The 57671-nt window shown below is 71.2% G+C and carries 50 protein-coding genes, 1 tRNA gene and 2 pseudogenes (2 of these 53 cut by a window edge); 31 read left to right on the top strand and 22 right to left on the bottom strand.

The genetic code is table 11. The features are described 5' to 3' along the window. The 4 genes from ACQP0U_RS23385 to ACQP0U_RS23370 form a co-directional block, all read left to right on the top strand. Positions 1-337, top strand: the 3' portion of a protein-coding gene (locus ACQP0U_RS23385; protein WP_433310759.1) for a hypothetical protein. The gene continues 125 nt to the left of window position 1, outside the view; 337 of the gene's 462 nt are visible here — the last part of the coding sequence; the start codon falls outside the window, past its left edge; the stop codon is at positions 335-337. 201 nt (positions 338-538) lie between these two features. Next, on the top strand, positions 539-1180 hold the full coding sequence (locus ACQP0U_RS23380; RefSeq protein ID WP_433310756.1) for a hypothetical protein: 642 nt from the start codon (positions 539-541) through the stop codon (positions 1178-1180). A gap of 593 nt (positions 1181-1773) precedes the next feature. Continuing rightward, on the top strand, positions 1774-2037 hold the full coding sequence (locus tag ACQP0U_RS23375) for a DUF6244 family protein (RefSeq protein ID WP_030489032.1): 264 nt from the start codon (positions 1774-1776) through the stop codon (positions 2035-2037). Positions 2038-2343: 306 nt separating this feature from the next. Next, positions 2344-2793 (top strand): hypothetical protein, encoded by a 450-nt coding sequence (locus ACQP0U_RS23370; protein WP_433310753.1) that lies wholly within the window; start codon positions 2344-2346, stop codon positions 2791-2793. A gap of 12 nt (positions 2794-2805) precedes the next feature. Here ACQP0U_RS23370 and ACQP0U_RS23365 read toward each other — a convergent pair whose 3' ends face one another. The 5 genes from ACQP0U_RS23365 to ACQP0U_RS23345 all read right to left on the bottom strand — a co-directional run bounded on the left by ACQP0U_RS23365 (position 2806) and on the right by ACQP0U_RS23345 (position 7355). Then, complete coding sequence (locus ACQP0U_RS23365) at positions 2806-3213, bottom strand: hypothetical protein (protein ID WP_433310751.1); 408 nt, start codon at positions 3211-3213, stop codon at positions 2806-2808. Between the two features lie 60 nt (positions 3214-3273). Continuing rightward, on the bottom strand, positions 3274-3732 hold the full coding sequence (locus ACQP0U_RS23360; protein WP_433310748.1) for a nitroreductase family deazaflavin-dependent oxidoreductase: 459 nt from the start codon (positions 3730-3732) through the stop codon (positions 3274-3276). A gap of 128 nt (positions 3733-3860) precedes the next feature. Continuing rightward, a complete protein-coding gene (locus ACQP0U_RS23355; RefSeq protein WP_433310745.1) occupies positions 3861-4733 on the bottom strand; it encodes a hypothetical protein in 873 nt (290 codons plus the stop codon). Positions 4734-4804: 71 nt separating this feature from the next. Next, the gene (locus ACQP0U_RS23350; RefSeq protein WP_433310742.1) at positions 4805-5791 is read right to left on the bottom strand and encodes an SEC-C metal-binding domain-containing protein; all 987 of its coding nucleotides are present in this window, start codon (positions 5789-5791) and stop codon (positions 4805-4807) included. Between the two features lie 97 nt (positions 5792-5888). Next, positions 5889-7355, bottom strand: coding sequence for an MFS transporter (locus ACQP0U_RS23345; protein WP_433310739.1), 1467 nt, complete (start codon positions 7353-7355; stop codon positions 5889-5891). A 221-nt stretch (positions 7356-7576) separates the two neighbouring features. Here ACQP0U_RS23345 and ACQP0U_RS23340 point away from each other — a divergent pair, with 221 nt between their 5' ends. Further along, entirely contained in the window at positions 7577-8158 is a 582-nt protein-coding gene (locus tag ACQP0U_RS23340) for a TetR/AcrR family transcriptional regulator (protein WP_433310736.1), read from the top strand. A gap of 40 nt (positions 8159-8198) precedes the next feature. On the opposite strand, the gene ACQP0U_RS23335 is transcribed toward ACQP0U_RS23340, so the two are convergent. Then, positions 8199-9557, bottom strand: coding sequence for a pentapeptide repeat-containing protein (locus tag ACQP0U_RS23335; RefSeq protein ID WP_433310733.1), 1359 nt, complete (start codon positions 9555-9557; stop codon positions 8199-8201). Positions 9558-9761: 204 nt separating this feature from the next. Between ACQP0U_RS23335 and ACQP0U_RS23330 the strand changes: the two genes are divergently transcribed. The 3 genes from ACQP0U_RS23330 (at position 9762) to ACQP0U_RS23320 (ending at position 13376) form a co-directional block, all read left to right on the top strand. Continuing rightward, positions 9762-10559, top strand: coding sequence for an esterase/lipase family protein (locus tag ACQP0U_RS23330; RefSeq protein ID WP_433310730.1), 798 nt, complete (start codon positions 9762-9764; stop codon positions 10557-10559). Positions 10560-10733: 174 nt separating this feature from the next. After that, complete coding sequence (locus tag ACQP0U_RS23325) at positions 10734-12944, top strand: M48 family metalloprotease (protein WP_433310727.1); 2211 nt, start codon at positions 10734-10736, stop codon at positions 12942-12944. A 15-nt stretch (positions 12945-12959) separates the two neighbouring features. Beyond that, the gene (locus ACQP0U_RS23320) at positions 12960-13376 is read left to right on the top strand and encodes an effector-associated constant component EACC1 (protein WP_433310724.1); all 417 of its coding nucleotides are present in this window, start codon (positions 12960-12962) and stop codon (positions 13374-13376) included. Between the two features lie 24 nt (positions 13377-13400). On the opposite strand, the gene ACQP0U_RS23315 is transcribed toward ACQP0U_RS23320, so the two are convergent. Continuing rightward, entirely contained in the window at positions 13401-14273 is an 873-nt protein-coding gene (locus ACQP0U_RS23315) for an aldo/keto reductase (protein WP_433310721.1), read from the bottom strand. Positions 14274-14515: 242 nt separating this feature from the next. Here ACQP0U_RS23315 and ACQP0U_RS23310 point away from each other — a divergent pair, with 242 nt between their 5' ends. The 4 genes from ACQP0U_RS23310 to ACQP0U_RS23295 all read left to right on the top strand — a co-directional run bounded on the left by ACQP0U_RS23310 (position 14516) and on the right by ACQP0U_RS23295 (position 18957). Then, the gene (locus ACQP0U_RS23310) at positions 14516-14878 is read left to right on the top strand and encodes a YciI family protein (RefSeq protein ID WP_433310719.1); all 363 of its coding nucleotides are present in this window, start codon (positions 14516-14518) and stop codon (positions 14876-14878) included. A 15-nt stretch (positions 14879-14893) separates the two neighbouring features. Continuing rightward, positions 14894-16393, top strand: coding sequence for an FAD-binding oxidoreductase (locus tag ACQP0U_RS23305; RefSeq protein WP_433310716.1), 1500 nt, complete (start codon positions 14894-14896; stop codon positions 16391-16393). A 234-nt stretch (positions 16394-16627) separates the two neighbouring features. Continuing rightward, complete coding sequence (gene pyk, locus ACQP0U_RS23300) at positions 16628-18076, top strand: pyruvate kinase (protein ID WP_433310714.1); 1449 nt, start codon at positions 16628-16630, stop codon at positions 18074-18076. Then, positions 18073-18957, top strand: coding sequence for an acyl-CoA thioesterase (locus tag ACQP0U_RS23295; protein ID WP_433310711.1), 885 nt, complete (start codon positions 18073-18075; stop codon positions 18955-18957). The genes pyk and ACQP0U_RS23295 overlap by 4 nt, the downstream gene beginning before the upstream one ends. A gap of 114 nt (positions 18958-19071) precedes the next feature. On the opposite strand, the gene ACQP0U_RS23290 is transcribed toward ACQP0U_RS23295, so the two are convergent. After that, positions 19072-19740, bottom strand: coding sequence for a YceI family protein (locus ACQP0U_RS23290; RefSeq protein WP_433310708.1), 669 nt, complete (start codon positions 19738-19740; stop codon positions 19072-19074). A gap of 290 nt (positions 19741-20030) precedes the next feature. On the opposite strand from ACQP0U_RS23290, the gene ACQP0U_RS23285 reads away from it, so the two are divergent. After that, positions 20031-20495, top strand: a complete 465-nt coding sequence (locus tag ACQP0U_RS23285) for an RrF2 family transcriptional regulator (protein WP_433310705.1) — start codon at positions 20031-20033, stop codon at positions 20493-20495. 315 nt (positions 20496-20810) lie between these two features. Next, positions 20811-21707: pseudogene (locus ACQP0U_RS23280) on the top strand (sulfite exporter TauE/SafE family protein); the annotation flags it as partial. 690 nt (positions 21708-22397) lie between these two features. Here ACQP0U_RS23280 and ACQP0U_RS23275 read toward each other — a convergent pair. After that, entirely contained in the window at positions 22398-23858 is a 1461-nt protein-coding gene (locus ACQP0U_RS23275) for a pyridoxal-dependent decarboxylase (protein WP_433310702.1), read from the bottom strand. 229 nt (positions 23859-24087) lie between these two features. Between ACQP0U_RS23275 and ACQP0U_RS23270 the strand changes: the two genes are divergently transcribed. Next, positions 24088-26319, top strand: a complete 2232-nt coding sequence (locus tag ACQP0U_RS23270; protein ID WP_433310699.1) for a cellulose binding domain-containing protein — start codon at positions 24088-24090, stop codon at positions 26317-26319. A gap of 200 nt (positions 26320-26519) precedes the next feature. On the opposite strand, the gene ACQP0U_RS23265 is transcribed toward ACQP0U_RS23270, so the two are convergent. Beyond that, positions 26520-27530: an LLM class flavin-dependent oxidoreductase gene (locus ACQP0U_RS23265; protein WP_433310696.1), complete on the bottom strand. Its 1011-nt coding sequence runs from the start codon at positions 27528-27530 to the stop codon at positions 26520-26522. Positions 27531-27605: 75 nt separating this feature from the next. Next, the gene (locus ACQP0U_RS23260) at positions 27606-28085 is read right to left on the bottom strand and encodes an Lrp/AsnC family transcriptional regulator (RefSeq protein WP_433310694.1); all 480 of its coding nucleotides are present in this window, start codon (positions 28083-28085) and stop codon (positions 27606-27608) included. An 83-nt stretch (positions 28086-28168) separates the two neighbouring features. On the opposite strand from ACQP0U_RS23260, the gene ACQP0U_RS23255 reads away from it, so the two are divergent. Beyond that, the gene (locus ACQP0U_RS23255; protein ID WP_433310691.1) at positions 28169-29347 is read left to right on the top strand and encodes a trans-sulfuration enzyme family protein; all 1179 of its coding nucleotides are present in this window, start codon (positions 28169-28171) and stop codon (positions 29345-29347) included. Positions 29348-29354: 7 nt separating this feature from the next. Here the strand turns inward: ACQP0U_RS23255 and ACQP0U_RS23250 are convergent, their stop codons facing one another. The 3 genes from ACQP0U_RS23250 to ACQP0U_RS23240 form a co-directional block, all read right to left on the bottom strand. Next, a complete protein-coding gene (locus tag ACQP0U_RS23250; protein WP_433310688.1) occupies positions 29355-30005 on the bottom strand; it encodes an NAD-dependent epimerase/dehydratase family protein in 651 nt (216 codons plus the stop codon). Between the two features lie 92 nt (positions 30006-30097). Continuing rightward, entirely contained in the window at positions 30098-30520 is a 423-nt protein-coding gene (locus ACQP0U_RS23245; RefSeq protein ID WP_433310685.1) for a hypothetical protein, read from the bottom strand. A gap of 358 nt (positions 30521-30878) precedes the next feature. After that, positions 30879-30961 (bottom strand) — tRNA-Leu (locus ACQP0U_RS23240). A gap of 83 nt (positions 30962-31044) precedes the next feature. Here ACQP0U_RS23240 and ACQP0U_RS23235 point away from each other — a divergent pair. The 8 genes from ACQP0U_RS23235 (at position 31045) to polA (ending at position 41114) form a co-directional block, all read left to right on the top strand. Beyond that, the gene (locus tag ACQP0U_RS23235; protein ID WP_130402813.1) at positions 31045-31668 is read left to right on the top strand and encodes an ANTAR domain-containing response regulator; all 624 of its coding nucleotides are present in this window, start codon (positions 31045-31047) and stop codon (positions 31666-31668) included. Positions 31669-31734: 66 nt separating this feature from the next. After that, complete coding sequence (locus ACQP0U_RS23230) at positions 31735-32922, top strand: hypothetical protein (RefSeq protein WP_433310682.1); 1188 nt, start codon at positions 31735-31737, stop codon at positions 32920-32922. A gap of 366 nt (positions 32923-33288) precedes the next feature. Further along, on the top strand, positions 33289-34440 hold the full coding sequence (locus tag ACQP0U_RS23225) for a branched-chain amino acid ABC transporter substrate-binding protein (protein WP_433310679.1): 1152 nt from the start codon (positions 33289-33291) through the stop codon (positions 34438-34440). 66 nt (positions 34441-34506) lie between these two features. Further along, positions 34507-35490, top strand: a complete 984-nt coding sequence (locus ACQP0U_RS23220) for a branched-chain amino acid ABC transporter permease (protein ID WP_433310676.1) — start codon at positions 34507-34509, stop codon at positions 35488-35490. Then, positions 35487-36644, top strand: coding sequence for a branched-chain amino acid ABC transporter permease (locus ACQP0U_RS23215; RefSeq protein WP_433310673.1), 1158 nt, complete (start codon positions 35487-35489; stop codon positions 36642-36644). The genes ACQP0U_RS23220 and ACQP0U_RS23215 overlap by 4 nt, the downstream gene beginning before the upstream one ends. Then, entirely contained in the window at positions 36637-37578 is a 942-nt protein-coding gene (locus ACQP0U_RS23210) for an ABC transporter ATP-binding protein (RefSeq protein WP_433310670.1), read from the top strand. The genes ACQP0U_RS23215 and ACQP0U_RS23210 overlap by 8 nt, the downstream gene beginning before the upstream one ends. After that, a complete protein-coding gene (locus tag ACQP0U_RS23205; protein WP_354945233.1) occupies positions 37565-38278 on the top strand; it encodes an ABC transporter ATP-binding protein in 714 nt (237 codons plus the stop codon). The genes ACQP0U_RS23210 and ACQP0U_RS23205 overlap by 14 nt, the downstream gene beginning before the upstream one ends. 136 nt (positions 38279-38414) lie before the next feature. After that, a complete protein-coding gene (gene polA / locus ACQP0U_RS23200) occupies positions 38415-41114 on the top strand; it encodes a DNA polymerase I (protein WP_433310666.1) in 2700 nt (899 codons plus the stop codon). A gap of 242 nt (positions 41115-41356) precedes the next feature. On the opposite strand, the pseudogene ACQP0U_RS23195 reads toward polA, so the two are convergent. The 4 genes and pseudogenes from ACQP0U_RS23195 to ACQP0U_RS23180 all read right to left on the bottom strand — a co-directional run. Continuing rightward, a pseudogene (locus ACQP0U_RS23195) lies at positions 41357-41701 on the bottom strand (DUF3140 domain-containing protein); the annotation flags it as partial. Continuing rightward, positions 41688-41906, bottom strand: coding sequence for a DUF2945 domain-containing protein (locus ACQP0U_RS23190; protein WP_396782541.1), 219 nt, complete (start codon positions 41904-41906; stop codon positions 41688-41690). The gene ACQP0U_RS23190 and the pseudogene ACQP0U_RS23195, both read right to left, overlap by 14 nt. A 36-nt stretch (positions 41907-41942) precedes the next feature. Then, on the bottom strand, positions 41943-42548 hold the full coding sequence (locus ACQP0U_RS23185) for a Uma2 family endonuclease (RefSeq protein WP_433310663.1): 606 nt from the start codon (positions 42546-42548) through the stop codon (positions 41943-41945). Between the two features lie 54 nt (positions 42549-42602). After that, positions 42603-43409, bottom strand: a complete 807-nt coding sequence (locus tag ACQP0U_RS23180) for a class I SAM-dependent methyltransferase (protein ID WP_433310660.1) — start codon at positions 43407-43409, stop codon at positions 42603-42605. A gap of 390 nt (positions 43410-43799) precedes the next feature. Between ACQP0U_RS23180 and rpsA the strand changes: the two genes are divergently transcribed. Together rpsA and coaE are read left to right on the top strand one after the other, a co-directional pair. Continuing rightward, positions 43800-45314, top strand: coding sequence for a 30S ribosomal protein S1 (gene rpsA / locus ACQP0U_RS23175; RefSeq protein WP_433310658.1), 1515 nt, complete (start codon positions 43800-43802; stop codon positions 45312-45314). 405 nt (positions 45315-45719) lie between these two features. Beyond that, a complete protein-coding gene (gene coaE / locus ACQP0U_RS23170) occupies positions 45720-46901 on the top strand; it encodes a dephospho-CoA kinase (RefSeq protein WP_433310655.1) in 1182 nt (393 codons plus the stop codon). 9 nt (positions 46902-46910) lie between these two features. On the opposite strand, the gene ACQP0U_RS23165 is transcribed toward coaE, so the two are convergent. Continuing rightward, entirely contained in the window at positions 46911-48584 is a 1674-nt protein-coding gene (locus ACQP0U_RS23165; RefSeq protein ID WP_433310653.1) for a hypothetical protein, read from the bottom strand. Between the two features lie 206 nt (positions 48585-48790). Here ACQP0U_RS23165 and uvrB point away from each other — a divergent pair, with 206 nt between their 5' ends. Next, positions 48791-50899 carry an excinuclease ABC subunit UvrB gene (uvrB, locus tag ACQP0U_RS23160; protein WP_433310652.1) on the top strand — a complete coding sequence of 703 codons (2109 nt, stop codon included), beginning with the start codon at positions 48791-48793 and terminating at the stop codon, positions 50897-50899. A gap of 216 nt (positions 50900-51115) precedes the next feature. Continuing rightward, a complete protein-coding gene (locus ACQP0U_RS23155) occupies positions 51116-51973 on the top strand; it encodes a helix-turn-helix domain-containing protein (RefSeq protein WP_433310649.1) in 858 nt (285 codons plus the stop codon). 121 nt (positions 51974-52094) lie between these two features. Here the strand turns inward: ACQP0U_RS23155 and ACQP0U_RS23150 are convergent, their stop codons facing one another. Further along, positions 52095-52388 carry an antibiotic biosynthesis monooxygenase family protein gene (locus ACQP0U_RS23150; RefSeq protein ID WP_145779825.1) on the bottom strand — a complete coding sequence of 98 codons (294 nt, stop codon included), beginning with the start codon at positions 52386-52388 and terminating at the stop codon, positions 52095-52097. An 82-nt stretch (positions 52389-52470) separates the two neighbouring features. On the opposite strand from ACQP0U_RS23150, the gene pnuC reads away from it, so the two are divergent. The 3 genes from pnuC (at position 52471) to ACQP0U_RS23135 (ending at position 55562) form a co-directional block, all read left to right on the top strand. Next, complete coding sequence (gene pnuC, locus ACQP0U_RS23145) at positions 52471-53127, top strand: nicotinamide riboside transporter PnuC (RefSeq protein ID WP_433310645.1); 657 nt, start codon at positions 52471-52473, stop codon at positions 53125-53127. Further along, a complete protein-coding gene (locus ACQP0U_RS23140; protein WP_433310643.1) occupies positions 53124-54248 on the top strand; it encodes an AAA family ATPase in 1125 nt (374 codons plus the stop codon). Before pnuC ends, ACQP0U_RS23140 begins: the two co-directional genes overlap by 4 nt. Before the next feature lie 315 nt (positions 54249-54563). Continuing rightward, the gene (locus ACQP0U_RS23135; RefSeq protein WP_433310640.1) at positions 54564-55562 is read left to right on the top strand and encodes a TerC family protein; all 999 of its coding nucleotides are present in this window, start codon (positions 54564-54566) and stop codon (positions 55560-55562) included. A gap of 4 nt (positions 55563-55566) precedes the next feature. On the opposite strand, the gene ACQP0U_RS23130 is transcribed toward ACQP0U_RS23135, so the two are convergent. After that, positions 55567-56523, bottom strand: a complete 957-nt coding sequence (locus tag ACQP0U_RS23130; RefSeq protein ID WP_433310637.1) for an NlpC/P60 family protein — start codon at positions 56521-56523, stop codon at positions 55567-55569. 60 nt (positions 56524-56583) lie between these two features. Beyond that, positions 56584-57671 carry the 3' portion of a mandelate racemase/muconate lactonizing enzyme family protein gene (locus ACQP0U_RS23125; protein ID WP_433310635.1) on the bottom strand. It continues 10 nt past the right edge of the window, so 1088 of the gene's 1098 nt are visible here — the last part of the coding sequence; the start codon falls outside the window, past its right edge; the stop codon is at positions 56584-56586.

The raw sequence follows: 57671 nt of genomic DNA, 5'->3' as shown, positions 1-57671 counted from the left end.
GGCCCAGCGGCCCGCGCTGCTGCCGACGTGGTCGCCGCTGGCGCGGGCGGTCGCCGTCTACGCCGGGTGCGGGGCCGCCGCCGGGGTGCTCGTGCTGATGCTGGTACTCGCCTCCGGGGTCGGCCTGGTCGACGGCTTCACCCTCGGTGCGTGGGTCTGCGCGGGGCTGCCGGCGGTGGCGTTCTTCGGCGGGTACCTGGTGCTGGGCCGGTGGGGGCGGCCCGCGATGGTCGCCGGCACCCCGCCCCGGTACCTGCCGCTCGGGTTCCTGATCTGCTTCCTGGTGGTGCCGATGGCCTACTGCGCCTACCTGCTGCTGGTCCGCGGCCTGCGCTGACCCCGGCCCAGTCCGTTCCGGGCATGATCCACCGGCGCTCCACTGTGTTCGCCTCGGTGCCGTAGTCTCGCGCCCCGAGCGCAGTCGGCACGCAATCCGCTTGCCGAGGCTCTGGATCGTCACGCCTCGACGTCCCATAAGCGGTAGGTCGAAAGGTTGGTCAGGGAATTGCAGGGATACACGTCCACCCAGGTTGAGCCGATGTCGGCAGAAGGCGGGGTTGCCGTTCCGCCGCCGGTCAACGCCGATGTGGCGACGCCTCGCGCCGAGCAGGAGCCGGGGCTGTCGGTCGTCTCCGCGACGCAGCAGGCCGGCCCGGGCGCGGTGGTTGCGGGTTTCGGGCTGATCGCCGTCGGCGCTGTCGCCGGCTGGGCGATCTGGCGCAGCGGGGCCTCCGCGGCGAAGATCCAGCCCGAGGACACCACTGGCGTCTTCCTCACCCTGCTGGTCTTCGCCGCGGCGGTCGAGCGGATCCTGGAGCCGTTCTCACGGTGGCTGCCAGGGCGCGCCGCCGAGGCCGCGTTGTCCCGCACGGTGACCGACGTGAACAGCCGGGCCGACGGCCTCACCGAGACTAACCGCGAGGCGGTCGCCGTGGCCACCGCCAAGGTCGCGCGGGCGAAGGCGAACCGCACCATCGTCGCGTGGGGTCTCGCCAGCGGCTTGGCCACCGTGGCGTCCAGTGCCGGCGGGTTCTACGTGCTGCACGCGGTCGCGGGCGGCGACTGGAACGGAGTGGCGGTCTGGGTCGACGCCGTCGTGACAGGTGTGATGGTCGGCAGCGGCACCAAGCCGTTGCACGACCTGATCACCCGGGCGCAGAACGGCCCGCCGTCGCCGTAGTTGGCCTGTCCCGGCCTGTCCCGGCCTGTCCCGGCCTGTCCCGGCCTGTCCCGGCCTGTCCCGGCCTGTCCCGGCCTGTCCCGGCCTGTCCCGGCCCGTCTTGGTCCGAGGCCGGCCATGATCCACTCGGTTTCATTGAAGTCGGGGTATCCGTGCCAGTGGGATACCCCGACTTCAGCTATCTCGTGTCGAGCTCCCGCCCTGTTGCGTTCACCGCCGGTCGGATACGGCTGTGGCGCCTACCTGCTGGGGATCGATTGGCAGGGCAGACCTGGGAGACAGCAATGCCCGCCACAGCGAAGTGGGCGCTGATCGCCGACGGCATCCGCGCTCCAATCTCGTGGCGTCGCTCCAGATCTTGGACACTTTCCGTCAGCTCCTAACGGAAAGTGTCCAAGATCTGGAGCGCCATCCGGATCCGGTCGGGGCTCGTCGGCAAACTCCGTCGGAACCGCTCGCTTGGGTCGGTCTCTGCCCACGAGGTGACGCGGGAGCGAGCGACCGGTCGCGCTGGGTGCGCGAATCTCGTACGCTCCCATGTGGTCTCCGCCGGTGCGGTGGTGGAGGCGGTGGTCGACCACGGGGAGGTGCGCGTGAGCGCAGCACAGATCATCGCGAGGCTGGCGGCGGCGTCGCAGAAGCTGGACGAGGCGAAGGCCAAGACCGCAGCGGCAGCACAGGACGCCGCCGAGGCGCGAGCGCTCGTCGCCGGTGCGCTGGAAGGCGTGGCCGCCGGTCCGCTGGTCGGCATGATCGATTCGTACCGTCAGGCGCTCGCGCAGGCGTCCCAGGGTGGCGACCCGGCCAAGCAGCACGTGCAGGAGACAATTGCCAAGGTCCGAGCGCTGGGAAACTGACCACGGGTGGTGGCAGCACAATCCACCAACCACCCGCGGTGGCGAAACCAGGCATCAGGTCTGCGGTCCCTCGACAACTCCATAGCCCGAACCGGGACCAGGCGGCGCCGCCGGCCCCGCGCCGCCAGCACCTCAGCAGCGAGTCAATCGGGTGGTGGACCTCCGCTACGGCTGCGGCATACGCGAGCTTCCAGGAATTCTTGCCGGCGGCCGTCAAGGCGGTTGCCGGTACTCTGCTGGCTGCTGCTGCCGCAGCCGGATCTTTCAAGGCGTGGAGAGCGAAGCACCGAGACGGAGGGCCCGGCCGTGAAGATCAATGAGCAGGTGGAAGCTCTGGTCAGAGCTGTCCTTGATGCTGCTGTGCACCGTGATTCCGACAGGTTCGACAGTGCTTTCAATGCCTTGGGCGCCAGCCAAGCGACGTTGACCAAGGCAGTCGAGCTGACGCTGGCCGTGAACGCCGCCGTTCTGTTCGAGGTCCACGATGGTCTGCCTTCGACCCACGAGATCAACGAACTCTCGCGCAACATCGGTCATCAGGAGCGATGGGCCGAAGTCTCGGCAGCCGATGTGCATGCCGTCCTGTCTGCGGTGACGACGGGCAATCCACCGCGACTCGCTAGCACTGCGGGCGGCCTGAGTGCTGTGTTCGTGGTCGCAGCCAATCTCCTCGCCACAGCCTCTCAGCCCGACGAGGGGGAGTGGTGGTTCAACTACCTGGACAAGGTGGAGGCCGCGATTGAGGCAGCCGGGTGAGGGGCCTCCGGCTCAGCGGGTGACGCGGACGGTGTTGTTGAAGTCCAGGTAGTCGCAGTATTCCTGTTCGCACAGTTCAAAGTGGCCGCTGGCCAGGGCGACGCCCCGGTTGAAGGCGTAGCCGCCCGCTTCCGCGAACACCCGCCCCGTCACGACCTGGGGCTCGCCCGAGCAGCGTAGCGGCGCCCAGCCCGTTCCGTACGCCACGTGGTCGCCCGACCGCTGCCGGAGGACCAGCTCCGACGTGCCGGACATGCCGGCCTGGCAGGTGACGGTGAGGGTGAGGTCCACGGCGACGCCTCGTGCGACAAGGGTCCCGGAGGTGACTTCGACGCTGCTCGCCGCGCTTGCCGGCGTCGGCGCCAGCAGGACGGAGAGCGACAGTCCGAGCAGTGCGATGGCGGTGATGATGCGGCGCACGACGGTCCTCCTTGCCGGAGTGGGGTGCTTACCTGCCGTCACACTAGCGTCCCCCGGCACTCACCGGGATCGATCGGTGGCGCGTTCGATGACGACGACCGGGATCTCGCGGTCGGTCTCCTTGGCGTAGCGGGCGTACGTCGGGAAGACCTTCGTCATCACCGGCCACAGCCGGACCCGCTCCTCGCCGGTCGCGGTCCGGGCCCGGCCGGCGATCCGCTCTGCGCCGACCTGGATCTCCACCGCCGGGTCGGCGGCCAGGTTCAGGTACCAGGCGGGGTGCCTGGCCGCGCCGCCGTTCGAGGCCACCAGCAGATAGTTGTCGCCGTCGCGTCCGTACATCAGGGCCGTGCGGCGCAGCGTGCCCGATCGGCGTCCGCGCGTGGTGAGAAGCAGCGAGGGTACGCCGTGGAAGGTGCCCCCGTCAGCGCCGTCCGTCTGTACGTAGCGCCGGATGTGGCTGGCGACCCAGCCGACCGGACTGTCCCCAATCGTCTCGTGCCGTCCCGCCGCTGTCATGGGACGAGCCTAGCCACGCGACGTGCCCGGGCGCGGCCCGGCCGGCATCGCTGTCGGGCCGGCATCGCGGTCCGGCGACATGGCGGCCCAGCTCACCAGGCGGGGCCCGGCTCACATCGCGGCAGTCGTTACGAGGCCAGCAGGTCGAACAGGCCACCGACGACGAAGAGTCCGGCCGCCACCCACCGGAGGAGGTGCAGTGGTCGGGTCTGGTCGAGCAGTCGGCCGTAGCCGGACAGTAGGGCGCCCCAGACGCGGAAGGGCGCTGCTGCCGCCAGGAGCCGTAGGCTCGGGAAGTAGGTAATCGTGGCGACCACGCTCAGCGCGAGGCCGGCGTAGGTCCAGGGCGCACCCCGGTTCGTGATGCCGACGCCGAGGACGAAGATGCCGCCGACCGCGCCGAACGCGCCGAGCACGAGCAGTAAGCCGTTGTCGGACCGTTCCAGGTCCTGGATCAGGTCCCGTTCGTCAGCCGGCAACTGGCTGGCGATCAGTGCGTTGGTGCGGCGCACCGCGTAGTCCTGCTGTTGCGGACACACGTCGGCTTCGTGCCGACTGCCGCAGGTGTGCGCATCGAGGATCGCGGCCATGACCTGACTGTGGAAGTCGCGGTAGCTGGCAAGCGCCATGGTGAGGCCCACGGGCACGGCATCCGGAAGGTTTCCGACAAGACGCACGCGGGTGACGACGAGCCCGGGCGAGGCCGCCGTGGTGGTCCGTACGAGGTCATCGCGGATGGTGGCCTGAAGTTTCAGCAGCCGACGAACCCGGCGCTTGCGCCGCATCCGGCCCAACGGCCTGCCGGCATGCTCAACGGCCGCCGCTCCCCACTGTCGCAGCTTCTTCGGGTCGGGCAGGTCCAGAACGACTGTGAGTCCGGCCAGGTAGAGCATCGACTTGCCCATGCGACCCCAGAAGACCATGGCCAGACCGAAAAGCTCCAGGTTCTCCGTGGGCCTACCCGCGAACCACGCGTCGACGACGTCGCCCAAGCCCCACATCTAAGACTCCGACCGATAGCGACAGCTAAGAACAGGTCGATGGTGGCAGGTGGGGTAAAGCGAGCGAACGGTCAGGCGCGCGAGCGCGGCAGGCAGCACTTCTTGTACTTGGCGCCGGACCCGCACCAGCAGGTGTCGTTGCGGCCGGGCGGCCAGGCGGTCACGCCGGCCTCGTCGAGGCTGTCGGCGTACTCGTCGAGGGTTTCCTCGCTGGTGGGGTCGTTGCCGGTGCGTTCGGCGAAGGCCGCCAGGCCCGCGGCCGTGCCGACGACCACCCCCAGGTCGGCGCCGCCCATCCCGGATGCGTCGACGAGGGCGCGTTCGAGCTGGGCGCGGTGCTCGTCCCAGGTGGCGGGGTAGCTGTCGACCAGCGCCGGCCAGCGCAGCAGCAGCGCGTCGAACTCCGCCTGCGGCCAGAACAGCAGCGTGGCCGGGCCGTCGTCGAGGGCGTCGAGCGCGTGGGTGCTCGCGGCGCGCAGCCGGTCGGCGAGGTTGTCGTACTCGTCGTGGGGGAGGCCCTGCTCTTCGCGCAGGTCGTGCCGCTGCTGGGCCAGGCCGTAGATCATGGCCGCGGCCTCGTCCTGGGCGTCCTCGGAGTCGTGCTGCTGGGTGCGGGTCCGCTCCAGGATGGCGTCCAGCGCACCGGTCAGCCACTCCAACGCCGTCTCGGCGTGGTCGGACTCCACCAGCTCGTCGATCAGGTACGTGGCCGCCGGGTCGGTCTCCAGCAGCGGACGCAGGGAGGTCAGTTCGGTCATGCCTTCGTCGGTACGCCCAACGCGCAGCAGCAGTCCGCCGCGCACCGCCCGGGCGTACGCGTTGTCGTCCGGCTGTTCGGCGATGGCGCGGGTGGCCAGGGTGAGCGCGTCGGCCAGGTCGCCGGCCTGCTCCAGGATGTCCACGGCGACCAGCAGGGCGTACCCGGTGTCGTCGGGGTTGGCGACGCGCCCCTCGTCGACCGCGTCCACCAGTTCGGCGACGAGCGCGGCCGGGTCCGGGCTGTCGGGGCCCAGTGCGCCGATCTCTTCGATGCGGTCGGCGGTCAGCAAGTCGGACATGGGCGCATCCTGAGGAATGACGGACAAGGAGCGGCCAGCGTACTCCGGAGTGCGCCGCAGCCCGGGCGGCGAACCGCCCGGGCTGCGACACGAACCCTCAGCGGGTCGCTGGCATGGTGGCGAACTCGCCGGCTAGCTCCGACTCGACGATCGTCGTGGCGGACGGCCGGCGACCGGCCGACGCCCGCCGGGCGGACGGGACGGCGAGGGCCGCGAGCGCGGCGGCCAGGGCGATCGCCGTGAGGACGAGAAACCCCATCGTGAAGCCGGCCTCCCGGGGCAGGCCGTTGGCCTGCGGGTTCGCGGTGATCACGCCGCTGACCACGGCCGCGCCGATCGCGCCGCCGATGGTGCGGATGTTGGCGTTCATGCCGGTCGCCACGCCGGTCTGGCTGGCCGGCACGCTGGCGACGATCAGGTTGGCCATCGACGCGAATGCCAGGCCGATGCCGAGGCCGACCAGGCCGCCGGCGATGGCGACCTCCCAGCGGGTGTCGTGCGCGGTGGCGAGCATCGCGGAGGCGGCCACGTTGAACACGGCACCGGTGGCGAGCTGCGCCTTGGCGCTGAAGACGGCCTGGAGCCGGCCGGCGATGAGGCCGGCGACGAACATCGCGACGAGCATCGGCAGCATGAGCAGACCGGCCTGGCTGATGCTGGCGCCGAAGCCGTAGCCGGCGATGGTCGGGGTCTGCACGAACTGGGGGAGGAACGCGTACACGGAGAACATCGACGCGCCGTAGAGCAGGGCCACCAGGTTGGTGGTCCAGACGCCGGGCAGGCGCATCATCCGCATGTCGATCAGCGGGTTGGTCGAGCGGACCTCGGCGACCAGCCAACCGGCCAGCAGCACCACGGCGAGGGCCAGCAGGCCGAGCACCCGGGTGGAGGTCCAGCCCCACGTGGCGCCCTGGCTGATCGGCAGCAGCAGCGCGACCAGCCAGCCGGAGAGCAGCAGTGTGGCGCGCCAGTCGATGCGACCGGGGGTACGGACCGGCGACTCGGGCACGAACAGGTGCGCGGCCACGGCGGTCAGCCCGACCACGACCATCGGGATCCAGAACAGCCAGCGGTAGTCGAGCGTGCTGACGATCGGGCCGGCCAGCACGATGCCCAGGCCACCGCCGACGGCGACGATCGCCGAGATGGCGGCCACCGCGCTGGAGACCCGCGCGGCCGGGAACTCGTCCCTGATGATGCCGAACGACAGCGGGAAGACCGCGCCGCCGATGCCCTGGACGACCCGGGCGAGGATGAGGACGCCGATGTTCGGCGCGATGGCGGCCAGCAGGCAGCCGAGGGCGAGGGCGGCGAGCGAGACGACGAGCATCCGCTCCTTGCCGACCATGTCGCCGACGCGTCCGAGGATCGGCGTGAAGATCGACGCGCTGAGCAGGTAGGCGGTCAGGACCCAGGTCACGGTGTTCTGGGAGGTGTGCAGGTCCTGCTGGATGGTCGGCAGCACCGGGGTGATCAGCGACTGGAGCATCGCGAAGAACCCGGCGCCGGCCGCGAGCACGGTGAAGGTGAGCCGACGCGAGCTGCGTCGGGAGGTCACTGCCACGAGAGAAAACTCCCTGATTACGTACGGGAATGAGGGCACGTCGCCCGTCGTCTGTGACGGGATGTCTGTCGGGATCCGGGCGATCGGGGTGGCCAGGCGGCGATCGGGCGGGTCCCGAGGTAAGGTAACCGGAGGCAGGCCTCCGGGATTCCGGAGGGGTGCCTCCACTAAGCTAGCGGAGGGTTCCCTCCGGATGCAACCAGGGTGAGGTGACGCACGTCATGACCAGCGCGGGGCAGGTGCCCGAGGTCTTCGCCCAGCGGCCCAAGCGGGCCGACGCGCGGCGTAACTACGACGCCCTGATCACGGCGGCACGCGAGGCGTTCGCCGAGAACGGCGCCGCCGCCTCCCTGGAGGACGTGGCCCGGCGGGCCGGGGTGGGCATCGGCACGCTCTACCGCAACTTCCCGACCCGTCGGCACCTCTTCGAGGCCGTCTACGTCGAGGAGGTCCGGGCGCTGTGCCACTCCGCCGAGGATCTGGCCGAGCTGCCACCCTGGGATGCGCTCGTCGCCTGGCTGCACCGCTTCGTCGCGTACGTCGCCACCAAGCGGGCGCTCGCCGAGCAGTTGCTGCACGACTCCGAGATCTTCGCCAGCTGCCGGACGGAGATCTTCTCCGCCGGTGAGCCGCTGATGCGTCGCGCCCAGACCGCCGGCGTGGTCCGTGACGACATCGGCTTCGACGACGTGGTGCGGCTGATCAGTGGCCTCACCATGGCCCAGTTCCCGTCACCCGAGCAGCGCGACCGGGTGCTCGGCGTGGCCCTGGACGGCCTGCGCCCACCAGCCGCGCCGCGCTGACGCCGCCGGCCGCGCCTTGCTGACGTCGCCGGCCGCGCCGTCAGCGGTCGACGAGCAGTAGCCACTCGTCGTCGAGGCGTTGCACGGTCGTGTCCGCCGGCCAGCGGTGACCAGGGTCGGCCACCGCCCGGGCCTGCTCGACCTGCGGCGGTCTGCTGAACTGTGTGTCGCGGAAGCTGACCATGCTGTGGAACCGGGCCCGACCGAAGTTCGCGGCGTCGACGAAGCGGGCCCGGTCGAACAGCGCCTCCGCGCCGAAGACCGTCCAGCGGAACAGCGCCATGTTCGTGAAGTGGGCCGACTCGAAAGCGGCCGACCCGCCGAACTCGGTGTGCTCCATCGACAGGGCGCCGTCGAAGCCGGACTCCGTGAACGTGACAACGTCCTCGAAGCGGGTCGCGTCGAAGCTGGTTGAATGACCGAAGTGGGCCCGGGAGAATGAGGCCGGGCCGGCGAAGCTGGCTCGCCGGCAGGACAGGCCGCCGACAAACGCGGCGCCATTGAAGTTGGCCTCACCGCCGACGCGAACGCCGTCGAGCATGACCTCGCCCTCGGCCAGAAACTCTTCGAAGACCATGTCGCCGAAGGTCGCCGCCCCGAGCAAGAGACGTCCGCGCGCCGTCGCGCCCGCGAAGGTGGTCGCACCGGTGAACACCGCGTCGGTGAAGTTCGCGTCGACCAGCGTGCAGCCGGCAGCGTCGAAGTCGACGAGCGCGGCGCCGGCTAGGTCGAGCCTCAGCTCCGGCCAGTGGGCCGCGTCGTCCGCGCGCAGGTGCCGGGTGAGCACGCGCTGCGCGCTGCGCCGGACCTCCGTCTCGCGCGGCTCGCCGTCGGGCGCCGGCATCCGCAGGTACGCGCAGAGCACCGCGGCGATCGTCGGCCGCTGCCCCGGATTGTCCTGACCGAGGCGCTCCAACGCGTGCAGGCCACCGAGGCGTACCGCCGCGCTGTCGTTGCCGAGCAGCTCCACCGCCCGGGTGTAGAGCTCGGTCAGTCGACGTTCCGCCGCATCGTGCTCGACAGCCCCGGACTGCCGGTCCTGGTGGCGCTGCGCGGCCTCGGCCACCACCTCGGCGTGCGCCTGCACCCGGTCCCGGTGCGCCTGGTCCCGCGCGGCGACGCTCTCCTGGTGCCGCTGCGCGCGTTCGGCGATCCACTGACGGCGGGCGGCGAGCAGCAGCGCGAGCCCTCCGCCGGTGCCGGCGACGACTGTCAGGCCGGTGCGGATCGCGTCGATGCGCAGCGTCGCGCGGGTGTCCGGTTGGCTGGCGCGGTCCGCCTCGGTGAGCAGCAGGTCCAGCACCAGCCAGCCCAGAGCGACGGCGGCCAGCAGGCCGACCAGGACCAGCCACCACGGCATGACCCGCAGCTCGCGCTCGGTGGGTTCGTCGACAGCCACGGCCACAGCATGCCAGTCACCATCGGTGTCCGATATGGAGCGCGGCGGTATGACCGTTTACGCCCCCGCCGGAACAACGGGTTACCGGCGCGTAACAAGTCATTGACGTTTCTAAATTGTTGCGGGGATGATCGTCGCACGGTCGACCGGACACCCCCACCCACCTGCCCGGTTCGCCGGGTGCCTCCCCCCGGAGGTGCAGCGATGCTGCTCCGAAAGACCGCCCTCGTCCTGGCCCTCGCCACCGCCGCGCTGCTCGCGTCCACCGCCACGGCCAGCGCCGCGCCCGCCGATCCCGCCCCGCGCACCACCTCCGCCCGCACGTCATTCGCCGCCGCCGCGGCGGCCAACCCCGTCATCGTGGTCGGCGGGCTCAGCGGCGTCGCCGTCGCGTACGAGCCGATCGCCGCCCGCCTGCGCGCCGACGGCTACCGCACCTTCATCTACCAGCTTCCCGGGCTGGGCCTCGGTGACATCCCCACCTCGGCCCGCGCGTTCGCCACCTACGTCAACCAGGTACGCGCCAGCACCGGCGCGGCGACTGTGGACGTCGTCGCCCACTCCGAGGGCGGCCTGGTCAGTCGGTACTACCTCAAGCGGCTCGGCGGCACCGCCACCGTCGGCCGGTACGTCAGCCTGGGCACACCGCAGTACGGCACGTACGTCGCCAACATCGTGGCGTTCCTGGGCCTGGGCAGCTGCGCCGGTGTCGTGGCCTGCCAGCAGATGACCATCGGCTCGGCGTTCCTCGCCGACCTCAACGCCGGCGACGACACCCCGGACGCGGTGCGCTACACCACCATCCGCACCCTCCAGGACGAGTTGGTCCGGCCGACGGGGAACGCCGCCGTCAACGACGGTGCGACGAACGTGCTGATCCAGGCGTACTGCCCGCTGCGGGTGGTGGGGCACCTCGGTCTGGTGCTCGACGGTACGGCGTACACCATCGTGCGTGGCGCACTGGTCGACGGCCCGGTGCGGCCCAACTGCCTCGCGCTCTGACCCGGTCCGGTGCGGCGGCCCCGGAGGGGGCCGTCGCACCGGATCCGCGACGGTGAGTGTCGGGTGCGCGACGATCCCGCGAATCGGTCTGGCAGACATCACATGTCCTCGATAGCCTGCTCCGGCTGTCCATTCCCGACAGTGGACGCCATCCGTGGAGAGGGAGCAGCGCTCATGACCGAGCCGCCCACCGTGCCGCCGGAGAACACCCCGCCGACCGTGCCGCAGCTCGACGTCCGGGCCGCCCAGCCGCCGTCGGCCGACACCCCGCCGCCCACCGGTGGGTTCACCGACCGGCCGCCGGGCTACCCCAGCGCGCTGGTCTGGCTGCGCGCCGGGATCCTGCGGGACTGGCGCGGCGTGTTCGGCGCGTTCGTCGCCACCTGGTTCTACCTGCCGGTCGCGCTACTCCTGGCGTTCTGGGGCGGTCTCACGTTCGGCGTCATCGGGCTCTTCGCCGTCGGGACCGGCGCCGACGACCAGGTGCCCCAGGTGCTGCGCGACGCCCCGCTGATCGGCTCCCTGATCGAGGCGTTCCTGACCCGCTCCGGCGGGGTGCTCGGCGGCGTGGCCGGCTTCGTCATCGGCTTCCTGGTCGGCTTCCTCGCCGTGCTGGCGCTGCCCTGGATGGGCGTCGCCGAAGACCCCTTCGCGCTGCTCACCGGCCTGATCGGCACGGTCATCGCGGCGGCGCTGATCGGGGTCCTCTACACGCTCTACCGGGTGCTGCTCGAACCACGCCTGCTCGTCGTCTCGGGCGCGCGCCAGCCCAGCCGCCGCGAGTACGCGCGGCTGGGCCCCGTGCTCGACGACTGCGCCCGACGGCTCGGCCTGCCCAGCGTGCCCCGGCTGCTCATGGAGGACGACCCGGTCCTGAGCAACGCCCGCACGTACGCCCGGCACGTGGTGGTCACCACCGCCGTGCTGACCGAACCGGACGACGAGGTGGCCGCCCTGCTCAGCCACGAGCTTGTGCACTGGCGCACCGGGGACGAGATCACCAGCGCCTTCGTCCGCGGCGTCGGCCTGCCACTGACCCTCGCGCACGCCCTGCCGACTTGGCTGATGCGGACGTTCCCGCACCCGGCCACCAACTTCGTGGTCTTCGTGTTCTTCTGGCCGGTGCTGCTCACCATGCGGTACGTGGTGCTGCCGCTGCACGCCCGCGACGTACGGGCTGCCGAGTACCGGGCCGACCTCGGCGCCGTCCTCACCGGGCACGTCGACGGGCTGCGGCGCATCCTGGAACGGCGGCTGTCCTTCGAGACCGGCCGCAGCGGCTGGGACGAGGCGGTCTGCGCCACCCACCCACCGCACGAGCTCCGGCTGGACGCGCTGGAGCGGGCGACGCTTGCCGGTGCGCCCGCCGGGGCGGCGGAGCCCGTCACCGTCGACCGGCTGTTCAACCACTCCGCACCGGTCGGGACCCGCCGGACCTGGCTGCTGGTCGGTGCCCTCACCCTGGCCGCCTGCCTCGGCACCAGCGGGCTCGGCGTGGCGCAGTGGGCGTTCTTCCGCCCCCAGGCGGCGATCGACGGCTACTTCTCCGCGCTCGCCGACCGGGACAGCGACGCCGCGCTCGGCTACCTGAGCGACCAGGGCGGCGACACCGACACCAAGCTGCTCGCCCAACTCCTGCGCGGCAAGGGCTACCAACCACCGACCGACGTCGAGATCAGCTCGCTGGAGCGCGACGGCGACAGCGCCACCGCCACCGTGGCGTACCGGCTGGGTGACGCGCGGCAGACCGCCACCCTGACCCTGCGCCGCGAGGACGAGACCACCGCCGGGCTGTTCCACGGCTGGCGGCTGAGCGGTGGGCCCACGCCGCTCAACGCCTCGATCGCCGACCCGGGGGTGCGGCTCAACGGGGTGGAGCTGCCGGTCGCCACCGAGGGCGCGCCGCTGGTGCTCCTGCCCGGCGGCTACACCGCGACCGGCCCGGCCAGTGCGCTCAGCGAGACGCCGAGCGCGACAGTGCTGGTCGGCCCGGGGGCGACCGCCGCGACCGTGCAACTGGCGCCGGTGCTCAAGCCGGCGGCCATCGAAGCCGTCGAGGCCCGGGTACGCGTCTGGTTGGACGAGTGCGCCAAGCAGACCGTCGCCGCCCCGCCGGGCTGCCCGTTCCGCTACTACGGCAGCAGCAGCTCCGGGCAGAAGGTCACCTGGAAGATCCTGGAGTACCCGAAGCTCGCCGTCGAACTCACCGGCCCGGCCAGCGCCCAGGTCTCCACCCCGTACGAGACGCAGGGCAGGGTGCAGGTCAGCGGCACCACCACCTACTTCGGCACCAGCTCACCGTTCACGGACGACGACGCGTTCACCGTCGCGGGTGTCGCCACCGCCGACGGGGACACTGTCGCCTTCCGACCCGCCGCCAACTGACCGGGGAGACAGACCGTGACCGACAGCGACGCCGCAGCCCGGCTGCCCGTCCGGCTGACCATCAATCCCCGGCAGCGCCAGGCGCCGTCGGTCGACCTGTTGACCTGGATCCACCGCCGCCCGGAGTACCGACCGGTGGTCCGCACGGCCGGCGGCGGCGGGGGCAGGCCGGGCTTCAGCGACGCGGTGATCATCGCGGTGCTGGCCCAGGGGCTGCTCCCGGGGCTGTTCAACCTGTTGCAGTCCTGGGTCGACCAGCAGCGCACCGAGGCCAGCATCCGGATCCAGACCGGGGACACCGAGGTGGAGCTGCAGGTGAGTGGGCGGACCGACTCCGCTCGCCTGCTGGCCCAGGCGACCGAGGCGCTGCGCGCCGCCCGTGGGACCGGCCCCGAGCCCGGTCCGGAGCCCGGTGCGGACGCCGCCGGCTGAACCGACGGCGTCCGCACCGGCGGGTCAGCTCGCCTTGGCGAGCGCCTCGAACTCGTCGTCGGTGAGCCGCACGTCGGCCGCGCCGACGTTCTCCTCCAGGTGCGCCACCGAGGACGTACCGGGGATCGGCAGCATCACCGGTGAGCGGCGCAGCAGCCAGGCCAACGCGAGCTGCGCGGGCGACGCGCCGTGCGCGTTGGAGATGGCGTCCAGCGGGCCGCCCGGGCGGGCCAGCTCACCTGTCGCGATCGGGTACCACGGGATGAACGCGAGGTCGTTGCGCTCGCAGTACTCCAGCACGTCCTCGGCGCTGCGGTTGGCGAGGTTGTACAGGTTCTGCACTGACACGATCGTGGTGATCGCCCGGGACTCCTCGATCTGCGCGACGCTCACCTCGGACAGCCCGATGTGCTGGATCTTGCCCTCGTCCCGCAGCAGGGCCAGCTCACCGAGCTGATCGGCGAGCGGCACCTTCGGGTCGATCCGGTGCAGCTGGTACAGCGGGATGCTGTCCAGGCCGAGGTGACGCAGGCTCAGCTCGCACTGCTGGCGCAGGTACTCCGGGCGCCCCACCGCACGCCAGTCGCCCGGCCCGGAACGGGTGAACCCACCCTTGGTCGCGATGACCAGGTCGTCGGCGTACGGGTGCAGGGCCTCCCGGATCAGCAGCTCCGAGACGAACGGCCCGTACGAGTCGGCGGTGTCGATGAACGTCACGCCCAGCTCGATCGCACGGCGCAGCACGCGTACCGCCTCGGCCGGGTCCTTCGGGTCACCCCAGACCCCCGGGCCGGTGATCTGCATGGCCCCGTAGCCGAGCCGGTTGACTGTGACGTCGCCACCGATCCGGTACGTGCCGGACGCCTTCGCGGGCTGCTCACTGATGTTTGTTGCCATTGCCCGATCCCCAATCGTCTCGTCGTGGCGGGCGTGGACAGCGCGGGCGTGAAGAGCCCACCCGCCACCGTTGGATCATCCCCCGGATCCCCACCGCCATGCCGCCGGACCGCCGAGTGTAAGCGCGGACACGCCGTGGGCGCGGCGAGCCGAGTTGCCGGGAAGCGCCAGGTACGACCGGGTTGTCCGTGCGACGCTGGCCGGAGCCGGTGCGTTCCGGCGCGACGGCGGAGGGAGCACCCATGGGAGTGCCGCAGGTCAACTTCGCGCTCGACACGTACGAGTGCATCGTGATCTATCCCGGAGCGGCCGGGCGGGCCCTGCCCGCCGAGACCGTGCAGCGGTTGCAGGCCGAGCACGCCGAGCACATGCAGGCGTTGCAACGACGCGGCATCATCCTGGTCGCCGGCTCAGTGGACGGGCCGGCGCGCGAGCCGGATCCGCCGATCGGCTTCGGGCTGGCCCGCACCGGCAGCGTCGACGACGTCCGCAGCGTGCTGGAGGCCGACCCGGCGATGCAGGCCGGGCTCTACCGGGTGGAGGTGCTGACCTTCCTCTGCCCTGCCGGTTCGCTGGAGTTCCCACTGGTCAAAGCGGGTAGCTGAGCCGCCGATCCATCGGTGGCTGTCGTGATGGCGACGGCGCTCGCCCGACTGCCGGTGCTACCGTCGCGCCCAGCGCGGGCCGCCGCCGGGGCGTACCCGGTGTCGTGGGTCGGCCCCGGTCGAGGAGTCGCCATGATCTCCGCCGCCACCCCCGATGCCGCGTCGGCCGCCGCCCGACTGCGTGCCCTGCTCGGCGACCGGCTGCACGAGCCGGGCGATCCCGGATACGCCACCACCACCCAACTCTGGAACGGCGCTGTGGCGCGTACGCCCGCGCTGGTCGCCACCTGCCGGGACGCCGACGAGGTGGCCGAGGCGGTCCGCATCGCCGCCAGGTGTCACCTGCCCGTCTCGGTGCGCTCCGGAGGGCACGACTGGGCCGGCCGGGCGCTGCGCGACGGCGCTCTGGTGCTCGACCTGACCGGGCTGCGCGCCGTCCGGGTCGACCCGGACGCGGCCACGGTGACGATCGGCGGCGGCACCACGGCGGGCGAGCTGCTCGCCGCCGCCCGCCCGTACGACCTGGTGGTGCCTACCGGCGTGGTCGGCGCCGTGGGGATGGCCGGGCTCACCCTCGCCGGCGGGTACGGCCCGCTGTGCGGCCGGTTCGGCCTGGCTCTGGACAGTCTGCTCGGCGCGGAGGTGGTTCTCGCCGACGGTCGCCGGGTCACCGCCGACCCCCGGCACGACGCCGAGCTGTACTGGGCCCTGCGCGGCGGCGGTGGGAACCTCGGCATCGTCACCGAGCTGCGCTTCCGCGCGCACCGGCTGCCCGGCGTCCTGGCCGGCATGATCATGTTCGGGCTGTCCGAGGCGCCGGCCGTGCTGCGCGGCTACGGCGCGCTGGTCGCCGAGGCCCCGGACGAGCTGACCGTGATGGCCGGCTTCCTGCCCGGCCCGGCCGGCGAGCCGGTGATCTTCGTCTGCCCGTTCTACAGCGGCCCGGACCTGGACGCCGGGCTGCCCTGGATGGACCGGCTGCGCGCGCTCGGCACCCCGCTGGTCGACCAGATCGGCCCGATGCCGTACGCGGACGCGCTACGGATGTTCGACGGCGGGATGGTCGACGGCAACCACTACCTGCTGCGGACCCGATGGCTGCCCGCGCTCACCGACGCAGCGGTGGACACGCTCGTCGACGCGGCCCGGCAGGTCACCTCGCGGTTCTCCGCGCTGGCCGTGCATCACTTCCACGGCGCGGCCACCCGGGTCCGACAGGCCGACACGGCGTTCGGGCTGCGCACCGACCACCTGATGAGCGAGATCATCGCGGTGTGGGCACCCGGCGACCAGGCCGGCCCGCACCGCGAGTGGGCCGACCGGACCTCGGCGGCGCTCGCCCCGCACGCCCTGCCCGGTGGTTACCCCAACCTGCTCGCCCCGGAGGAGACCGACCGGGTCCGGCTCGCCTACGGCCCGAACTGGGCGCGGCTGCGCCACGCCAAGCGCCGCTACGACCCCCGCGACCTGCTCCACGCGGTGCCCACCCTGCCGCCACCCGGGCGCCCGGAGTGAGCCGCCGCCTGCCGCCCCCGGGGCACCCGCGGTGAGCCGCCGCCGGGAGCACCCCGACAGCGCACGCCACCGGAGGCGTACGATTCCCGGCGCGCGGTCGCTGATGCCCGTCGCCACAACGTTCCCGGTGCGGTTCCGCCCGCCGGCCCGACGCGCACCGCGCGTCGTTGGACACATGTTCCGCTGCCTGCAAGGGGTCGGCCCCGAGTCCGACCTGAAGGAGAGACTAGCCTGATGGGCGTGACACGCCGCGCGAAGATCGTCTGCACTCTTGGACCCGCCACCTCGTCCCCGGAGCGCATCCGGGGTCTCGTCGAGGCCGGCATGAACGTGGCGAGGCTCAACTTCAGCCACGGCAGCCACGCCGACCACGAGGCGGTCTATCGACTGGTCCGGGAGGCATCGGAGGCTGCAGGTAAGCCGGTCGCCGTCCTCGCCGACCTGCAGGGCCCCAAGATCCGGCTCGGCAAGTTCGCCGACGGCCCCCACGAGTGGCGCACCGGTGACTCGGTCGTCATCACCGGCGACGACATCATCGGCAGCAAGGAGCGGGTTTCCTGCACCTACCGCAAGCTGCCGCACGAGGTGAAGCCCGGTGACCGGCTGCTGATCGACGACGGCCGGGTCGCCGTCGAGGTCACCGACGTCACCGGCAACGACATCCGCTGCCTCGTCACCGAGGGCGGCCCGGTCTCCAACAACAAGGGCGTGTCGCTGCCCAACGTGGCGGTCAGCGTGCCCGCCATGTCGGACAAGGACGCCGAGGACCTGCGCTTCTCCCTGGGTCTCGGCGTCGACCTGGTCGCGCTGTCCTTCGTCCGCTCGGCCGAGGACATCAAGCTCGTGCACGGGATCATGGCCGAGGAGGGCGTGTTCCGCCCGGTGCTCGCCAAGGTCGAGAAGCCGGAGGCGGTGGAGCAGCTGGAGGCCATCGTGCTGGCCTTCGACGGCGTCATGGTCGCCCGTGGCGACCTCGGTGTCGAGATGCCGCTGGACGAGGTCCCGCTGGTGCAGAAGCGCGCCGTGCAGCTGTGCCGGGAGAACGCCAAGCCCGTCATCGTGGCCACCCAGATGCTCGACTCCATGATCGAGAATTCCCGCCCCACCCGGGCGGAGGCCTCCGACGTCGCCAACGCGGTGCTCGACGGCGCGGACGCGGTGATGCTCTCCGGCGAGACCAGCGTCGGCAAGTACCCGGTGCTCACCGTCAGCACCATGGCCAAGATCGTGACGACCACCGAGGCCGGCTCGATCGGGGTGCCGCGGTTGCAGCACGACCCGCGTACCCACGGTGGCGCCCTCACCGTCGCCGCCTCGTCGATCGCCCGGGCCATCAACGCCAAGGCGCTCGTCGCCTTCTCGCAGACCGGCGACACCGTGCGACGGCTGTCCCGCCTGCACTGCGACCTGCCGCTGCTGGCCTTCACGCCGGTCCCCGAGGTGCGCGACCAGCTCGCCCTCACCTGGGGCGTGGAGACCTTCCTGATGCCGTTCGTGCAGCACACCGACGACATGTTCCGCCAGGTCGACCAGGCGCTGCTCGGCCTCGACCGGGCCAACCCCGGTGACTACGTGGTGATCGTGGCGGGCAGCCCGCCCGGCACCCCCGGCTCGACCAACACGCTGCGCGTACACCAGCTCGGCTCGCTCGTCGACGCCGCGTCGGCGCGGGCCCTGCAGTGAGCGACGGTCGGGTCGCGGTCGGCCAGGCGGCGGTGGACCAGCTGCTGGAAGTGCTGGACCTCGACCCGACCGGGGACATGACCTTCCGGGGGATGAGCCCCCCGGTCGGCCCACAACGGGTGTACGGCGGCCAGGTCGCCGGTCAGGCCCTGGTCGCCGCCGGCCGCACCGTCGACCCGGAGCGGTTCGTGCACTCGCTGCACGGCTACTTCGTCCGCCCCGGCGACCCGGTCGAGCCGATCGTCTACCAGGTGGAGAACATCCGCGACGGCCGGTCCTTCTCGGTCCGCCGCGCGGTGGCCCTCCAGCACGACAAGCCGATCTTCTTCATGTCGGCGTCGTTCCAGCGGGCCGAGGAGGGCCTGGACCACCAGGCCACGTCCCCGCTGGACGTACCCCCGCCGCAGGACGTGCCGACGATGACCGACCGGCTCTCCCGCTACCCGGAGCGGCTGGGCATCTGGGGCCAGATCCCACGACCGATCGACGTGCGCTACGTGGGTGAGCCCGGCTGGGTCCGCCCCGGCGACCGGCCCGCCGACCCGCACCAGCGCGTCTGGATGCGCATCGACGGCAAACTGCCCGACGACCCGCTGCTGCACGCCTGCGCGCTCACCTACGCCTCGGACCTCACCCTGCTGGACTCGGTGCTCTCCGCGCACGGCGAGGTGTGGGGGCCGGGCGGGTTGGTCGGCGCGAGCCTGGACCACGCGCTCTGGTTCCACCGGCCGTTCCGGGCCGACGAGTGGTTCCTCTACGACTGCCTGAGCCCGTCGGCGTCCGGCGCCCGGGGGCTGGCCACCGGCCGGATGTTCACCACTGACGGCCGGCAGATCGCCAGCGCCGTCCAGGAGGGTCTGCTGCGCCGCGTCGGCGCCTGACGCTGTCGCTCATCCCGCCGGGTTGTTGTCTCACCCTCGCCGGCTCGTTGTCGCTCATCGCCGCTGGCCCGTTGTCGCTCATCCCCGCCAGGCAACTGGCGGGGATGGCGTGCGTCAGGCCTGGTAGATGGCCTCTCCGGCGATCTCGATCTGCACCGTCCTGCCGACCAGCACCCCGCCGCTCTCCAGGGCCACATTCCAGAGCAGGCCGTAGTCCTCGCGGTTCATCTCGGCCGTCGCGCTGAAACCGAAGATGTTCTGCCCGTACGGATCCTGACGAGCGCCACCGAAATTCACCTCCAGGTCGACGGCCCGGGTGATTCCCTTCACGGTCAACTCACCGGTGAGGACGAATCGTCCGGGAATGCCGTCGGACTGCGGCGGAACAATGTGACTCCGGCCTCGTCCGCCCAACCGATGGTTGCGCAGCCGCGCCCACTGGAATATGGGGTCCTCGTTGCCCTGCCATTTGATGCCGGTGCTTCGATATTCGAGGGTGGGAAAGCGCTCCACATCGAGGAAATCGGCACTCTTCAGATGCGTGTCCCGGTCGAGGCTCCCGGTGGTGATGCTGGCCGACATGATGGTGGCCGTCACCGAGGAGAGCAGCGGGTCCTCCGCCACGAAGATCTGAGCCGTGGCCTCGGCGAACTCGCCGCGTACCGGACTCACCATCATGTGCCGGGACAGGAAACCGATCCGCTTGTGCGCCTGATCGAGAAGATAGGAGCCGGCGACCGGGATGGTCATGCCATCCCAGGTGCGTGTGGCGACATCGGTCATCGTGTTGCCTTCCCCCCGAGCGCGCCCGGGTGTTTATCAATATGTTGCTGGCGGCCGAGTAAACGGCCGGACATTCGTACTCCCGCTCAGCATAGGGACGCTCCGGACCGGCATTTCGGCCGCCACCGTGCGGTGGATCATGACGTACTTCACCGGTCCCTGGCGGTGGCCGTTCACGGTCCCTGCCGGCGGCCCGAGCGAGCGCCAGCGGCGCCACTTTCCATCGATGCGTGGCCGATCGGCCGAGGGTCGGCCGCCCGCCCGGTTGACCAGCGACTAACCTTGCCGACATGCGCCTCTCCGCCCGGGTCGACTATGCCCTCCGCGCGGCCGCCGAGCTTGCCGCGACGGCCAGCGGCCCCGGGCGCGGCCGGCCGGTCACGGCCGACCAGATCGCCCGCGCCCAGGAGATCCCGCCGAAGTTCCTGGAGAGCATCCTTCTCCAGCTGCGCCGGGGCGGCATCGTGCACGCCCAGCGCGGCCCGGAGGGCGGCTACTGGCTGGCCCGCCCCGCCGAGGAGATCTCCCTCGCCGAGGTCATCCGGGTGATCGACGGGCCCCTCGCCCACGTACGCGGGCAACGCCCCGAGCAGCTCGGCTACCACGGCCCGGCTCGCGCCCTCCAGGAGGTCTGGATCGCGCTGCGCGCGAGCGAACGGGAGATCCTGGAACTGGTGAGCGTCGCTGACGTTGCCGCCGGCACCCTGCCCCCGCGCGTCACCGAGCTGGCGGCCGACCCGCGCGCCTGGATCTGATCGCCGCCTCGCCTCCCGGCCTCGCGTCACCCGGTCACTGATCCGCGCCCCCGGGTGTGTGTGCCGGCCCGCTTGCCGGCTCGGCCGCTTGCTGGCCGGCTGGCCGGCTCGGCCGCTTGCCGGCTCGCTCGCTTGGCCGGCTCGCTCGCTTGGCTGGCCCGTTGGTTGGCTTGCCTGCGGGCTCGTGTCATCGGCGGCCGACCCGGCGCACCGCCCTGTCGCGTCCCATCCACCGATCAGAGGCTTGACCCTGGCTGCCCCGTCCCGCATTGTCGACCAAGTCGATAGGAGATGCCGAAAAGTCAGGGGGCGCTCGTGCGCAAGCTGTTGGTCCTCGCTCTGGTCGGGCTCGTCGCGCAACTGATCGACGGTTCGCTCGGCATGGCGTACGGCTTGACCTCGTCCACCCTGCTGCTGCTCGCCGGGGTCGCCCCGGCCGCCGCCTCGGCCTCGGTGCACCTGGCCGAGATCGGCACCACCCTCGCCGCCGGGGTCGCGCACTGGCGGTTCGGCAACGTCGACTGGCGCGTGGTGACCCGCATCGCCCTGCCCGGCGCGATCGGTGCCTTCGCTGGCGCCACCCTGCTCAGCTCGATCTCCACCGAGGCCGCCGCACCGTGGATGGCCGGCATCCTCTTCACGCTCGGCGCGTACCTCCTGGTCCGCTTCGCCCGACCGCTGCGCACCGACCGGCTCGGCGGGCGGCTACGCGGTCGTTTCCTCGGCCCCCTGGGCCTGGTCGCCGGCTTCGTCGACGCGACCGGCGGCGGCGGGTGGGGTCCGGTGGCCACCCCGGCGTTGCTGGTATCCGGCCGCATGGAGCCCCGCAAGGTGATCGGCTCCGTGGACACCGCCGAGTTCGTCGTCGCCGGCGCGGCCAGCGTCGGCTTCCTGATCGGGTTGGGTACGGAGGGATTCCTGCTCCCCACCGTCGCCGCGCTGCTCATCGGCGGGCTCATCGCCGCCCCGCTGGCCGCCTGGCTGGTGCGAATCGTGCCCGCCCAACTGCTCGGCGCGGCAGTCGGCGGCGTGATCGTGCTGACCAACGCCCGCACCCTGATCCGCTCCGCCGAACTCGACGGTCCGACCCGCCCCGCCGTGTACGCCCTGCTGGCCGCCGGCTGGCTGGCCGCTCTGGTGTTGGCCGTCCGCGCCCTGCGCCGTACCCGCCGGGCCCGCGCCGAGGCCGCCGAGGCCGCGACTGCTTCCCCGCCGCCGCTTCCCCGCCGCCGCTGCCGCCGCGCCCGTTGCGGTCGCGCCGGATGCGGTCGCGCCCGTTGCCGCCGCGTCCGTTGCGGTCGCGCCCGTTGCCGCCGCGCCCGTTGCCGCCGCGCCCGTTGCGGTCGCGCCCGTTGCCGGCGAACCTGCTGCCGTCGCCACCGCCACCGCCACCGCCACCGCCGCCGCCACCGCCACCGCCACCGCCGCCGCCGCCGCCGCCACCGCCACCGCCGCCGCCGCCGCCGCCACCACCGCCGCCGCCACCGTCGGCGCTGCCGGCGAGGTCCCGGCCGATCTGGCCGCGACGGGTACGCCAACCCGACGCTGAACCCCGGTCCGCCCCCTCGCCCTTCGCCCTCTTCCCTCGCCCCGCCGCCGGGTCTCTCCACCCCGCAGGCCGCAAGATCGCGCAACATCCTGGTTGTAGTGGTGTCGGCGCGTCGGTGATGCCACTACATCCTGGTTCGAGCGTGACCTTGGCGGCGCTGGGCGATCCGACCCCCGCTCCCGGCCTCTCAGGACGGTGTTCGCCGTCAAGATCCGCGCAAGTTCGGGGATGTTGCTGCCTCCGTGCGTGCCGGAGGCAGCAACATCGGGGAAGTTGCGCGGGGCGCGGGGACGCGGGGGCGCGGGGCGGGGTGCGGGGGCGGGGTGCGGGGCGCGCGCGGAACAACGCGGGGGTTAGGGGGTGGGGAGGGTGTGGGCTGCCTCGGAGAGCAGGGTCCAGGCCTCGTCGATGTGCGCTTCGGTGGTCTGTGGTGAGCCGACCGCCAGCCGCAGCGTGTAGCGGCCGGCGACGCGGGTGTGCGTCAGGTGCATCCGTCCGGTGGCGTTGGCCGCGGCCAGCAGCGCCGCATTGGTGTCGTCGTCGGCGCGCAGTCGGAAGCAGACAAGTGAGAACGGGTGCGCGGCGGCCAACTCGAACCGGTCGTCGGCGCGGACCCGGTCGGCGAACCGTTCGGCCAGCGCCACGCCGGAGCGGATGTGTGCCCGTAGCCCCTCGGCGCCGTACCAGCGCAGCACGAACCACAGCTTGAGGGACCGGAACCGCCGGCCCAGCGGCACCTGCCAGTCCCGGTAGTCGATCACTGCGCCGGACTCGGATGCCGCGTTGCGCAGGAACTCCGGCAGTACGGTCAGGGCCTCGATCAGTTCGGCGCGGTCGGCCACCCAGAACGCGTCGCAGTCGAAGCCGGTGAGCAGCCACTTGTGCGGGTCGAAGCAGTAGGAGTCGGCGTACTCCATGCCGGCGTGCGACCACCGCAGTTCGGGGCAGACGGCGGCGGCGCCCGCGTACGCGGCGTCCACGTGCAGCCAGATTCCGTACTCGGCGCAGATGGCCCCGATCTCCGGCAGCGGGTCGATGGCGGTGGTGGAGGTGGTGCCGATGGTCGCCACCACGATGGCCGGCACGTCACCGGCGGCCAGGTCTGCCTCGATCGCGGCCCGTAGCGCGCCGGGCAGCATCGCCTGGGTGTCCGGGTCCACCTCGATCGACCGGATGCCGTCGCTGCCCAGCCCGGCGATCCGTACCGCTTTCTCGATGGACGAGTGCCCGTGCACGGAGGTGTAGGCGCGGTAGCGCCTGTCGATGCCGGTGTGGCGCCAGCGGCCGAGACTGGCCCGGTGCAGGGCGGCCAGGGTGGCCACCAGCGTCGCCGAGGAGGCCGAGTCCTGGATGACCCCGCCGCCGGTGCCGGTCGAGCGGAAGCGTTCCGGCAGGTCCAGCAGGTGGGCCAGCCAGTCCATCAGCACCGTCTCCAGTTCGGTGCAGGCGGGGCTGGCGGCCCAGAGCATGCCCTGCACGCCGAGCCCGGCGCTGACCAGGTCGCCGAGGACGCTCGGGCCGGAGGTGTTGGCCGGGAAGTAGCCGAAGAAGCCCGGGTGCTGCCAGTGAGCCAGGCCCGGTACGACGATCGAGTCCAGGTCGGCGAGGATCGCCTCGACCGGTTCGCCGCCGGTGCTGGGGGGCGTGTCGGGCAGGGCGGCCGCCACCGTGCCCGGGGGATCGGCCGGGGCGACGGGTCGTTGCTCCACCGTCGCCCAGTAGTCGGCGATCCAGTCGACGACGGCGTGCCCGGCGCGTCGGAACTCGGCGGGGTCCATGTGGTGGGCGCTCACCCGGACGAGTTGATCAGGCATTGATCACCGAGGCAAGAGCGGGATCCGCAACGGAGCGACAGCCGTTGATGTTGCGTGCCGGAAAGCGCTTGCCCTACGATGCGCGGTGAGTCGGATCCGTGAGTTCCAGGGCGTTTCACCCCCGATCAGATCGCCGTCCGCCGCCGTCGCGGCGGGGTAGGTCCACTGTGCTTCCCCGGGCAGGGCCGGTGGGCCGCAGCGATCTCCACCGGATCCCCGGAGGCAGCGCATGCACCCGTCCAGACATCGGCTGATCCTGCTCGCCGCCACGACGGCGGCCACCGTCGTGGCCGGCACCCTCGGCACGGTCGTCGCCTCGGCCGCCGCCGTCGGCTGCCGGGTCGACTACCAGATCACGAACCAGTGGCAGGGCGGCTTCGGCGCCAACGTCACTGTCACCAACCTCGGCGACCCGGTCAACGGGTGGACACTCACCTGGTCGTACGCCGCGGGCCAACAGGTCACCCAGGCGTGGAACACCGCCGTCACCCAGTCCGGTGCCCAGGTCACCGCGCGCAACGTCGACCACAACGTCGCCATCGCCACGAACGGCAGCGCCTCGTTCGGCTTCAACGGTTCGTGGACCGGCAGCAACCCGGTGCCGAGCAGCTTCGCGCTCAACGGCACCACCTGCACCGGCGCCCCACCCACCGACGAGCCGACCACCCCACCGCCGACCACGCCTCCGCCCACCACGCCTCCGCCGGCGGCCGGGGTGGTGCAGATGGAGGACCTGGACCGGGGGCTGATCAGCGTCCGCTCCGGCAGCGGCAACCTGGTCTCCTGGCGGTTGCTCGGCACCGAGACCTCCGGGGTGGCGTTCAACCTCTACCGGGGATCCACCAGGGTCAACGCCAGCCCGATCACCGGCGCCACCAACTACCTCGACAGCGGCGCGGCGGCCGGCTCGGCGTACACAGTGCGGGCCGTGGTGGGTGGCGCCGAGCAGGCGGCGTCGGCGTCGGCGTTGCAGTTCGGCGCGGGCTACCTGGACGTGCCGTTGCAGGTCCCGGCCGGGGGCAGCACCCCGAGCGGCGAGAGTTACTCCTACAGCGCCAGCGACGCCTCGGTCGGTGACCTCAACGGCGACGGCAGCTACGAGATCGTGCTCAAGTGGGAACCGTCGAACGCCAAGGACAACTCGCAGTCCGGCTACACCGGCAACGTCTACGTCGACGCGTACACGCTCACCGGCACCAGGCTGTGGCGGGTCGACCTGGGCCGCAACATCCGGGCCGGCGCCCACTACACCCAGTTCCAGGTGTACGACTACGACGGCGACGGCCGCGCCGAGGTGGCCATGAAGACCGCCGACGGCACCCGCTCCGGCACCGGTCAGCTCATCGGCTCATCGTCGGCGGACTACCGCAACTCCAGCGGCTACGTGCTGTCCGGCCCGGAGTACCTGACCATGTTCAACGGGCAGACGGGCGCGATCGCCTCCACCGTCACCTACGACCCGCCGCGCGGCACCGTGTCGTCGTGGGGTGACTCGTACGGCAACCGGGTGGACAGGTTCCTCGCCGGCACCGCGTACCTGGACGGTCAGCGCCCCTCGCTGATCATGGCGCGGGGCTACTACACCCGTGCGGTGATCGCGGCCTGGGATTTCCGCGGCGGTACGCTGACCAGGCGTTGGACGTTCGACTCGAACTCCTCCGGCAACGGCGCCGCCGCCGGTCAGGGCAATCACCAGCTCTCCGTCGCCGACGTCGACGCCGACGGCCGCCAGGAGATCGTGTACGGGGCCGCCACCATCGACGACAACGGCCGGCTGCTGTACTCCACGGGCAACGGCCACGGCGACGCCATGCACGTCGGGGACCTGGACCCGGGCCGTACCGGCCTGGAGGTGTTCAAGGTCGACGAGGACGCCAGCAAGCCCAGCTCCTACTTCGCTGACGCCCGTACCGGTCAGGTCCTCTGGTCCACGCCGGCGTCCGGCGACAACGGCCGGGGTGTCTCCGCGGACATCTGGGCGGGCAGCGCCGGCGCGGAGTCCTGGTCGTCAGCGGTCGCCGGACTGGCCAACACCAGGGGGCAGAACGTCGGCCGCAAGCCGTCCTCGGCCAACTTCCTCGCCTGGTGGGACGGCGACCCGGTGCGGGAACTGCTCGACGGCACGAAGATCGACAAGTACGGCACCGGCGGTGAGACCCGGCTGCTCGACGGCAGCGGGGTGGCGTCCAACAACGGCACCAAGTCCACACCGGCGCTCTCCGGTGACATCCTGGGCGACTGGCGCGAGGAGGTGATCTGGCGGACCACCGACAGCCGGGCGTTGCGCATCTACAGCACGCCCACACCGACCAGCACCCGGATCTACACGCTGATGCACGACCCGCAGTATCGGGTGGCGATCGCGTGGCAGAACACGGCCTACAACCAACCGCCGCACCCGGGGTTCTTCATCGGCAACGGAATGGGCACCCCACCGACGCCGGATATCCACCTACGTTGATGCAACCCCTGGCGGTCCCGAGCGGGGTCGCCTAGGGTGGCAGGCACCGGGCCGCAGCCGCGGAATCCGCTCAGCTCCGGCCCGGTGCGCCACACCGCGGCATCCCCAACCCGTCCCGACCGGGAATGCCGTACCACCACCGGAACCAACATTAGGCACCGTCCGGGTCGGCGGGGTGACGCTGACGTGAAGATCGTGTTTCACGCCCGCTGGCGCAGACCGCCCGCCACCTGCTCGGCGATCAACTCGTACGACCGCACCCGGTCCTGCACGTCGTACACAAGCGTGGTCAGCATCAGCTCGTCCGCGCCGGTGCGCTCCACCAACTCGGTGAGCTGCCGACGCACCGTCTCCGGCGAGCCCATCGCCTGACCGTCGCGGCGCGCCACGACGAACTCCCGCTCGATCTCGGAGTACGGGTACGCCGCCGCCTCGTCGGGCGTCGACAGCGGCTCCGGCCGCCCGGAGCGCAACTTCAGGAACGACAGGGCGCTCGGCCCGGCCAACCACTCGGCCCGCTCGTCGGTCTCCGCGCACACCGCGTTGACCGCCACCATCGCGTACGGCTTGTCCAGCCACTGCGACGGCCGGAAGTTCTGCCGGTACAGGGCCAACGCCGGCAGGGTGTTCGCCGAGCTGAAGTGGTGCGCGAAGGAGAACGGCAGACCGAGCAGGCCGGCGAGCTGGGCGCTGAAACCGCTGGAACCCAGCAGCCACACGGCCGGCTGCTCACCGCGGCCCGGAGTGGCGATGATCTGCCCCGGCTTCTCCCCGCTGAAGTAGTTCATCAGGTCGGTCAACTCGCGCGGGAAACCCTCCGCCGACAGGCCCTCCATGGTGCGCCGCAACGCCAGCGCGGTCACCTGGTCGGTGCCCGGCGCACGCCCGATGCCCAGGTCGATCCGACCGGGGTGCAGCGCCTCCAGCGTGCCGAACTGCTCGGCCACCACCAGCGGCGCGTGATTCGGCAGCATCACCCCGCCCGACCCGAGACGGATCGTCGACGTGTTCGCCGCCAGGTGCGCCAGCAACACCGCGGGGGCGGAACTGGCGATCGCCGGCATGTTGTGGTGCTCGGCCACCCAGAACCGGTGGTAGCCCAACTCCTCGGTGCGACGGGCCAGCTCGGTGGTGGCCTGCAACGCCGCGCCGGCGGTGGTGCCCTTGGCGACCGGGGCAAGATCAAGAACAGACAACGGTACGGTGATCACACGGTCAGCCAACCCGTCATCGGCCGGCTTTGTTCCGGCATACCGGTTTTCGTCGGTCACCTCACCCTCCGCCGCTCAACCCATGCCGCGCGCCTGCTCGAAGATCAGGCTGGTCTGCGTGTGCTGCACCACCGGGTCGACAGCCAGATGGTCAAGCACGAAGTCCCGCAACGCGTCCCCGGACGCCGCCCGCACATGCAGCACGTAGTCCTCCGCGCCGGCCACGTGGAACACCGACACCACCCCCGGCAGCCGCACCGACCGGGCCCGGAACGCGTCCACCGCCGCCCGCTCGTGCGCTGTCAACCGCACCGACACCAACGCCTGCAACGGCAGACCGAGCGCCGCCGGATCCACCTCGGCGTAGAAGCCACGGATCGCACCGCGCTCGCGCAGCGCCCGGGTACGCGTCAGACACGTCGACGGCGCTACGCCCACCCGCTCGGCGAGAGCGTTGTTCGGCAAACGGCCGTCCGCCGCCAACTCGGTCAGGATCGCGCGATCCACCTCGTCCAGGGCCGGATACGGCCGCACATCATTCGGCTCAGAGGGCATTCCGCCATCCTCGCCCGAACACGGCACGGAAACCAACCCCATTCGCAGAATGATCTGCCGTTCTGTTGCCTGTTGGCCGACGGATGTTCGACGCTTCAGGCATGACAACGATGGACACCCGGGCCGTGCACGCCGGCCGCGACGACCTCCGCACCCTCGGCGTGCACGTACCGCCCATCGACCTGTCCACCACCAACCCACTGCCATCCGTCGACGACGGCGGCGCCGCGTACGAACAACTCGCCACCGGCGGCACCCTCCCCACCGACGGCAGCGCCGTCTACCAACGGCTCTGGAACCCCACAGTCGCCCGCTTCGAAACCGCCCTCGCCGAACTCGAAGGCACCGCCCAGGCCGTCGCCTTCGCCAGCGGCATGGCCGCCCTCACCGCCACCCTGCTCGCCGCCGCCCGCGACGACCGCCGGCACGTCGTCGCCGTCCGACCCCTCTACGGCGGCACCGACCACGTCCTCGCCACCGGCCTGCTCGGCACCACAGTCACCTGGACACGCCCCGACGAGGTCGCCGCCGCCATCCGCCCCGACACCGCACTGATCATCGTCGAGACACCCGCCAACCCCAGCCTCGACCTGGTCGACATCGCCGCCCTCGCCGCCTCGGCCGGCGACATCCCACTGCTTGTCGACAACACCGTCGCCACCCCCGTCCTGCAACAACCCGCCCGCCACGGCGCCACCCTCGTCCTGCACAGCGCCACCAAGAGCATCGGCGGGCACGGCGACGTCCTCGCCGGCGTCGTCGCCTGCGACGACACCTGGGCCGTCCGCCTACGCCAGGTCCGCGCGGTCACCGGCGCGATCCTGCACCCACTCGGCGGCTACCTGCTGCACCGCGGCCTGCAAACCCTGCCGCTGCGGGTCCGCGCCCAACAGGCCGCCGCCGAGAAACTCGCCGGCTGGCTCGCCGGCCACCCCGCCGTACACCGGGTGCACCACCCCTCGGTGCACGACCCGGCGGCGCTGGTCGGGCGGCAGATGGCCGGACCCGGCAGCCTGCTCGCCTTCGAGGTACGCGGTGGCGCGCCCGCCGCGGCCGCCGTCGCCGGCGCCTGCCGGCTCATCACCCACGCGGTGTCCCTCGGCGGCGTCGACACCCTCATCCAGCACCCCGCCTCACTCACCCACCGCCCGGTCGAGGGCGACGCCAAACCCGCCGCCGCCCTGCTGCGACTCTCGGTCGGCCTCGAAGACCCCGAGGACCTACGCGCCGACCTCGCCCAGGCCCTCGACACGATCGTCTAGGGGCTGGTCAGCGCAGCTCGCGGTTGCCCAACACCCGGACCGGCGAACCCTCCCGGGCCACCCGCAGCATCGCCCGACCGATCCCGTCGGTCGTGGTGACCTGATTCGGGAAGGCCCGACGCAGCACCGGGAACAGCGGACGCGTCACCGCGTACCCGAACCGGTACCACCGGGTCTTCGACACCGCCCCGTACGTCGGCTGGATGAACCCCGGCCGCGCCGCGTAGCCGTTGGGCAGCAGATCCATGATCGCGTTCTCGGCACGACCCTTGACCCGCGCCCACATCACCCGACCCTCACCCGACGAATCGGTCCCCTGCCCCGAGACGTAGACGAACGTGACCTGCGGACTCACCTCCGCCAACAACCGCGCCGCAGCGAGGGGGTAGTCGTAGCTGACCCGCGTGTACGCGGCCTCGTCCAGACCCAACGAGGACACACCCAGGCAGTAGAAACACGCGTCGACGCCCGTCAACTCGGCGCGCACCGCGTCCAACTCGCCCACGTCCGCGACCGTCAGCTCCCGCAGCTTCGGGTCCTGCCGGCCGGTCGGCCTCCGACCGACAGCCAGCACCTCCCGCACGTCATCGGCGAGCAGGCACTCGCGCAACACGCCCTGACCGACCATCCCGGTCGCACCGAAGACAACCACCCGCATCAGATCCCACCCCTGTCGCCGCCCACCGCCACCGGCCATCCGCCCGTGCGTCAGCCAGGCTCCCACGGTCGGCGTGATCCGCGCGGCAGCGGTCAGGACTTCGGGCCGACGTGCCGATCCAGAGTGGCGACGGCGTCGCGCCGCGCCACCGACAGCGAGTTGCGTCGGTTCATCCGCCAGGCGACGCCGAGCAGGTCGAGGCCCCACTGGCAGAGCCCCATGATGTCGGCCGACTCGTTGACGAACATGTAGCGCGGGTAGACGTACGCCTTGCCTCGCACGATCACCCGGTTGGCGGTGCGGCAGCCGTCGGAGTGGAACAGCCCTCTCAGGAAGTCGCCGGGGTGCTGTTCGATGATCGGTCGTTGCCAGTCGGCGAGGACGATCGGTCGCTCGTGCTTCTTGCCGGGACCGTGCTGCGGGAGCAGGCAGGGCCAGTGGAGGCCGTAACTCTGCACGCCCACGCAACCCTGCTTCTGGACCCGTTGCACCTTCGAGGCCAACACGGCTCGCATGGCCACATCGCACGCCTCGATCAGCCCGGGCCAGGTATTGGAACAGTAGATGCGCAACACCGGAACACGTGCCCTCGTCACGAGGTGGCCGTCACCCAGGTAGAGACCGAGCAGGTAGGCGTAGGCGGCGGGGTCGGTCGGATTCTGGACATCCGGCAGGCATCGGAAGCACCGTAGCTCTGTGCCGCGCTTCACCGGCTCGGGTCGATCGACGCACCAGTGCCAGACCGTCGGGTACGGCAACGAGAGCGTGCGGGCTACGGAGTGGATGCTGTGTCCGCGAGCGCGGAGGGCGCGGGCTTGTGCCCGCATCTGCGGTGGGTGCACGCCCACATCGTCGAACAGATGTATGACAGGGTGCCGGGAGCGGGATTCGAACCCGCAAGCCCTTTCGGGCAGAAGTGTTTGAGACTTCCGTGTATGCCGTTCCACCATCCCGGCGGGTGGCGCCTACTGTACCCGACTACTCTCATGCGGGAGCATGGGTGGTAGCCGTGCAGTGATCGATGGTGGGGGTAGGGCTGGTGGCTGAGATGCCGACGGATGCCGAGCGCAGGCGCGTACTGATCGCCGAGGACGAGGCGCTGATCCGGCTGGACCTCGCCGAGATGCTGGTCGAAGAGGGTTACGAGGTGGTCGGGGAGGCCGGTGACGGCGAGACAGCCGTGCGCCTCGCCGAGGAGTTGAAGCCTGACCTCGTCATCCTCGACATCAAGATGCCGATCATGGATGGGCTGGCCGCCGCCGAGCGCATCGCCGGTGCCCGGATCGCCCCGGTGATCATTCTGACCGCGTTCAGCCAGCGTGATCTGGTGGAGCGGGCGCGGGCGGCGGGCGCAATGGCGTACCTGGTGAAGCCTTTCCAGAAGAGCGACCTGGTCCCGGCGGTGGAGATCGCGCTGTCGCGTTACTCGGAGGTCGCGGCCCTGGAGGCGGAGGTCGCGAGCCTGACCGACCGCCTGGAGATCCGTAAGTCGGTGGAGCGCGCCAAGGGCGCGCTGATGACGACGTACGGGATGACCGAGCCGCAGGCGTTCAAGTGGATCCAGCGCACGGCGATGGACCACCGGATGACCATGAAAGAGGTCGCCGAGCGGATCCTCGCGGAGACCGCCGGCGGCGAGGTGTCGCAGCAGCCGACCGTCTGAGCGGTCCCGGTGACATCGGGCTGCGCTGGGCCAGCGTGCGCGGGGTCTGGTGGTTAGCATCGACTGGTGTCCGTCCGACGGGTGATAGCGGTGTTCGGCCTCTTCGTGCTGTTGCTCGCCGGGTGCGACGGGTCGGCCGCGCCGGGCGGCGCGGGGTCGACGACGGCCGTCGCGCCGGCGCTGCGGCCGGGTTGGCAGCCGCTGACGCTGCCGGCGCCGCCGGGTGGCCCGGGCCGTCCGCTGCTGCGGGACGCGGCGTCGTGCGCGGGTCGGTGGTTCGTGGTCGGTGGTGTCGTGGACGCCGACGGTGGCACGCGTCCGGCCGCCTGGACCAGCGTGGACGGTACGACGTGGACGGTGCTGCCGGTGCGTCCGGATTCCTTCTACGGGCGGCAGAACGTGTTCCTGTCGGCGGCCTGCCGCGACGGGCAGGTGGCGTTGATCGGCGCGAAGACCGGCGGTGCGCACGGTTATCCGCGGGTGAGCACGTGGCGGCAGGTGGCCGACGGCGCGTTGGTCGAGGTGCAGGCGTCGTTCGAGACGTACGGCGGGCCGACGGCGGTGAACGTGTCCCGCCTGGCGTCCGGTCCGCAGGGGTGGTTGATCGTCGGTAACCGGTCGGCGGGTGCGGCGTCCTGGGTGTCGTCGCCGGACGCGGCGGAGTTCGCGCTGGTCGAGGGTGCGCCGGAGCTGGCCAGTGACGCGGTGGGGGTGACCTGGGCGTTCGACGCGGTGGCGACGTCGTCGGGGTGGCTGACGGTGGGTGGTTTGTTGCCGGCTGGCCGGATCGACCGTGACCCGGCGGTGTGGTCGTCGCCGGACGGGCGGTCGTGGCGGCGCACGGTGTTGCCGGGTGGGTCGGAGTACGAGGAGTTGCAGCGGGTGGTGCTGGCCGACGGGGTGCCGGTGGCGGTCGGGCTGCGCGGGGGGACGTTCGGCGCGTGGCGGCAGGAGGCGGCGGGTTGGGTGGCCGTCGGGTCGTTCGGGCGGCGGGCTGGGTCCGGGGTGCCGGGGGTGGGGTCGCTGGTGTCGTCCGGGGGCGTTCTGTTCGCCGCGGTGACGGATGGGTCCCGGCATTCGGTGTGGGTGTCGACCGACCGGGGTGGGTCGTGGCGGGAGGCGACGATGCCACTCGATGTGTCGGCGGGTGTTGATCGGGACGTGACGCTGGTGGCGGTGGGTGACCGTTGGTGGTTGGCGGCGGACGACGGCACACGGGCCGGGCTGTGGTGGGCGGTCGGCTCGGGGGCCTGACCGTCGACGGTGCGGTGCCGCTTCACCCGGGGTTGCGACTTGCGCGGACGTTTTCGCAGGTCAGTCGGCTTTTTGTCAGGTCCGCGTGGTCCGGGTTGGTGCGGGCGGAGTTCGACCGGGCGTGGGTTTAAGGACCGACTGGCGGATTCACCTGTTACGGACATCGACATGATTGCCCACGTCTTCGTAACGGTTTCGCAGACCCCGGCTCCAGGCCTTCCGGGACGGTATGTCGTGTCGGTACGCTCCGCCATCACGAGCCGTAACGCAGGGGGAGTCCCTGCGAGGTGGGTGGAATTGCGGGTCTGCTGCTGTCGCCGTCGCTTCGGGTCAGCCGCGTCCGCATCTCGAGGAGGTCAGGAAGCCGTGAGGCGAAGCTATGTACGGGCGCTGGGCACCGTGGCGCTCGCCGCGACCCTGGTGGTTGCGGCTGGTTGCCAGGATTCCGGTGGCGGCGACGGTGGGACCGCGTCGGGTGACTGCGGTGGCAAGATTGCGATCTTCGGTGCGTTCACGGGTGACAACGCGGGTCTGGTGATCCCGTCGCTGAACGGCGCGAAGCTCGCCGTGGAGCAGTTCAACACGGCGAACCCCAACTGCAAGGTCACCATGCAGGAGTTCGACACCCAGGGTGACCCTGCGGTGGCGACCCCGTTCGCGAACCAGATCGCGGGTGACAACTCGTTCCTCGGTGTCATCGGTGGTCACTTCTCCGGTGAGTCGGACGCGACGATGCCGATCTACCAGGCTGCCGGCCTGGCGATGGTCAGCCCGTCGGCGACCCGCACGGACCTGACCCAGAAGGGCAACACGTCCTTCTACCGGGTCGTCGGTAACGACGGCACGCAGGCCGGTGCCGTGGCCAGCTACCTGAAGACCCAGAACGCCAAGAAGGTCTTCATGGTCGATGACGCCAGCGCGTACGGCGCGGGCATCACCGAGGAGCTGGGCAAGCAGCTCGGCCCGCTGGTGGTCAACAAGGACAAGATCCAGGAGCGGCAGGCGCAGTTCGACGCCACCATCTCCAAGATCAAGTCCGCGCAGGCCGACTTCGTCTTCTACGGCGGTTACACCCGTGAGGCCGCTCCGCTGGTGAAGCAGATGCGCGCCGCTGGTGTCCAGGCCAAGTTCGTCGGCCCGGACGGTCTCTACGACACCGCGTTCCCGTCGGGTGCCTCCGGCGGCGCCGAGGGCGCGATCATCACCTGCCCGTGCCTCCCGGCCGACAAGGCTGGCGGCACCTTCTCCGCCGACTACCAGAAGAAGTACGGCATCCCGCCGGGCTCCTACGGTGCTGAGGGCTTCGACGGCGCGACGGTCTACCTGGACGCCTTCAAGGCTGGCAAGAAGACCCGGGCGGACATCCTGGCGTTCGTGAAGTCGTACGACAAGCAGGGTGTGTCGAAGTACATCAAGTTCGACTCCAAGGGTGACGTCGACCCGACGAAGGTCGTCATCTGGGCCTACCAGATCAAGGGCAACGCTATCGAGGCGCTGCAGGAGCTCAAGCTCAGCTGACGCCCACGCAATGGAGTGCGGCCGGGGTGTTTCACCCCGGCCGCTCTCGATTCAAGGAGACCCCCGGTGCATTTCGATGAACTGATCGGCCATCTCGGCCAGCACACGGTCGATGGCCTGTCCAAGGGCGCCATCTACGCCCTGATCGCCCTTGGTTACACCCTCGTCTATGGCGTCCTTCGTCTGATCAACTTTGCGCACTCCGAGGTGTTCATGGTCGGTACCTTCTCGGTGCTGATCCTCTGGACCCAGCTCGGGGTGCAAAATAACCCGCCTGTCGGCCAGGCGATCCTGCTCCTGGTGCTCGGTCTGGTCGTCGCGGCCGTCGCCTCCGGCGGTACGGCCCTGGCGCTCGAGCGGATCGCGTACCGGCCGTTGCGGCGTAAGAACGCGCCGCCGCTGATCTTCCTGATCACCGCGATCGGTCTGTCCCTGGTCTTCGTGGAACTCTTCGGGCAGGTGCTGCCGAAGCTGCTCGGCGGGGTGCTGCCGGAGGCGTTCGGCCGGCCCCGGCAGATCGTCGGTATGCCGACGATCATCCAGCAGGAGACCCTGTTCACCATCGGCAACACCGCGATCACGAACATCCAGCTGATCGTCTTCGTGGCGGCCGTGGCGATGATGGCGGTACTGGACTGGTTCATCAACCGCACCCGGTACGGCCGGGGCGTGCGTGCGGTGGCCCAGAACCCGGAGACCGCCGCGCTGATGGGCGTCAACCAGGAGCGCGTGATCATGCTGATCTTCGTGCTCGGTGGCATCATGGCCGGCGCCGCCGCGCTGCTGTGGAGCATGCGGTTCGGCTTCACCCAGAACAGCATCGGCTTCGTGCTCGGTCTGAAGGCGTTCACCGCCGCCGTGCTGGGTGGTATCGGCAACCTGCGCGGCGCGCTGTTGGGTGGTCTCTTCCTCGGCATCGTCGAGGTCTACGGCGCCACGCTCTTCGCCTCCAACTGGGAGGACGTCATCGCCTTCGTGGTGCTGATCGTGGTGCTGATGTTCCGGCCCACCGGCCTGTTGGGTGAGTCGCTCGGGAGGGCCCGCGCATGATCGACAAGATTCGCTCCGCAGACCGCCGTCGGGTCGGCATGCTGACCTCGATCGGCGACCGCTGGCGTTCGCTGACGAAGTGGCAGCAGGCCCTCGGGCTCGCCGCCTTCGTGGCGTTCCTCTACTACCTGCCGCTGCTCGGCATCCCGGGCCTGACCTGGTTGCGTACCGACTCGATCGAGGGCGGCAACAACTGGGCGGGTGTGCTCTTCGTCTGTGCCATCTACGTGCTTGTCGCCATCGGCCTGAACGTGGTGGTCGGTCTCGCCGGCCTGCTCGACCTGGGCTACATCGGCTTCTTCGCCATCGGGGCGTACAGCGTGGCGCTGTTCGGCTCGGTGAACTCGCCGGTGGTGAAGTGGATCCAGCAGGAGTTCAACCTGCCGCCGACCTGGGCGGTGACCTGGGCGATCTGTTTGTTCATCGCGATCGTGCTGACGATGATCTCCGGGGTGCTGCTGGGCTGGCCGACGCTGCGGCTGCGCGGTGACTACCTGGCCATCGTGACGCTGGGCTTCGGCGAGATCATCCGGATCGTGGCCCGTAACGCCACCGGGCTGACCAACGGCCCGGTCGGTATCTCGGCCATCCCCGGTCCCGAGGGCGCGCCTTCGCCGGACAACAAGGTCTTCGGTCTGATCGACGCGAAGCCCTGGTACTGGTTGGCGATCACCTTCGTGCTGATCATGGTGTTCCTGGTCCGTCGGCTGGAGCACAGCCGGGTCGGCCGGGCGTGGTTGGCCGTGCGGGAGGACGAGGACGCCGCAGCGGTGATGGGCGTGTACCCGTTCAAGTTCAAGCTCTGGGCGTTCGCCATCGGTGCCGCGCTCGGTGGCCTGTCCGGCTTCCTCTTCGGCAGCCGGAACGCGTTCATCGACCCGACCCAGTTCAACGCGAACCTGTCCATCCTGTTCGTGGCCATGGTGGTGGTCGGTGGCTCCGGCAACATGATCGGCGTCTCGCTCGGCGCGGTGCTGCTGGCGTACCTGCCGGAGCGGTTCCGTGACTTCGCCGACTACCGGTGGTTGGTGTTCGGTCTGGCCATGGTGTTGGTGATGATCCTGCGTCCGCAGGGCCTGGTCCCGAGCCGGCGGCGTGCCCGCGAGTTGAAGGACCGCGCGGCAGAGGCAGAGGAGGCGCCCGCTCATGTCTGACCAGACCACCAGCACCACCACGCCGAAGATCCCCACTCAGGCGGGGCCCCGGACGGTACTGCTCGAAGTCGACGACGTCACGCTCCGCTTCGGCGGTGTGGTCGCCCTCGACAAGATCAATTTCCAGATCTACGAGGGTGAGATTCTCGGCCTCATCGGGCCGAACGGTGCCGGCAAGACCACCAGCTTCAACGTGATGACCGGGGTCTACAAGCCGACCTCCGGCGCGGTCCGGTTCCGCGGCCAGAAGGTGACCGGCCGCAAGCCGCACCAGATCAGCCAGCTGGGCATCTCTCGGACGTTCCAGAACATCCGTCTCTTCCCGGAGATGACGGCGCTCGAGAACGTGATGGTCGGGACCGACTCCCGGCACAAGACGAGCGTGCCCGGTGCGCTGTTCCGGCTCTACCGGGTGCGGCCCAAGCCGGAGGAGCTGCCGCAGGTCACCGCCACGTCCGGGATCGTCCGGACCTGGCAGCAGGTGCGCCTGTCGGCCGCCAAGATCTTCGGCTTGTCGCGGCACATCCTGGAGGAGCGGGCGGCCGAGAGGAAGGCGCTCGAGCTGCTCCGCTTCGTCGGGATCGCCGACCGGGCCAACGACGAGGCGCGCAACCTGCCGTACGGCTACCAGCGTCGGTTGGAGATCGCCCGCGCGTTGGCCACCGAGCCGAAGCTGATCTGCCTGGACGAGCCGGCCGCCGGCTTCAACCCGGCGGAGAAGGAGGAACTCCTCACCCTGATCCGCAACATCCGTGGCATGGGGCTCACCGTCCTGCTCATCGAGCACGACATGCGGCTGGTCATGGGTGTCACGGATCGGATCGTGGTGCTGGAGTTCGGCCGCAAGATCGCCGAGGGTGCGCCCGCGGAGGTCAGCCGCGATCCGAAGGTGATCGCCGCGTACCTGGGGGAGCCCGCCGATGACGCTGCTTGAGCTGGAGAACGTCGCCGTCGCGTACGGCCGGATCGAGGCGCTGCACGGAATCAGCCTCACCGTCAACGAGGGTGAGGTGGTGGCCCTGATCGGCGCGAACGGCGCCGGTAAGACCACCACCATGCGGGCCATCTCCGGGACCAGGTCGCTGGCCGAGGGCAAGATCACGTTCAACGGCGAGGACATCAGCAAGCTCCGGGCCGACCTGCGGGTGGTCCGGGGGCTGTGTCAGTCGCCGGAGGGACGGCAGATCTTCCCGGGTATGACGGTCATGGAGAACCTGGACATGGGGGCGTACACCCGGCGGGACTCCGCCGGCATCGCCGCCGACCTGGAGCGGGTGCTGACCCTCTTCCCGCGGCTGGCCGAGCGGCGCAAGCAGGCCGGTGGCACCCTCTCCGGCGGCGAGCAGCAGATGCTCGCTGTCGGTCGGGCGCTGATGAGCCGACCGAAGCTGCTGCTGCTCGACGAGCCGTCGATGGGGCTGGCCCCGTTGGTGATCCGGCAGATCTTCGACATCATCACCGAGATCAACCAGCAGGGCACCACGATCCTGCTGGTGGAGCAGAACGCCCAGCAGGCGCTGTCGCGGGCACACCGCGGTTACGTGCTGGAGACCGGTCGGATCGTGAAGGAGGGGTCCGGTCAGGACCTGCTGCACGACCCGTCGGTCAAGGAGGCGTACCTCGGCGTGGCCTGAGCCAGCCGAGACGGCGGCCGGTCATCCCCTCGCGGGGGTGGCCGGCCGCCGGCGTTCGGGCCGGCTGTCGTCTCGGTGTCGCGGCACCCCGTGCCGAGGGCCAGGGATGTCGGTGCGACGGACTAGAGTCGCTGCCGTGACAGCTACGACACCGCGCCTGCTTCTCGTCGACGGACATTCCATGGCATACCGGGCTTTCTTCGCCCTGCCTGTGGAAAACTTCTCCACCACGACGGGGCAGCCGACCAACGCGGTGTACGGCTTCACCTCGATGCTGATCAACGTGCTGCGCGACGAGCAGCCCACCCACATCGTGGTGGCCTTCGACGTCTCCCGCCATTCCTTCCGCACCGACAAATACGCGGAGTACAAGGCCGGCCGCAGCGAGACCCCGACCGACTTCAAGGGCCAGGTCAGCCTGGTCAAGGAGGTCCTGGCCGCGCTGCAGATCCCGGTGGTCGAGAAAGAGGGCTTCGAGGCCGACGACGTGATCGCCACGCTCGCCTGCCAGGCCCGCGACCAGGGCATGTCGGTGCTGGTCAGCAGCGGCGACCGCGACGCGTTCCAACTGGTCGACGACCAGATCACCGTCCTCTACCCGCGCAAGGGCGTCTCCGACCTGGCCCGGATGGACCCGGCCGCGATCGAGGCGAAGTACGGCGTTCCGCCGCAGCAGTACCGCGACCTCGCCGCGCTGGTCGGCGAGACCAGTGACAACCTGCCCGGCATCCCGGGCGTCGGCCCGAAGACCGCAGCCAAATGGATCACCACGTACGGCGGGGTGGAGGGCGTGATCGCCCGGGCCGACGAGATCAAGGGCAAGGCCGGCGACAGCCTCCGGGAGCGGCTCGCCGACGTGATCCGCAACTACGAGATCAACCGTCTCGTCTCCGACCTGGACCTGCCGCTGCGCCCCGAGGACACCCGCTGGACGGGCTGGGACCGGGAGGCGGTGCACCAGGTCTTCGACACCCTGGAGTTCCGCATCCTGCGCGACCGTCTCTACCAGTACCTGGAGGCGGTCGAGCCGGAGGCCGAGTCCGGCTTCGACCTCACCGGCGAGGTGCTCACCGAGCCCGGCGCGCTGGCCGGGTGGCTGACCACGCACGTCCCGACCGGCACCCAGGTCGGCCTGGCGGTCAAGCTCGACACCGGCCCCAACCGCCGGCACACCGCATCGATCACCGGGCTCGCGCTGGCCACCGCCGGCGGTGCCGCGGCCTGGGTCGACCCGGCGCAGCTCGACCCGACCGACGAGGGCGCCCTGGCCAGCTGGTTGGCCGACGCGCAGCGCCCCAAGGTGCTGCACGACAGCAAGCCGGCCGTGCTGGCCTGCGCCGCGCACGGCTGGCAGCTCGCCGGCATCGTCCGCGACACCCAGATCGCCGCGTACCTGGCCCGCCCCGACCAGCGGTCCTACGACCTGACCGACCTGGCGCTGCGCTACCTGCACCGGGAGCTGCGGGTCGACGTCCCCGAGTCCGGCCAGCTCACCCTCGACGGCCTCGGCGACGAGGGAGTGGTCGAGCAGAACCTGATGCTCCAGGCCCGGGCCACTCTCGACCTGGCCGACGCGATCGACGCCGAGCTGTCCCGCGACGGCGAGCAGTCCGCCCGGCTGATGGCCGGCGTGGAGCTGCCGTTGATGCGGGTGCTGGCCACCATGGAGAGCACCGGCATCGCCGCCGACACCCACTACCTGTCCGAGCTGGAGGCCCACTTCGCCGCCGAGGTGAAGGCCGCCGCGCAGGGCGCGTACGAGGCGGTGGGTCGGGAGTTCAACCTCGGTTCGCCCAAGCAGTTGCAGGAGATCCTCTTCACCGAGCTGGGCCTGCCGAAGACCAAGAAGATCAAGACGGGTTACACCACCGACGCCGACGCCCTGCAGTGGCTCTACGCGCAGCAGCCGCACGCGGTGCTGGCCCACCTGCTGCGGCACCGCGACGTGGCCAAGCTCAAGTCGACGGTCGACGGGCTGCTCAAGTCGGTCTCCGACGACGGGCGGATCCACACCACCTTCAACCAGACCGTGGCGGCCACCGGCCGGCTCTCCTCCACCGAGCCCAACCTGCAGAACATCCCGATCCGCACCGAGGAGGGCCGCCGGATCCGGCGGGCCTTCGTGGTGGGGGAGGGCTACGAGTGTCTGCTCACCGCCGACTACAGCCAGATCGAGATGCGCATCATGGCGCACCTCAGCTCGGACGACGCGCTGATCGACGCGTTCAACTCCGGTGCCGACTTCCACGCCGCCACCGCCTCGTCGGTCTTCGGGGTGCCGCTCGACGAGGTCACCCCCGACCAGCGCCGCAAGATCAAGGCCATGAACTACGGCCTGGCGTACGGGCTCAGCGCCTTCGGCCTGTCCCAACAGCTCAGCATCAGCACCGAAGAGGCGCGCGGGCTGATGGAGAACTACTTCGCCGGCTTCGGTGGGGTGCGCGACTACCTCCAGCAGGTGGTCGCCCGAGCCCGCCAGGACGGCTACACCTCGACCATCCTGGGCCGGCGCCGCTACCTGCCCGACCTGGTCAGCGACAACCGGCAGCGCCGCGACATCGCCGAGCGGATGGCACTCAACGCCCCCATCCAGGGCTCCGCCGCCGACATCATCAAGGTGGCGATGCTGCACGTCGACACCGCGCTCGGCGAGGCCGGGCTGCGCTCACGGATGCTGCTGCAGGTGCACGACGAACTGGTCTTCGAGGTCGCCCCGGGCGAGCGGGAGGCACTGGAGGCACTGGTTCGGCGCGAGATGGGCGGGGCGTACCCGCTGTCGGTGCCGCTCGAGGTGTCCGTCGGCCTGGGCCGGGACTGGAACAGCGCGGATCACTGATCTTCGCTGGTCGCGTTCCGGTGGTTGCGGTGTGGCGGTTCCGGGGCAACCCGACCCACTCCGGGCGGTCAGGCTTGATTCCTGCGTGGGTCGGGCTGCTCCGGAACCCCTGACCGGGTCGCCCTGCTCGCGGCCGCTGGCGATGGCGGGTCAGGGTTGTCGGGCTGCCGCCGGAGCCCTGACCGTCTGTGAGGCGCCAACTTCGCGGACGTTGCGCGGGTCCTGCGGCGGAGGGCCGGCTACTTCAGGGGGTCGTGGCCCCAGTTCATCAGGGACCAGCGCCACTTGGTGTCGCGGACGTTGCCGGACGGGCGCTGCGCCATGTGCCGGCGTACGTAGCCGACGACCTTGCGCATGTGTTTGTAGTCGCCCTCGGACAGGTCACCGCGTTTGCGGCGGAGCAGGTTGATGATCTTCCGGCCGGATTCGTGCCCGACGGACTCGCCACCACCTGCGCGACCGCCCTTGTGCCAGCCGACCTGCTTCGACTCGTCGGTCTCCAGCCACGTGGACAGCTCGCCGGGCTTCATGTTCACCGCCTCGGTGAACTCCCGGTAGGTGTCCCGGCCATCGTCACTTCTGCTCATGGCGCAGCGCCTCGGGGCGGTGGGCCACGTCGCGGCCCGTGCCGTCGCTGCGGACCCGGTACTGCGGGTCGTCGGGGGCCGCGTTCACGGCCCGCCCGCGGATCCGCGTCCGCTCGGTGATCGTCCCCTGTACCACGCCGTACGCGCGGCTGCCGTGGGCCGACCAGGAGACATGGTCGCCCTTGTGGAATCTCTGTTCGGCCATGGTCCTCGGCTACCCGACGTGGCCGGGGCGAAACGACTACGGGGTGATCTCGGCGACCGCCAGCGTGATGGCGAACGGCTCGGTCAGCGTGATCACGTCGGGCCCGTCGGCGACCAGCTCGTACTGCCGCTCACCGCCCGGCCCCACCCGGTCGCCGATCCGGTACGCGTACACGTGCACCGGGTCCTGCTCGATCCGCCAGTAGAACGGGATGCCGGCGGCGGCGTACTCACCCGGTTTCGCGAACCGGTCGACCCGTCGCGTGCCGGGCGAGACGATCTCCACGGCGAGTACGACATCGTCGGGCCGTAGCGAGGAGCGCTCGGAGGGCACGTCGGCGCGGCACAGCAGGACATCCGGACGCCGGCTGGTGTTGTGGCTGAGCTCGACCGCGACGGCCCGGGTGGCGCGGATGTCCGCCGGTGCGTGGCGTCGCAGCCACATCCAGAGCAGGCCGGAGATGTCCTGGTGGCCCAGGGTCGGGAGGGGCGGGATCTGGAGGGCTCCGTCGACGAGTTCGACGCGCCGGGAGTCGTCGTCCGGCAGGTGCTGCAGGTCGGTGACCTGATAGTCGGCGCGCTGTTGTCGTGCCGGGTCCGGCCGCCAGCGGCCGCGAGGTGTCGGGTTCGGCCATGCGCTCACCAGCGGACCGTAACGCCGGTGACGCGCGGGGCCGTCGCACTCCGCGTGCGGCGCTCAGCCGGTGGGCTTCTCGGTGACGAAGATGGCGGTGCCGGGGAAGAGCCGTCCCCGCAGCGGGCTCCACTGCCCCCAGATCCCCTCGTGTCCCTCCGGCCACTCCGGCTCCACCAGGTCCAACAGTCGGAACCCGGCACCGACCAGCTCGCGGATCCGGTCGCCGAGGGTGCGGTGCTGCTCGACGTAGGTGGCCACGCCTGCCTCGTCCTGCTCCACGTAGGGGGAGCGGTCGAAGTACGAGTGCACGGCCGTCAGGCCGCCCTCGCCGGGGTCGTCCAGGAAGATCCACCGCATCGGGTGGGTCACCGAGAACACCCACCTGCCGCCCGGGCGCAGCACCCGGTGCACCTCGGCGAGCAGCGCCGCCGAGTCGTCCACGAACGGGATCGCGCCGAACGCCGTGCAGGCGACGTCGAACGACAGGTCGGCGAACGGCAGGGCGAGCGCGTCGGCCTGCACCAGCGGTACGCGTACCCCGGTGCGGTCGGCGGCGTCGGCGGCGTGCCGCAACATGCCGGCGGACAGGTCGAAGGCGACCGGCCGGGCGCCCTGGGTGGCGAGCCAGCGGGCGGCGGCCGCGGCGCCGGCGCCCACCTCCAGCACCCGCCGCCCCGACACGTCGCCGAGCAGCCGGGCGTCGGCCTCGCGCAGGCCCTCGGGGCACCACACGAAGTCCACGTCGCCGAGGAACGCGCCGTGTTCGGCCTGGTAGTCGTCGGCGTCGGTGTCCCACCAGCCGCGGTTGGCGCGCCGGGCCTCGGCGTCACCGACCCGGCGCCGGGTAACCCGGCTGTCGTCATCCACGCGCTCACGCTAGGCCCCACCCACCCCATTGGGTACGGCGGCGCGTCCACGATCTGGCGTGGCGGTGGCCCGCGGCGGGACGAGACGCGTGGGTCTGCTGTGACGCAGGAGACAGGAGGGGTCGTTTCCGGGCGATTGTTCGGCTTTCGCAGGTCATCGCACGGAGAGAAGCCGGGAGGGCTTGCACGCTGTGGTAATGCGCACGGTAGGCTAGACGATGCGCTCGCGGATCGCGTTGCCTCGGCAGGGAGCAGGTGCGCGGTCGTCGGAGCCACATCATGATCTCACTAGGCGATCGTTCGGTGTGCCCGGCGACGGATCCGCTGGCGCGAACAGGTCACTGCGACACCAGCCTGCTGTGACAACCCACCGACCGGAGCAACCGCCCACATGACGAGCAGCATCGAGGCCCCCTCGAGCGCCACCCGGGTCACCCACGACGATCTCGGTTCCGAGGAGGCATTCCTCGCCGCGATCGACGAGACCATCAAGTACTTCAACGACGGCGACATTGTCGAAGGCACCGTCGTCAAGGTCGATCGGGACGAGGTCCTGCTCGACATCGGCTACAAGACCGAGGGTGTCATCCCCTCTCGGGAGTTGTCGATCAAGCACGACGTGGACCCCGCCGAGGTTGTGACGGTTGGCGACCACATCGAGGCCCTGGTCCTCCAGAAGGAGGACAAGGAGGGTCGTCTGATCCTCTCCAAGAAGCGGGCGCAGTACGAGCGGGCCTGGGGCACGATCGAGAAGATCAAGGACGAGGACGGCGTCGTCCGCGGTTCGGTCATCGAGGTGGTCAAGGGCGGCCTCATCCTCGACATCGGGCTGCGCGGCTTCCTGCCCGCGTCCCTGGTCGAGATGCGTCGTGTGCGCGACCTGCAGCCGTACGTCGGGCGGGAGCTCGAGGCCAAGATCATCGAGCTGGACAAGAACCGCAACAACGTGGTTCTGTCCCGCCGGGCCTGGCTGGAGCAGACGCAGTCCGAGGTGCGCACCGAGTTCCTCAACAAGCTGCAGAAGGGCCAGGTCCGCAAGGGCGTCGTGTCCTCGATCGTCAACTTCGGCGCCTTCGTGGACCTGGGCGGCGTCGACGGCCTGGTGCACGTCTCCGAGCTGTCCTGGAAGCACATCGACCACCCGTCCGAGGTCGTCGAGGTGGGCCAGGAGGTCGAGGTCGAGGTCCTGGACGTCGACCTGGACCGCGAGCGCGTCTCGCTGTCGCTGAAGGCGACGCAGGAGGACCCGTGGCGGCAGTTCGCCCGCACCCACGCGATCCAGCAGATCGTGCCGGGTAAGGTCACCAAGCTGGTGCCGTTCGGTGCGTTCGTCCGCGTGGACGACGGCATCGAGGGCCTGGTCCACATCTCCGAGCTGGCCGAGCGCCACGTGGAGATCCCGGAGCAGGTCGTCCAGGTCGGCTCCGAGGTCATGGTCAAGGTCATCGACATCGACCTTGAGCGTCGCCGGATCTCGCTGTCGCTCAAGCAGGCCAACGAGGGCTTCGTCGAGGGCGAGGAGCACTTCGACCCGACCCTCTACGGCATGGCCGCGACGTACGACACCGAGGGCAACTACATCTACCCCGAGGGCTTCGACCCGGAGACGGGTGAGTGGCTCGAGGGGTACGACAAGCAGCGCGAGACCTGGGAAAACCAGTACGCCGAGGCTCGTCTGCGCTGGGAGGCCCACACCAAGCAGGTGCAGACCTCTCGGGCCGCCGACGCCGAGGCTGCCGCCAACCCGACTCCGGCCGTCCCGGCCGCTGCCGGCGGCGGCGGCGGTGGGGGCACCACCTCCTCGTCCAGCCCGGCCCCGAGCCGGCAGGCCGAGGAGCCGGCCGGCACCCTGGCCACCGACGAGGCGCTCGCCGCACTGCGGGAGAAGCTCGCCGGCGGTAAGTGACACGCTGAACGACGACAGGCCCCGTCCCCACGATCTCCGGATCGCTGGGGGCGGGGCCTTCGCCGTACCCGCGGTACGACGAGCTGCGGGCGCGGCTTCTCGGGCGGCGGGTGGGCCGTGCCTAGGGCGGATAGTGGCGCGTGCGCCCGGTGGCGGGCGCTGACCGTCAAGATCGCGCTCGATCCATGATGTAGGGGCCTCCCGGACGCCGCACACCACTACATCCTGGTTCGAGCACGATCTTGGCGCGGGGCGCGGGGCGCGGGGCGCGGGGCGCGGGGCGCGGGGCGCGGGGCGCGGGGCGCGGGGGCGGTCGAGGCCCGAGGCCCGGGTGGGGTGGGGTGGGAGGTCGCCGGGCCGTGGGTGGGTTTGGCGGCGGGCTTGTGGATCCGGTTGACTGTTCGGGTGCTGAGGGTGGGGTTGACCGGCGGGATCGGGTCGGGCAAGAGCGCGGTGGCCGCGCGGCTCGTCGAGCGGGGCGCGGTGCTCATCGACGCCGACCGGGTGGCCCGGGAGGTGGTGGCGCCGGGTACGGACGGGCTGGCCGAGATCGTTGCCGCCTTCTCCGACGCGGTGGTGGACGCCGACGGCGCACTGGACCGTGCCGCTCTGGGAGCTGTGGTGTTCGCCGACGAGACGGCCCGCCGTCGGCTGGAGGCGATCACCCATCCCCGGGTCCGGGCCCGCACCGCGGAGCTGGCCGCCGCGGCGGCTCCCGACGCGATAGTCGTCAACGACGTGCCGCTGCTGGTCGAGGTGGGTCTCGCGCCGACGTACCACCTGGTGGTCGTGGTGCAGACGGCCGTGCCGACCCGACTGGAACGGCTGGCGCGCGACCGGGGGATGGGTCGCGCGGAGGCCGAGCGGAGGATCGCCGCCCAGGCCGACGACGCCCGCCGTCGGGCGGTGGCGGACGTGGTGCTGACCAACGACGGGAGTCTGGCGGCGCTGCACGACGCCGTCGACGCGCTCTGGAAGCAGCGGTTGGTGCCCTACGAGGACAACCTGCGTCAGCGGCGGGTGGTCCCGCCGGATGCGGCCGAGTTGGCTGGGGCCGACGCGAGCTGGCCGGAGCAGTACGCGCGGCTGGCCGCCCGGATCCAGCACGCGCTGGGCTCGGACGCCCTGCGGATCGACCACATCGGTTCGACGGCGGTGCCCGGCCTCGCCGCCCAGAACGTCATCGACGTGCAGGTGGCGGTGTCCAGTCTCGCCGACGCCGACGGGCCGTTGGCCGATCGGCTGGCGAGCGCCGGGTTTCCGCGGGTGCCGGGGCAGTGGTGGGATGACCCGCGCCCGGCCGGCAGTGGCCGGTGGAAGAAGCGGCTGCACGGCAGTGCCGACCCGGCCCGCCCGGTTCGTCTGCACGTGCGGGTGGCGGACTCGCCGGGTTGGCGGTATGCGCTGCTGATGCGCGACCACCTGCGTGCCGACCCGGACCAGCGGGCCGCGTACCTGCTGCTCAAGCGCGACCTGGTCGACGCGGCGCCGGAGGCCGGCGATTCCGGCACGGCCCGGAACCCGTGGTTCGACGAGGAGTACCTGCGGGCCGAGCAGTGGGCCGCGCAGACCGGCTGGCGCCCCTGAGGGCACCGGTCAGCGGGCACCGGGCCGAGGGGTCGGGGACCGCGGGGCCGAGGGTCGAGGGGCGGCGGGTCGAGGGCTGGCGGGTCGAGGGTTGGCGGCCAGTCGGGGCACGACGGCGGGCTGGAGGTCCAGGTGCGCCCACGCTCCGGCGTCGGTCCGCAGCTCGAGTCGGCGCAGCGTCCCGTCCCGGTCGATCCAGTAGCGCAGCCGCGCGTTCGCCGGACCCGACTCGATGACGTCCACGGTCCGTCCGGCGGTGATGTCCTCGCGTACCCGCACGGCCGCGCCGCGGTGCCCGAGCGAACCGGCGGTCACCGCGGCGTCGACGAGCATGCTCAGGTCGTCCCCGGCAGCTCGGGAGGCCCGCCAGGCCCCGGTCGGGGGCGGCAGCGGTGGCCGCGCCGGGGCCTCCGCGGTGCCGCCGCCGGCACGCACCGCGGGCAGGTCCACCCGGGCCACCCCGGCGGCGTCGCGTCGCAGCAGGGTCCGGCGATCCGGTACGCCGAGGTCGGCGACCGCGAGGTAAGCGGTGCGCGCCGTCCAGCTCAGCCAGCCGGCACCCCGCAGGTTGGTGTCCGTGCCCGTCGGCGCGGTCAGCGTCACAGTGGCACCACCCTGGGCGCGGAGCCGGGCCGGCAGCCGGTCCAGCCGACGCTGCTCGGCGTCGGTCAGCGCGCGGGGCAGGCCGGGCCGGCCGCCGAGTGCGTCCACCGGCCGTAGCGTCGGCCGGTCCACCCGGTTGAAGATCACCGTGACCGGGCCGGCGCTGGGCAGCCGGGTCACCAGTTTGTGCAGCCGGGCGTCCTGGTCGAGCCAGTACCGGGTCTGTCCGTCCGGGGGTGGCGTCGCGGTGCCGGAGGTGCCGGTCGTCGAGCTGGCGGCGGGCGGCGCGCCGGTGGGCAGTGGTGCCTGGATGACGTCCAGCGGGCCGGCCGGCAGGGTCTCCCGGGCGATCCAACGCGCCCCGCCGGACGGCGTCGTCGGGGTCACGTCCGGGCGGTCGGCGGCGAGATCGAGGAGCAGGTCGAGCACCGGCGCCAGGTGCGCCCCGGGCGCCAGCCGGTGTAGCCGCCACCGGTCCGCCGGGGGTATCAGTGGTGGTGCGGCCGGGGTGGGCACCGCCGCCGGATCGGGCCGGATCACCAGCACCGGACCGCTCCTCTGCAACAGCCCGCGTTCGGCGCCCGCGCCCGGCCCACCCACGTCGAGGTAGAGCAGTGACCGGGACCAGTCCACCCAGCCCACCAGTTCGATGCGGGCGGCGCCGGTGCCGGCCGTGACGCGTACGCCGGCGCGCAGGTCCCGCAGGTTGGTGACCCGCACGGCGGCCAGCCGCTCGCCCTCGGTGACGGTCAGCGGCCGCGCCGGCTCGGGCGGGTCGGGGGCCCAGCTCAACAGCCCGAGCACCAGCGCTGTCGCGGACGTCACCGCCGTCAGACCGAGCAACAGCAGCACCGTACGCCGACGACGGCTGGCCGAGGTCGGTCCGGTGGTGTCGGCGGTGTCCGGGGCGCTGTCGGTGGTCGTGTCGTCCGGCCGGAGGGTGGCGGTGCGGGCGGTGTCGGGCGACGGGGTCGGAGAGGTGTCCACGGAGATGAAACGGGCGGGGAGGCACTGGGGTGACGAGCAGGGGCGCTCGCGGCGGCCGGTCTGCGCCTCGAGCGCGACCACACGGGTGCGCACGCCGGACGAGCCGGGTGCTGCGACCGCAGTGCCGGGGGTGACCGGCCGTGATGTTGGCCTGGCCACCGGCCCGGTCGGCCGCCGCGAGCGGCCTACATGAAGAGGGTAGTCCCGGTGACATGGGCCACACAATGGGAATATTGAAGCCGATCACGTACCTGGCGTGACGGCCGTTCCTGTCGGACCTCCGGCGTACCGTTGATGGCATGGCGCTCGACATTCCCCGGCTGGACAGCCGCTTCCAGGTCGTCAGTGATTTTCAGCCGGCCGGCGACCAACCGGCCGCCATCGACGACCTTGAGCGCCGGGTTCGGCGCGGCGACCGCAACACCGTGCTGCTCGGCGCGACCGGCACGGGCAAGAGCGCCACCACGGCGTGGTTGATCGAGCGGCTGCAACGCCCCACCCTGGTGCTCGCCCCGAACAAGACGCTCTGTGCGCAGCTGGCCAAGGAGTTCAGCGAGCTGCTGCCGCACAACGCTGTCGAATACTTCGTGTCGTACTACGACTACTACCAGCCCGAGGCCTACATCCCGCAGACCGACACCTACATCGAGAAGGACTCCTCGATCAACGAGGAGGTGGAGCGGCTGCGGCACTCGGCGACGATGTCGCTGCTCACTCGCCGCGACGTGATCGTGGTGGCGACCGTCTCGGCGATCTACGGTCTCGGCACCCCGGAGGAGTACCTCAACCGGGCGGTCCGGGTCGAGATCGGGCAGGAGCTCGACCGCGACCAGTTGCTGCGCCGGCTCGTCGACATCCAGTACACCCGCAACGACATGGCCTTCCAGCGGGGCACCTTCCGGGTCCGTGGCGACACGCTGGAGATCATCCCGGCGTACGAGGAGCTGGCGATCCGGATCGAGCTGTTCGGTGACGAGGTGGAGAAGCTCTACTACCTCAACCCGTTGACAGGTGACGTGGTCCGCGAGGTCGACCAGCTGGTGATCTTCCCGGCCACGCACTACGCGGCCGGTCCGGAGCGGATGGAACGGGCGATCCGGGACATCGAGGTGGAGCTGGCCGAGCGCCTCGCCGAGCTGGAGCGGCAGGGCAAGCTGCTGGAGGCGCAGCGGCTGCGGATGCGCACCACCTACGACATCGAGATGATGCGGCAGGTGGGCTTCTGCTCCGGCATCGAGAACTACTCGATGCACATGGACGGGCGGCTGCCCGGCAGCCCGCCACACGCCCTGCTCGACTACTTCCCGGACGACTTCCTCACTGTGGTCGACGAGTCGCACGTGACGATCCCGCAGATCGGCGGCATGTACGAGGGCGACGCGTCGCGCAAGCGGATGCTCATCGACCACGGCTTCCGGCTGCCCAGCGCGGCCGACAACCGGCCGCTGCGCTTCGACGAGTTCCTGGAGCGGGTCGGCCAGATGGTCTACCTCTCGGCGACCCCCGGCACCTGGGAGATGGAGCAGGCCCAGGGCGAGTTCGTCGAGCAGGTGATCCGACCCACCGGTCTGGTTGACCCGGAGGTCGTGATCAAGCCGACCAAGGGCCAGATCGACGACCTGATGCACGAGATCAAGCTGCGGACCGACCGGGACGAGCGGGTGCTGGTCACCACGCTGACCAAGAAGATGGCCGAGGACCTGTCCGACTACCTCCTGGAGAACGGCATCCGGGTGCGCTATCTGCACTCGGAGGTCGACACGTTGCGCCGGGTGGAGCTGCTGCGCGAGCTGCGCAAGGGTGACTACGACGTGCTCGTCGGCATCAACCTGCTGCGCGAAGGTCTGGACCTGCCCGAGGTGTCGCTGGTGGCGATCCTCGACGCCGACAAGGAGGGCTTCCTGCGCAGCGGCCGGTCGCTGATCCAGACCATCGGGCGGGCCGCCCGTAACGTCTCCGGTCAGGTGCACATGTACGCCGACAAGATCACCCCGTCGATGGCGGCGGCGATCGACGAGACCGATCGGCGTCGGGCCAAGCAGATCGCGCACAACGAGGCGCACGGCATCAGCCCGGAGCCGCTGCGCAAGAAGATCCACGACATCCTGGACGACATCTACCGCGAGGCGGAGGACACCGAGAACTCCCGGGTCGGGGGCGCGGTGCGTCAGCTCTCCCGCGGCAAGGCGCCGGTCAAGGAGACCCGCAGCCGGAGCCGGTCCGCCGCCGCGACCACCTCGCGGGAGGGGATGGCCCGCGCCGACCTCGCCCAGCTCATTCAGGAGCTCAACGACCAGATGTTGGCCGCCGCCCGGGAGCTGCAGTTCGAGCTGGCCGCCCGGATCCGCGACGAGGTCTCCGACCTGAAGAAGGAGCTGCGCGGCATGGACGCCGCCGGCGTGAAGTGACAGGCCACCACCACCCGGCTGGCCGCGACGAGCGCTCCGCCTGAGCGCGGCCGGCCGGGCCGGGTGAGGTTGACGGCGGTGGCGCCGGCCTGCGGAAACGGCAGGTCCGGGCCGGCCCGGGCGGTCGACGGCACCGAATGCCCCGATTGCGGTGAGCGAGCGAGCTATTGCACTGGGTGATCGTCCTGCGTAGTCTCCCTCGGTGGGGAGGCCGGGATGCCGCTGCCAACAAGTCCTGTCATTCGACGTGCACGTCTCGGCGCAGAGCTGCGCCAGCTCCGTCGGCGTGAGTCGCTGACCCTGGAGCAGGTCTGCGACCGGCTGGGTTGGGCCTCGACGTCAAAGCTGTCCCGCATCGAGCTGGGTCAGAGTCGTCCGGACCTCGCCGATGTGCTCGATCTGCTGGACGTCTACAAGGTGCCGACGCCCGCCCGGGAGGCGCTGATCGTCATCGCCCGGGACGCGGCGACCAGTCGGGGCTGGTGGAAGACGCTCGGCGAGATGAGCGAACGGCAGCGCACCTACGCCGAGTTGGAGGCGGGCGCCGCCGACATCGTCGAGTACCAGCCGTCGGTGGTGCCGGGGCTACTCCAGACGCCCGCGTACGCCCGGGTGCTGGTCGCGGCCGGCGTTCAGCTCACGCCGGAGGTCGATGTGGAGGCCGAGGTGCGCGCCCGGGCACTGCGGCAGGAGGTGCTGCGGCGGGCCTATCCGCCGCGCTACACGGCGGTGCTCGCCGAGGCCGTCTGCGACCCGGGTGACCTGCCGGTGGCGGTCTGGCGTGAACAACTGCGGCATCTGGTCGCCGTGACCGGGCTGTCCCACGTCACGGTGCGGTTGCTGCCCCGTGGGGCGGCCGGTGGCGGGCTGCATCCGCTCACACCGTATTCCTGCTATGCCTTTCCCGACCCGGCGGACCCGCGGACGGTGATGCTCGAGGCGTTGACCACCGACGTCCGGTTGGCCACAGTGCTCGACGTCGACCGCTACGAGCGGATGACCGAGGCGCTGCTGGCCGCGGCGCTGTCACCGGAGGAGACGGTCACCGTGCTGGCCCGCCGCGTCGGCGAGTAACGGTTGAGGGTGCCGACGGTGACGCGCCGCGCGGCCACCGGGCCCGGCGCCCCCGAGCCCGTCGGGGCCGGCGACCGGCGCGTGCGCACGGCACGATAACCGCGGGGTACGACAGCTCGGCTCAGGCCGGTACGTCGAGGAAGTGCTCGACCACTGGCGGCCCGGCGAAGTGCGGCCCGATCAGGGCCCGCCACTGCTCGAACCGTTCGGTGGCCCGGAAGTTGTCCTCGTGCGCCTCGACCGAGTCCCATTCGACGAGCAGCACGAAGCGGGTCGGTGACTCGATCCCTCGGGTCATCCGCACGGACCGGCAGCCGGTCGCCCCGGCGAGCACCGGGTGGCCCTCGGCGTACGCGGCGGCGAACGCGTCCTCGTGTCCGGGTAGTACATCGATCAGCGCGACCTCAAGCACCATGTCGGACAGCCTCCCATGGCGGTCGGGGCAGTCGGCGTCGCGGGGTCTGTTCCCGCGTCGGCGACGCCCTTAGGGTCTCCTCGTGATCATTGACTGGCTCACCGGCACCGCGTTTCGGGTGGCCGGTACGGGCACCACCTGGGCGGAGCTGCTGGGGTTCGCGACAGGTGTGCTCAACGTGTGGCTGGTGGCCCGGCAGAAGATCGCCAACTGGCCGATCGGCATCGCCAACGTGCTGCTGCTCATGCTGCTGTTCTGGACCGCCGGGCTGTACGCCGACGCGGGGCTCCAGGTCGTCTACGTCGCGCTCGGCTGCTACGGCTGGTGGCACTGGCTGTTCGGTGGCGAGCGGCGCAGCCGGCTCACGGTGAGCCGGACGGGGCGTCGGGAGTGGCTGGCGCTGGCCGCCGCCGGGGTGCTGCTCACCGGCGCGCTCTGGGTGCTGCTGGACCGGGCCACCGACTCGACAGTGCCGCTGCCGGACGCGTTGACCACGGCGCTGTCCCTGCTGGCCACGTACGGGCAGACCCGCAAGCGGGTGGAGAGTTGGTGGCTCTGGATCGCCGCCGATCTGATCTACATCCCCCTGTACGCGTACAAGGGGCTGCACCTGACCGCCGTCCTCTACCTGGTCTTCCTCGCCCTGTGCGTACTCGGGTTGCGCGCCTGGCGGGCCGACCTGCGGCGGGCCGACCGGCCGAGCGCGGTCCCGCCCGGCCCGGCCCCGGTCACCGCGTGAGCGCCGAGGTGCCCGGTCGGGTACCGGCACCACGTGTGCCGGCGCGCTCGGCCACCGCGGAGTTCGGGCACGGGATGGTGGTGGGCAAGTTCTATCCACCGCACGCCGGCCACCACGCGCTGATCGGTGCCGCCGCCGCCCGCTGCGCCGCTGTGACAGTCGTCGTGGCACCCTCGCGTCGGGAGTCCATCCCGCTCCCGCTGCGCCTCGACTGGCTGCGGGAGGCGCATGCGGACACGCCGTGGGTCCGCTTCGTCGGCAGGTACGACGACCACCCGGTGGACTACGCCGATCCGGCCGTCTGGGACGCGCACTGCGCGGTGTTCCGCGAGGCGGTCGGGTCGGGGCCGGTGGACGCGGTCTTCTCCTCCGAGGCGTACGGCGCCGAGTTGGCGCGCCGCTTCGACGCCGTACCCGTGTCGGTGGATCCGGGTCGGCGGACCGTGCCGGTGTCCGGGACGGCCGTGCGCGCGGACCCGGCGGCGCACTGGCGGTGGCTGAGCCCGCCGGTGCGGGCGTGGTTCGTCAGGCGGGTGGTGGTGGTCGGGGCCGAGTCGACGGGCACCACGACGATGGCGGCGGCGCTCGCGGCGCACTACGGCACGTCCTGGGTGCCGGAGTACGGCCGGGAGTTGACAGCTCGCAAGCTGGCCCGGTTGCGCGCACGAACGCCGGAGGCGACAGTGTTCGACGTCACCTGGGACCGGGACGACTTCCGTGCCGTGGTCCGTGAGCAGCAGGCCGCCGAGGACGCGGCGGCCCGGACGAGCGGGCCGCTGCTGGTCTGCGACACCGACGCGCGGGCGACGGCGGTGTGGGAGGAGCGCTACCTGGGCAGCGCGTCGGAGGAGGTGCGGGCGGCGGCCCGCCGGCCGGCGCTGTATCTGCTGACGGATCACCGGGGGGTGCCGTTCACCGATGACGGGCTGCGTGACGGTGCGCACCTGCGGGCCTGGATGACCGAGCGGTTCCGGGCCGAGCTGGCGGGGTGCGGGGTGCCGGTGGTGGAGCTGACCGGGTCGCACGCCGAGCGGTTGGCCCGGGCGGTGCGGGCCTGCGACGACCTGCTCGCCGCCGGCTGGTCGCTCGCCGACCCGATCGCCGCACCCGATCTGCACTAGCCTCCTAGGAAACCTTAGGCGGTGTGACCCGTCAACCGGGTGGCCAGCGCCACCGGGTGCCCGGGGTGTGATCACGGGGCGTGGTGGGCAACAATGGTCACCGAGGAGGGGAGTATTCCCCCGCAACGGAGTCGTCAGCACGGTCGATCGCCGGAACCACGGCGGCCCGACCCGGCTCCGTAGGTCGCCGCCCCTTTTTCGGGGCGACGGCGGAAGAGACCTCCGACAGTCACCAGAGTGAGCGACAGCGGTACACCGGCCCTCGCGGGGGCGTACGGTGTGCCCGACGCCGCGTGTCTGCCGGAGGAATGAACGTTGGACGTGTCCGGATTGGTGTGGGCGGGAACGCTTGTCGCACTGACTGCGGTCCTGCTCGTCGACCTGTTGATCATTGGTCGGCGCCCGCACGAGCCGAGTGTTCGGGAGTCGAGCCTCTGGGTCGGCTTCTACGTCGGTCTTGCCCTGATCTTCGGCGTGGGGGTCTGGCTGACCTCCGGGGCCAGCGCGGCCGGGCAGTTCTACACCGGCTGGCTGACCGAGTACAGCCTCTCGGTGGACAACCTCTTCGTCTTCGTGATCATCATGGCCCGCTTCGGGGTGCCCCGGCAGTACCAGCAGAAGGTGCTGCTCGTCGGCATCGTGCTGGCGCTGGTGATGCGCGGCGGGTTCATCGCCGCCGGTGCGGCGCTGATCACGCAGTTCTCCTGGGTCTTCTACATCTTCGGCGCGTTCCTGATCTACACCGCGGTGAACCTGGCCCGGCAGGGTGAGCCGGACGAGGACGAGTTCTCCGAGAACGTGCTGATCCGCTGGAGCCGCAAGGCGCTACCGATCTCGAAGAACTACGACGGCGCGAAGCTCACCACCCACGTGGCCGGCAAGCGGCTGTTCACCCCGATGCTGATCGTGATGATCGCGATCGGCACCACCGACCTGATCTTCGCTCTGGACTCGATCCCGGCGATCTTCGGCATCACCCAGGAGCCGTACCTGGTCTTCACCGCTAACGTCTTCGCGCTGATGGGCCTGCGTCAGCTCTACTTCCTGCTCGGTGGCCTGCTCGACCGGCTGATCTACCTGAGCTACGGCCTGGCCGTCGTCCTCGGCTTCATCGGGGTCAAGCTGGTGCTGGAGGCGTTGGCCGACAACAACCTGCCGTTCATCAACGGTGGCGAGCACGTCGGCTGGGCGCCGCACATCCCGATCTGGTTGTCGCTGCTGGTCATCATCGGCACCCTGGGCGTCGCCACCGCCGCCAGCCTGATCAAGTCCTCCCGGGACCGGCGCCGCGAGTTGGCCGACGCCCGACCTTGACCGGTTACCGGCCGGGTGCGGACACGCGCCCGGCCGGTCCGACCCGGTGCGCGCCGACAAGCGTCGCGGTCCGATCGGCCGGCAGCGGCTCCTCGATGACCCGCCGCCGCCGGTAGCAGGCGTGCAGCATCCGGCGCTGGCCGCCGTCGCCGGGCGGGGCGGTGACAATGCCGATGTGATGGATCTTGCGACCGGGGCGGGCGAAGAAGTAGAGGTCGCCGGGGCGTTCCGCGCCCAACGGCAGTGGGGTGGTGGCCACGGCCTGGTCGTCGGCGTCGCGGGGCAGCAGCACCCCGAACCGCCGCCAGGCCAGATGCACCAGCCCCGAGCAGTCGATGCCGTGCGCGGAGAGACCGCCCCAGATGTAGACCACGTCCAGCAGCCGCTGTGCCACCGCGAGCGCCTGCTCGGCGGTCGGCGACGCGGCCGACGCCGGGACCAGGTGGCCGTCGGGCAGCCAGAGCGGCGCGGGCCGGCCGGGGACGTGCACCGGCCGCCAGTCGTCGTGTGCGGGGCCGGCCGGGACGAGGCGGGTGCCGACGACGACGCCGGGCAGCTCCACCGGCCCGTTCGGGGCGGCGTGCAGCCCGGTGACAGTGGCGTCCACCACCAGGGGGTGGTCGGTGCTGGTCCGGGCCGGGTCGCTGACGGCGAGCTGCTCGGTGGGGAGCCAGCCCGGGTAGCCGCGAGGGTCCAGCTTGGCGGCGGGTTGTTCGACGGCGACGACCCGCGCCCAGCCGTCCGGGCGTATCTCGCTGACGAGGACCCGTTCGCCGAGCAGGAGTTGGCTCAGCACGCAGTCGCCGACCTGCTGGTCGGTGTCCATTCCGGAGACCCAGGTGGGGATGTCGGCGCCTGCGGTCAGCGCTGGGCGGTCGACCGGGCGGACTGCCTCGGGTGAGGTCCACAGCGTCGCCACGGCGACCCGGACGACGGCCTCGCGGCCCGGTTGCAGCTCCACGTCAACCCCCAGATCGTGTCGGCTGTCCAGGGGAAACCCTATGAAAGAAACCCACGGTCATCAACCGCGAGCCTGCACTTTTGCTTCAGCGAGGCCGGAGATGCCCAGGCCAGGGGCGTCCGGCAGCACCACGGTCGCCCCGTCGTAGCGTATCCCGCCCTGCACCGGTGACCAGGCCAGCCACCAGGCGGCGTCCAGGTCGGCGACCGCCGTGGTGCCGTACGCGGCGACCAGGCTCGCCGCCGCCCCGATGCCGACCTGACTCTCCATCATCGAGCCGACCACCGTGCCGAGCCCGTGGGCGGTGGCCAGCTCGAGGAGGGTGCGGGCCGGGTGCAGCCCACCGCACTTGGCCAGCTTGACGTTGACCAGGTCGGCGGCCCGGCGGCGGATCACCTCCACCAAATCACGGACCCCGAAGACCGCCTCGTCGGCCAGGATCGGCACGGACACCCGGTCGCTGACCCAGGCCAGCCCGTCCAGGTCCCAGCGGATCACCGGCTGCTCGACAAGTTCCACGTCGAGCCCGGCGTCCTCGATACCCCGGATCACCCGGACCGCTTCCCGGGGCGTCCAACCCTGGTTGGCGTCCAGCCGGATCCGGGTGCCGGGGCCGACCGCGGCCCGTACCGCGCGTACGCGGTCCAGGTCGCCGGCCGCGTCGGTGCCGACCTTCAACTTGAGCACGCCGAAGCCGTCGGCCTGCCGCTGCCGTGCCGCGGCCGCCAGGTCCACCGCGTCGCCCGCCGCCAGCGTGACGTCCGTCGGGACCCGCAGCGTGGTGCCCCCGAGCAACCGCACCAGGGGTACGCCCAACCGCCGCGCGGCGAGGTCGTGCAGGGCGACGTCCACCGCCGCCTTCGCGGCCTCGTTGCCGACGACCGCGCGCTGCACCTCGGCGCACCGGGTCACCAGGTCGTCCGGGTCACGGCCGACCAACTGCGGGCCGAGCAACTCGTGGACGCACGCCTGCGCGCCGGCGACCGACGCGCCGGTGACCTGCCAGACCTGGGGCGCCTCGCCGAAGCCGGACCGGCCGTCGCTGTCGACGAGTTCGACGACCAGGGTGTCCACTGTGGTGGTACGACGCAGCGCGGTGACGAACGGGGTGTGTAAGGGGGCGGAAACCCGGTGGGTGCGTACCGCCG

The sequence above is a fragment of the Micromonospora sp. CA-269861 genome, from assembly GCF_050948505.1.
Classification (GTDB): Bacteria; Actinomycetota; Actinomycetes; order Mycobacteriales; family Micromonosporaceae; genus Micromonospora.
This window is presented reverse-complemented; position numbering and strand designations above follow the sequence as displayed.

What these genes read in the sequence shown, in the direction of transcription:
- ACQP0U_RS23380 (WP_433310756.1), top strand. Translation starts at nt 539, where the DNA reads ATGTCGGCAGAAGGCGGGGTTGCCGTTCCGCCGCCGGTCAACGCCGAT.
- ACQP0U_RS23360 (WP_433310748.1), bottom strand. Translation starts at nt 3,732, where the DNA reads ATGACAGCGGCGGGACGGCACGAGACGATTGGGGACAGTCCGGTCGGC.
- ACQP0U_RS23355 (WP_433310745.1), bottom strand. Translation starts at nt 4,733, where the DNA reads ATGTGGGGCTTGGGCGACGTCGTCGACGCGTGGTTCGCGGGTAGGCCC.
- ACQP0U_RS23350 (WP_433310742.1), bottom strand. Translation starts at nt 5,791, where the DNA reads ATGTCCGACTTGCTGACCGCCGACCGCATCGAAGAGATCGGCGCACTG.
- ACQP0U_RS23340 (WP_433310736.1), top strand. Translation starts at nt 7,577, where the DNA reads ATGACCAGCGCGGGGCAGGTGCCCGAGGTCTTCGCCCAGCGGCCCAAG.
- ACQP0U_RS23330 (WP_433310730.1), top strand. Translation starts at nt 9,762, where the DNA reads ATGCTGCTCCGAAAGACCGCCCTCGTCCTGGCCCTCGCCACCGCCGCG.
- ACQP0U_RS23325 (WP_433310727.1), top strand. Translation starts at nt 10,734, where the DNA reads ATGACCGAGCCGCCCACCGTGCCGCCGGAGAACACCCCGCCGACCGTG.
- ACQP0U_RS23315 (WP_433310721.1), bottom strand. Translation starts at nt 14,273, where the DNA reads ATGGCAACAAACATCAGTGAGCAGCCCGCGAAGGCGTCCGGCACGTAC.
- ACQP0U_RS23310 (WP_433310719.1), top strand. Translation starts at nt 14,516, where the DNA reads ATGGGAGTGCCGCAGGTCAACTTCGCGCTCGACACGTACGAGTGCATC.
- pyk (WP_433310714.1), top strand. Translation starts at nt 16,628, where the DNA reads ATGGGCGTGACACGCCGCGCGAAGATCGTCTGCACTCTTGGACCCGCC.
- ACQP0U_RS23290 (WP_433310708.1), bottom strand. Translation starts at nt 19,740, where the DNA reads ATGACCGATGTCGCCACACGCACCTGGGATGGCATGACCATCCCGGTC.
- ACQP0U_RS23285 (WP_433310705.1), top strand. Translation starts at nt 20,031, where the DNA reads ATGCGCCTCTCCGCCCGGGTCGACTATGCCCTCCGCGCGGCCGCCGAG.
- ACQP0U_RS23275 (WP_433310702.1), bottom strand. Translation starts at nt 23,858, where the DNA reads ATGCCTGATCAACTCGTCCGGGTGAGCGCCCACCACATGGACCCCGCC.
- ACQP0U_RS23270 (WP_433310699.1), top strand. Translation starts at nt 24,088, where the DNA reads ATGCACCCGTCCAGACATCGGCTGATCCTGCTCGCCGCCACGACGGCG.
- ACQP0U_RS23260 (WP_433310694.1), bottom strand. Translation starts at nt 28,085, where the DNA reads ATGCCCTCTGAGCCGAATGATGTGCGGCCGTATCCGGCCCTGGACGAG.
- ACQP0U_RS23255 (WP_433310691.1), top strand. Translation starts at nt 28,169, where the DNA reads ATGTTCGACGCTTCAGGCATGACAACGATGGACACCCGGGCCGTGCAC.
- ACQP0U_RS23250 (WP_433310688.1), bottom strand. Translation starts at nt 30,005, where the DNA reads ATGCGGGTGGTTGTCTTCGGTGCGACCGGGATGGTCGGTCAGGGCGTG.
- ACQP0U_RS23245 (WP_433310685.1), bottom strand. Translation starts at nt 30,520, where the DNA reads ATGCGAGCCGTGTTGGCCTCGAAGGTGCAACGGGTCCAGAAGCAGGGT.
- ACQP0U_RS23215 (WP_433310673.1), top strand. Translation starts at nt 35,487, where the DNA reads ATGATCGACAAGATTCGCTCCGCAGACCGCCGTCGGGTCGGCATGCTG.
- ACQP0U_RS23210 (WP_433310670.1), top strand. Translation starts at nt 36,637, where the DNA reads ATGTCTGACCAGACCACCAGCACCACCACGCCGAAGATCCCCACTCAG.
- ACQP0U_RS23205 (WP_354945233.1), top strand. Translation starts at nt 37,565, where the DNA reads ATGACGCTGCTTGAGCTGGAGAACGTCGCCGTCGCGTACGGCCGGATC.
- ACQP0U_RS23190 (WP_396782541.1), bottom strand. Translation starts at nt 41,906, where the DNA reads ATGGCCGAACAGAGATTCCACAAGGGCGACCATGTCTCCTGGTCGGCC.
- rpsA (WP_433310658.1), top strand. Translation starts at nt 43,800, where the DNA reads ATGACGAGCAGCATCGAGGCCCCCTCGAGCGCCACCCGGGTCACCCAC.
- uvrB (WP_433310652.1), top strand. Translation starts at nt 48,791, where the DNA reads ATGGCGCTCGACATTCCCCGGCTGGACAGCCGCTTCCAGGTCGTCAGT.
- ACQP0U_RS23155 (WP_433310649.1), top strand. Translation starts at nt 51,116, where the DNA reads ATGCCGCTGCCAACAAGTCCTGTCATTCGACGTGCACGTCTCGGCGCA.
- ACQP0U_RS23150 (WP_145779825.1), bottom strand. Translation starts at nt 52,388, where the DNA reads ATGGTGCTTGAGGTCGCGCTGATCGATGTACTACCCGGACACGAGGAC.